The sequence below is a fragment of the Pseudomonas sp. R1-7 genome (genome assembly GCF_051132105.1).
Taxonomy (GTDB): Bacteria; Pseudomonadota; Gammaproteobacteria; order Pseudomonadales; family Pseudomonadaceae; genus Aquipseudomonas.
The window spans coordinates 1,327,069-1,384,739 of record NZ_CP071661.1; the positions used below are offsets into that span (position 1 = coordinate 1,327,069).

General features: G+C 60.6%; 36 protein-coding genes and 1 pseudogene (2 of these 37 only partly in view). 17 read left to right on the top strand and 20 right to left on the bottom strand.

The window, feature by feature from the left end; all coding sequences use genetic code 11:
- The 6 genes and pseudogenes from J3P79_RS05840 to J3P79_RS05865 all read right to left on the bottom strand — a co-directional run.
- Nucleotides 1-258 carry the start of an ATP-binding protein gene (locus tag J3P79_RS05840; protein ID WP_434611372.1) on the bottom strand. The gene continues 411 nt to the left of window position 1, outside the view, so 258 of the gene's 669 nt are visible here — the first part of the coding sequence; the start codon lies at nt 256-258; its stop codon lies off the left edge, out of view.
- 57 nt (nt 259-315) lie between these two features.
- Nucleotides 316-402, bottom strand: a pseudogene (locus tag J3P79_RS05845) (hypothetical protein); the annotation flags it as partial.
- Nucleotides 403-992: 590 nt separating this feature from the next.
- Nucleotides 993-2,792, bottom strand: a complete 1,800-nt coding sequence (locus tag J3P79_RS05850; RefSeq protein ID WP_434608904.1) for a DAHL domain-containing protein — start codon at nt 2,790-2,792, stop codon at nt 993-995.
- Entirely contained in the window at nt 2,789-3,748 is a 960-nt protein-coding gene (locus J3P79_RS05855) for a cytochrome-c peroxidase (RefSeq protein ID WP_434608906.1), read from the bottom strand. The genes J3P79_RS05850 and J3P79_RS05855 overlap by 4 nt, the downstream gene beginning before the upstream one ends.
- Before the next feature lie 57 nt (nt 3,749-3,805).
- Entirely contained in the window at nt 3,806-5,680 is a 1,875-nt protein-coding gene (locus J3P79_RS05860; RefSeq protein WP_434608909.1) for an EAL domain-containing response regulator, read from the bottom strand.
- Nucleotides 5,677-7,968 carry an EAL domain-containing protein gene (locus tag J3P79_RS05865; RefSeq protein WP_434608911.1) on the bottom strand — a complete coding sequence of 764 codons (2,292 nt, stop codon included), beginning with the start codon at nt 7,966-7,968 and terminating at the stop codon, nt 5,677-5,679. The genes J3P79_RS05860 and J3P79_RS05865 overlap by 4 nt, the downstream gene beginning before the upstream one ends.
- A gap of 227 nt (nt 7,969-8,195) precedes the next feature.
- Between J3P79_RS05865 and J3P79_RS05870 the strand changes: the two genes are divergently transcribed.
- The 4 genes from J3P79_RS05870 to J3P79_RS05885 all read left to right on the top strand — a co-directional run bounded on the left by J3P79_RS05870 (nt 8,196) and on the right by J3P79_RS05885 (nt 11,389).
- On the top strand, nt 8,196-9,563 hold the full coding sequence (locus J3P79_RS05870; RefSeq protein WP_434608912.1) for an HD domain-containing phosphohydrolase: 1,368 nt from the start codon (nt 8,196-8,198) through the stop codon (nt 9,561-9,563).
- A gap of 214 nt (nt 9,564-9,777) precedes the next feature.
- A complete protein-coding gene (locus tag J3P79_RS05875; protein ID WP_434608915.1) occupies nt 9,778-10,194 on the top strand; it encodes an NUDIX hydrolase in 417 nt (138 codons plus the stop codon).
- Between the two features lie 26 nt (nt 10,195-10,220).
- A complete protein-coding gene (locus J3P79_RS05880) occupies nt 10,221-10,859 on the top strand; it encodes a LysE family translocator (protein ID WP_434608917.1) in 639 nt (212 codons plus the stop codon).
- Nucleotides 10,860-10,861: 2 nt separating this feature from the next.
- A complete protein-coding gene (locus J3P79_RS05885) occupies nt 10,862-11,389 on the top strand; it encodes a GNAT family N-acetyltransferase (RefSeq protein ID WP_434608918.1) in 528 nt (175 codons plus the stop codon).
- A 668-nt stretch (nt 11,390-12,057) separates the two neighbouring features.
- Here J3P79_RS05885 and metR read toward each other — a convergent pair.
- Complete coding sequence (gene metR, locus J3P79_RS05890) at nt 12,058-12,975, bottom strand: transcriptional regulator MetR (protein WP_030138430.1); 918 nt, start codon at nt 12,973-12,975, stop codon at nt 12,058-12,060.
- A gap of 109 nt (nt 12,976-13,084) precedes the next feature.
- Here metR and metE point away from each other — a divergent pair, with 109 nt between their 5' ends.
- Together metE and J3P79_RS05900 are read left to right on the top strand one after the other, a co-directional pair.
- On the top strand, nt 13,085-15,397 hold the full coding sequence (metE, locus tag J3P79_RS05895) for a 5-methyltetrahydropteroyltriglutamate--homocysteine S-methyltransferase (protein WP_434608921.1): 2,313 nt from the start codon (nt 13,085-13,087) through the stop codon (nt 15,395-15,397).
- Nucleotides 15,398-15,557: 160 nt separating this feature from the next.
- Nucleotides 15,558-16,577 (top strand): alpha/beta fold hydrolase, encoded by a 1,020-nt coding sequence (locus J3P79_RS05900; RefSeq protein WP_434608924.1) that lies wholly within the window; start codon nt 15,558-15,560, stop codon nt 16,575-16,577.
- Between the two features lie 33 nt (nt 16,578-16,610).
- Here J3P79_RS05900 and J3P79_RS05905 read toward each other — a convergent pair whose 3' ends face one another.
- On the bottom strand, nt 16,611-17,492 hold the full coding sequence (locus J3P79_RS05905) for a LysR substrate-binding domain-containing protein (RefSeq protein ID WP_434608926.1): 882 nt from the start codon (nt 17,490-17,492) through the stop codon (nt 16,611-16,613).
- Nucleotides 17,493-17,649: 157 nt separating this feature from the next.
- Here J3P79_RS05905 and J3P79_RS05910 point away from each other — a divergent pair, with 157 nt between their 5' ends.
- Both J3P79_RS05910 and J3P79_RS05915 read left to right on the top strand, forming a co-directional pair.
- Nucleotides 17,650-19,287 (top strand): 5-guanidino-2-oxopentanoate decarboxylase, encoded by a 1,638-nt coding sequence (locus J3P79_RS05910; RefSeq protein WP_434611374.1) that lies wholly within the window; start codon nt 17,650-17,652, stop codon nt 19,285-19,287.
- Nucleotides 19,284-20,732: an aldehyde dehydrogenase family protein gene (locus tag J3P79_RS05915; RefSeq protein ID WP_434608929.1), complete on the top strand. Its 1,449-nt coding sequence runs from the start codon at nt 19,284-19,286 to the stop codon at nt 20,730-20,732. The genes J3P79_RS05910 and J3P79_RS05915 overlap by 4 nt, the downstream gene beginning before the upstream one ends.
- Before the next feature lie 91 nt (nt 20,733-20,823).
- Here the strand turns inward: J3P79_RS05915 and J3P79_RS05920 are convergent, their stop codons facing one another.
- Complete coding sequence (locus tag J3P79_RS05920) at nt 20,824-21,753, bottom strand: AraC family transcriptional regulator (RefSeq protein ID WP_434608930.1); 930 nt, start codon at nt 21,751-21,753, stop codon at nt 20,824-20,826.
- A gap of 326 nt (nt 21,754-22,079) precedes the next feature.
- Between J3P79_RS05920 and J3P79_RS05925 the strand changes: the two genes are divergently transcribed.
- Both J3P79_RS05925 and J3P79_RS05930 read left to right on the top strand, forming a co-directional pair.
- The gene (locus J3P79_RS05925; RefSeq protein ID WP_434608933.1) at nt 22,080-22,433 is read left to right on the top strand and encodes a putative quinol monooxygenase; all 354 of its coding nucleotides are present in this window, start codon (nt 22,080-22,082) and stop codon (nt 22,431-22,433) included.
- A gap of 40 nt (nt 22,434-22,473) precedes the next feature.
- A complete protein-coding gene (locus J3P79_RS05930) occupies nt 22,474-22,707 on the top strand; it encodes a hypothetical protein (protein WP_434608935.1) in 234 nt (77 codons plus the stop codon).
- A 67-nt stretch (nt 22,708-22,774) separates the two neighbouring features.
- Here J3P79_RS05930 and J3P79_RS05935 read toward each other — a convergent pair whose 3' ends face one another.
- From J3P79_RS05935 to J3P79_RS05975, 9 genes are all read right to left on the bottom strand, one after another.
- Nucleotides 22,775-23,395, bottom strand: a complete 621-nt coding sequence (locus J3P79_RS05935; protein WP_434608938.1) for a flavin reductase family protein — start codon at nt 23,393-23,395, stop codon at nt 22,775-22,777.
- A gap of 201 nt (nt 23,396-23,596) precedes the next feature.
- Entirely contained in the window at nt 23,597-24,046 is a 450-nt protein-coding gene (locus tag J3P79_RS05940; protein ID WP_434608939.1) for a heme utilization protein, read from the bottom strand.
- A gap of 303 nt (nt 24,047-24,349) precedes the next feature.
- The gene (locus tag J3P79_RS05945; RefSeq protein ID WP_434608940.1) at nt 24,350-25,669 is read right to left on the bottom strand and encodes an MFS transporter; all 1,320 of its coding nucleotides are present in this window, start codon (nt 25,667-25,669) and stop codon (nt 24,350-24,352) included.
- 309 nt (nt 25,670-25,978) lie between these two features.
- On the bottom strand, nt 25,979-27,304 hold the full coding sequence (locus tag J3P79_RS05950; RefSeq protein ID WP_434608941.1) for a sigma-54-dependent transcriptional regulator: 1,326 nt from the start codon (nt 27,302-27,304) through the stop codon (nt 25,979-25,981).
- Complete coding sequence (locus J3P79_RS05955; protein WP_434608944.1) at nt 27,297-29,063, bottom strand: sensor histidine kinase; 1,767 nt, start codon at nt 29,061-29,063, stop codon at nt 27,297-27,299. The genes J3P79_RS05950 and J3P79_RS05955 overlap by 8 nt, the downstream gene beginning before the upstream one ends.
- 84 nt (nt 29,064-29,147) lie before the next feature.
- Nucleotides 29,148-31,874 carry an RHS repeat-associated core domain-containing protein gene (locus J3P79_RS05960; RefSeq protein ID WP_434608945.1) on the bottom strand — a complete coding sequence of 909 codons (2,727 nt, stop codon included), beginning with the start codon at nt 31,872-31,874 and terminating at the stop codon, nt 29,148-29,150.
- Between the two features lie 107 nt (nt 31,875-31,981).
- Entirely contained in the window at nt 31,982-34,795 is a 2,814-nt protein-coding gene (locus J3P79_RS05965; protein ID WP_434608947.1) for an RHS repeat-associated core domain-containing protein, read from the bottom strand.
- Nucleotide 34,796: 1 nt separating this feature from the next.
- On the bottom strand, nt 34,797-39,248 hold the full coding sequence (locus J3P79_RS05970) for a SpvB/TcaC N-terminal domain-containing protein (RefSeq protein ID WP_434608949.1): 4,452 nt from the start codon (nt 39,246-39,248) through the stop codon (nt 34,797-34,799).
- A gap of 216 nt (nt 39,249-39,464) precedes the next feature.
- Nucleotides 39,465-40,988: a fumarate hydratase gene (locus J3P79_RS05975; protein WP_039591419.1), complete on the bottom strand. Its 1,524-nt coding sequence runs from the start codon at nt 40,986-40,988 to the stop codon at nt 39,465-39,467.
- Between the two features lie 380 nt (nt 40,989-41,368).
- Here J3P79_RS05975 and J3P79_RS05980 point away from each other — a divergent pair, with 380 nt between their 5' ends.
- Nucleotides 41,369-42,475 (top strand): diguanylate cyclase domain-containing protein, encoded by a 1,107-nt coding sequence (locus J3P79_RS05980; RefSeq protein ID WP_434608951.1) that lies wholly within the window; start codon nt 41,369-41,371, stop codon nt 42,473-42,475.
- Entirely contained in the window at nt 42,468-43,415 is a 948-nt protein-coding gene (locus J3P79_RS05985) for an iron-sulfur-binding ferredoxin reductase (protein WP_434608953.1), read from the top strand. The genes J3P79_RS05980 and J3P79_RS05985 overlap by 8 nt, the downstream gene beginning before the upstream one ends.
- 176 nt (nt 43,416-43,591) lie before the next feature.
- On the opposite strand, the gene pyk is transcribed toward J3P79_RS05985, so the two are convergent.
- Nucleotides 43,592-45,043, bottom strand: coding sequence for a pyruvate kinase (gene pyk / locus J3P79_RS05990; protein ID WP_434608954.1), 1,452 nt, complete (start codon nt 45,041-45,043; stop codon nt 43,592-43,594).
- A gap of 329 nt (nt 45,044-45,372) precedes the next feature.
- On the opposite strand from pyk, the gene J3P79_RS05995 reads away from it, so the two are divergent.
- Nucleotides 45,373-45,747 carry a tetratricopeptide repeat protein gene (locus J3P79_RS05995; RefSeq protein WP_434608957.1) on the top strand — a complete coding sequence of 125 codons (375 nt, stop codon included), beginning with the start codon at nt 45,373-45,375 and terminating at the stop codon, nt 45,745-45,747.
- 274 nt (nt 45,748-46,021) lie between these two features.
- Nucleotides 46,022-46,381 (top strand): PilZ domain-containing protein, encoded by a 360-nt coding sequence (locus J3P79_RS06000; RefSeq protein WP_434608960.1) that lies wholly within the window; start codon nt 46,022-46,024, stop codon nt 46,379-46,381.
- A gap of 155 nt (nt 46,382-46,536) precedes the next feature.
- Here the strand turns inward: J3P79_RS06000 and J3P79_RS06005 are convergent, their stop codons facing one another.
- Complete coding sequence (locus J3P79_RS06005) at nt 46,537-46,902, bottom strand: DUF6124 family protein (RefSeq protein WP_434608962.1); 366 nt, start codon at nt 46,900-46,902, stop codon at nt 46,537-46,539.
- Nucleotides 46,903-47,420: 518 nt separating this feature from the next.
- On the opposite strand from J3P79_RS06005, the gene J3P79_RS06010 reads away from it, so the two are divergent.
- The 3 genes from J3P79_RS06010 to J3P79_RS06020 form a co-directional block, all read left to right on the top strand.
- The gene (locus tag J3P79_RS06010; protein WP_434608964.1) at nt 47,421-50,675 is read left to right on the top strand and encodes a hypothetical protein; all 3,255 of its coding nucleotides are present in this window, start codon (nt 47,421-47,423) and stop codon (nt 50,673-50,675) included.
- A 117-nt stretch (nt 50,676-50,792) separates the two neighbouring features.
- A complete protein-coding gene (locus J3P79_RS06015; RefSeq protein ID WP_434608966.1) occupies nt 50,793-54,392 on the top strand; it encodes a Tc toxin subunit A in 3,600 nt (1,199 codons plus the stop codon).
- Between the two features lie 39 nt (nt 54,393-54,431).
- A protein-coding gene (locus J3P79_RS06020) for a neuraminidase-like domain-containing protein (protein ID WP_434608968.1) crosses the window boundary here: on the top strand, nt 54,432-57,671 show its 5' portion. The gene runs 858 nt beyond the window's last position; the window shows 3,240 of its 4,098 coding nt (coding positions 1-3,240); its start codon is at nt 54,432-54,434; its stop codon lies off the right edge, out of view.

Genomic DNA, 57,671 nt, shown 5'->3' on the forward strand with positions numbered 1-57,671 from the left:
AACGATGTTCAGGGTCGAATCCATGCCCTGTTGCAAATTGGCCATCTGCCATTCCTGGCTGGAGTCGACACGGGAGAAGTCCTTGAGGTCCTTGACGATCTGGCCGACGCGGGCGATGCCGTCCTTGGATTCCTTGATCAGGATGGGAATGTCCTCCACCAGGAAATCCAGTTCCACCTCCTGGCGCAGGCTCTTCAAGTTCATCACCAGCTCCGGCGAGGCAATGGCCTGCTCGGCGCTGCCATAGGCCTGGAGCATTTCCTCCAGCTTGCTGAAATAACCACCCAAGGCGCCGAGGTTGGAGGAAATGAAGCCGATCGGGTTGTTGATTTCATGGGCGACGCCGGCTGCCAATTGCCCCAGCGAGGCGAGTTTTTCCGACTGCACCAGTTGGGTCTCGAGCATCTTGCGTTCGTCGATTTCCATCTGCAGCAGCTCGCTGGCCTGTTTGAATGCCAGGGTGCGCTGTTCCACCAGGTCTTCGAGCTTGTTCATTTTCAAGCGCGCACGGGAGGTCATTTCCCATTTGGTGGTCAGGGTATTGGCCATCTGCTGGACTTCGATGTTGTCGAATGGCTTTTTCAGGATCAACAGGCGGTCGTGGCCGTTGAGGCGGTCGAGCAGCTCGTCCCAGGAATAGTCCGAATAGGCGGTGCAGACCACCACTTGCAGTTGCGCGTCGACTTTCCACAACTCTTCGATGGTCTTGGCACCGTCCCAGCCTTCGGGCATGCGCATGTCGACGAACGCCAGGGCATAGGGGAGGTCCTTGGCCAATGCCTGCTGCAATTTGGCCAGGCCTTCCTGGCCACCGTAGGCCGAGTCGAGTTCAAACACGGTGGCTGCGGTTTTCGGGGCCTCGCCGAACAGTGCGCTTTCCATATCCTGCAAGTCGCTGTCGCTCTCATCCTCCGGTGTCAGGATCTTGCGGAAGTCTTCATGGATGGCGGGCGTATCGTCGATCAAGAGGATGCGCCGGTTGCTCATGTTGTTCATTGCTCACCTTCTGCGAGTTTCAAGGGCAGTTGCAATACAAACGTCGCCCCGGTCCCAGGCCCCTCGCTGTGTGCGGTGAGGTGACCGTTCATTTCAATCGCTGCCAGTGCGCAACTGTGCAGGCCGAACCCGTGGCCGTCCTTACGGGTGGTGAAACCATGGGCGAAAATGCGCGTCATGTTTTCCTCTGGAATGCCTTCGCCTTCGTCCTTCACGCTGATTTGCAGCGCCTCGCCCACGACCATGGCCTTGAGCGTCATGTTCCGCGCATGGTTGGAAACCCCGGCCATGGCGTATTTGGCGTTGCTGATCAGGTTGATGAGGATCAGCAACAAGCGATGCTTGTCGCCCATGATCCGCGGCACCTCGCCGTATTCCTTGATCACCGTCACATGGTGGCGGGTCAGGGCGCCGGAGTTCATGCGCAGGGCGTCCTCGAGCAGTTCGCTGACCACCAGCGGCTCCATCAGGCTATTGGCGCCGGCATACGATTGCTGCGTGGAAACGATGTCCTTGATGTGGTCGACGCTCTTGCTCAATTGCGCCAGTTCGTCCGTCAGGCCTTGTTGCTCCGTCGCGATGGCTTCGACCAATTGGTTGAGGTAACCGGGCAGCAGCTTGCCTTTTTCGTCCTCGGTGAGGAAGTGCCCCAGGTCGTGGCTGTGTTCGTTGATCAGGTTCATTGCCTTGCCCAGCCCCAGGGCCTTGCTGCTGCGCAATTTGCGGCTGACCAGGTCGGCAGAGATATTCACGCTGTTGAGCACGTTGCCGACGTTGTGCAGCACGTTGGTGGCGATTTCCGCCATGCCGGCCTGGCGGGCGGTGTCCATCAGTTCGCTCTGGGTGTCCTTGAGCTGGCGGGTGCGTTCCTCGACCCGTTGTTCGAGCTCATCGTTGGCCGTTTGCAGGGCGCTGTTGACCCGCTTGATCTCGCCGAAACTGCGTACCAGGCGAACCGCCAACCAGATCAATATCAGCACCAGGAAGGTGGCGAATACCAGCAGCAGGATGTGGTTGCGCTGGTGCTTGGCGGCGGCTTTTTCCTGGTCCTTCTCCAAGAGGCCGGTGATGGTGTCCAGTCGGTCAGCCAGGGGGACCGCTTCGAAGTCACGCAGCAACTGGTTGACCAAGGGCTGCTCACGCAGGATCAGCGCGATGTGCCTGCGCAAGATATCGACGGAGCCGACGAGGCCCGTCGGCAGGCGATCCTTGTTGGCGTCCAGTTGGTTAAGGCCGAGCAAGACTTCGGCGGCCTGCTCGCGGGTGGTGATCTGGGCAAATTCCAGCGTGGCGAGCAGCAGGTCGTACGTGTCGATGGCGACGTTGTGCAGCTCCAGCTTCTCGATGTCGGACAGTTGGGCGAACTGGCGCTGGATGTCGTCTTCGGCAGTGGGCAGGAATGCCAGGGAGTTGCGCAGCACCGCGTTGTGAGACTTGAACTGCTCCACCAGGCGGGTCTTTTCCTTGATCGCCTTGAGGTATTCGTCACGCTGGGTCGCCCAGAGCGTAGGCGCATGGCGGCCGGGCTCCGACTCGATGGCGTCGAGGCGCTGCCACAGGCGCGCCATTTCGTACAACGGCGAGACCAAAGGATCGTAGTTGTGGCTCAGGGCGATCCTGGACTTGAGCACTTCGTTGTCCCAGATGCCGTCCTGCTGCTTGAGCAGGCGGATCAGGTCGCGGGATTCGATATGCGAGGCGGCTTGCTGGGCACCCGACTGGATGTACATGAACAACAGGATCGAGGCGAGCAATACGCCGATGAATGCCAGGCCGAGGCGACGGGAAAGAGTCATAGCGGCTTGCCCTCCCATTCACCGGTGAGCGTCCTGAGAAATTCGACGATCAGTTCGGTGTCGTTCTTCATGGGCTCGCGGCCCAACTGATACTTGAACATCACCTCCACAGCCTTCTCCAGCGTCGGCGCGGAACCGTCGTGGAAATACGGCGACGTGACGGCCACGTTGCGCAGACTCGGCACCTTGAACACCTGGCGGTCGGCTTCGTCGCCGGTGATGTTGAAGCGTCCTTCGTCGGCCCGAGTGGCATTGCCCCGGTCCTGGATATAGTCGCCCATGACGCCGAATTTCTGGAACATGTTGCCGCCGATGTTCACGCCTTGGTGACAGGCGATGCAGCCGTATTCCTTGAAGCGCTGGTAGCCGAACTTTTCCCGGGGCGTGAGGATGTCGGTATCGCCCGACAGGTATTGATCGAAGCGCGAGTTGGGGGTCAGCAGCGTGCGTTCGTAATTGGCAAGCGCCCCCTGGATGTTGGGTTGGGTCACGCCGTCCGGATAGGCGGCGGAAAAGTCCTTGGCATAACCCGGATCGTCGGCGATGCGCTTGACCACCGTTTCCCAGGTGTTGCCCATTTCTCCCGGACTGGTGACCACGATGTGCACCTGTTCTTCGAGGGTGTCGACACGGCCGTCCCAGAACTGATGAAAGTTGAGGCTGGCGTTGAACACCGTGGGCGTGTTGACGTCCACCGGCTTGCCGTCGAAACCCAGGGAGAACGGCTTGTCGTCGGCGCCGCCCTTGTCCAGGCGATGGCAACTGGCGCAGGACAGTGTGTTATTGACCGAGAGTCGTGGGTCGTTGAACAACCGCTGGCCCAACTGGACCCGCTTGGGATCCAGGGCTGGAAGGGGAGGCAGCGGCTTGAGCGGTTCGTCCAATGGCTCGGCGTGAGCGGTCACGCTCAGTCCCACCAGCAGGCCGAGAGCCAGAATCAGTCCGTGTGACGCCATGGAGTGCTTTCCTTTGAAATGCTTTCCCTTGAAACAGGGGGGTTATAACGCTGGCGCTCACGAAAACGGGTTCGGGCGTTGTTCCCATTCAGCCATCCATTGGCTGAAGGCTTGCGGTTCCACAGCCTTGCTGAAGTAATAGCCCTGGGCTTCCTCGCAGTGGTGGATCTTGAGGAATTCCAGCTGCTCCCGGGTTTCCACGCCTTCGGCAATGATGTGCAGGTTCAAGCTCTTGCCCAGGCTGATGATGGTGCTCACCAGTTTCGCGTCGTTGCTGTCGATGCTCAGGTCGCCGACGAACGACTGGTCGATCTTCAACACATCCACCGGAAATTTCTGCAGGTAGCTCAGGCTCGAATAGCCGGTGCCGAAGTCATCGATGGCCAGCCGTATGCCCAGGTGCTTGATGGCATTGAGCGTGGCGACGGTGGTGTCGATGTTCTGCATGAGCACGCTTTCAGTGATCTCCAGTTCTAACTGTGTCGGATCCAGGCCGGTTTCCTTGAGGGTGCGCGCGATGCCATCGACGAAACCGCGCTGGCGAAAATCGATCGCCGAGACGTTGACCGACAGGTACAGCGGCCGCATGCCCTCGGCTTGCCAGCGACGTGCCTGCTGGCAGGCTTCCTGGAGCACCCATTGGCTCAGCGGCACGATCAGCCCGCTGTCCTCGGCCACGGGGATGAAATCCGACGGGTAGACGAGCCCATGGTCTGGGCGGTTCCAGCGCACCAGTGCCTCTACACCGACCACTTCGCCGCTCGTCAGGTCGAGCTTGGGCTGGTAGTGCAGCACGAACTCCTTGCGTTGCAGGGCCAGCCGCAGGCCGGATTCGATAGTCTGCTGCTGGCGGGCCCGGCGGTTCATGTCCTCGGTGAAAAAGCGGTAGTCGTTGGGGCCGTGTTCCTTGACGTTGCGCATCGCCGTCTCGGCTTTCTTGATCAGCGCCACGGCGTCGAAGCCGTCGGCCGGGTACACGCTGACGCCCAGGCTCGCCGTGACGGTCAGGTCATGACCGTCGATGGGGTGAGGGGTGCTGATGGTGGCCAACAGTTTTTCCGCCACGCCCTTGATCAGTTGCGAGTCGGTGATGTCGCCTAGGATGACCACGAATTCATCGGAACCATAACGAAACACCGAGTCGGATTCGCGCACCACGGCAGCCAGCGCGCGCGCCACACGCTTGAGCATTTCGTCGCCCACCGGATGGCCCAGGGCGTTATTGATACGCTTGAAGCGGTCCAGGCCGATGAACATCACCGCCAACTGTCGGTCATGGCGGCGGCATTGGGCCACGGCCTGGGTCAGGCGATCACCGAGCAGCATGCTGTTGGGCAGTTCGGTGAGCACGTCGTATTGCAGCAGGTGGGAGACCTTGAGCAGTTCCTGGACCCGCTCTTCGATGGTGCGTTCCAGGCTGCGCATTTTCCGCGCAGCGTCCTGGGCCAGTTGCCATTTCCAGGTCATGGCGCTGGCCATCTGGCGGATTTCCAGGGTGTCGAACGGCTTCTTGAGGATCAGCAACTGGTCGTCGAATTCGATGCGTTCGGACATGGTCTCCCACGAGTAATCGGAAAACGCCGTGCACAGCGCGATCTGCAAACGCGGGTCGGCTTTCCACAGCTGCTCGATGGTTTGCAGTCCGTCCCAACCCGGCGGCATGCGCATGTCGGCGAAGACCAGCGCATATGGCTGGCCTTCGGCCTGGGCGCGCCTGACCAGTTCCAATGCCTCTTCACCCTGGTAGGCCGAATCGATCTGAAACTGCAGCCGGTTGACCTGGGGCGTGCCGAACAACAGGCTCTCGGTGTCGTCGAGCGAGTCGTCATTGCCGGCGCTGGGGCTGAGGATCTTGCGAAAGTCCTGGTGGATGGCGGGCGTGTCGTCCACCACGAGGATTCGCCTGTTCGCCGGTACGGACATGGGGTTCATGGGTTGCTCTCCGATAGCTGGCTGGCCGGCCGGGTCCAGTGATCGGCCACCGGGACGATGGTGCCGGCCTTGAGCAGGGCGGCAGCCTGGTCGCTGTCCACCACGGTGCTGAAATAATGCCCTTGGGCCTGCATCGTCCCGCCGCTGGACATCAGCGTCGTGCGTTGCTCCTGGGTTTCGACGCCTTCGGCGATGATGCCGATGCCCACGTCCCGGGCGAAGTTGATGATTGCCCGCAGGGTCGTTGCGTTCTCCGGATCGTCATTGGCGCTGTCGAGGAATCGTTGGGCGAGCTTGAGGTGGTTGACCCGGTAGGTCTTGAGATAATCGAAGGATGAATATTCGGTGCCGAAATCATCGATGGCGACCTGCACGCCCAGCTCGCACAGGCGCGGCAGCACGTCGTTGTGGGTCCATTTGGTCTGGGCCAGGGTCGCTTCGGTGACATCGAAACGCAGGTCCCAGGGCGCCAGCTCCCAGCGGGCGGTGGTGCGCAACACGTCGTAGATCAGTTCCGGTCCGGTCTTGAGTTGGGTCAGGGACAGGTCGATGGCGATGACGGGGGGCGCCATGCCTTGGTCACGCCATTGGCGCATCTGCTGGCAGGCCTGGTCCAGCACCCAATGACCGAGCCCGATGATGATCCCGGTTTTCTCGGCGGCCGGCATGAACGCCGCCGGTTCCAGCCAGCCGCGCTGAGGATGGTTCCAGCGCACCTGCACGCCCATGCCAAGGATCCGGCCGGTGCCGAGGTCGACTTCGGGCAGGTAGTGCAATCGCAATTCATCATTCTCGATGGCGTTGCGCAGATCGTTGGCCAGGGCGACACGGTCCGTCACCTCCTGGTTTATTTCCTCGTTATGGAAGTGATACTGGTTGCGGCCCTTTTCCTTGGAACGGTACAGGGCCATGTCGGATTGGGCCATCAGGCTGTCGGCACTTGGGCTCTGCGGGGTGTACAGGCTGATGCCGATGCTCACGGAAATGCGTACGTCGTTGCCGTCCAGGGAGTAGGGCGCCACCAGGGTGTCGCGGATCTTCGTCGCCAGCGCTGCACAGTGGGTCGCCTCATGGACGTCCAGTTGCAGGATGGCGAATTCGTCGCCGCCCAGGCGCGCGACCACGTCGTTCTCCCGGGTACAGGCCTTGAGCCGCGCCGCGACCTCCTGCAACAGCAGATCGCCGATGGGGTGGCCGAGGGTGTCGTTGATCCGTTTGAAATGGTCCAGGTCCAGGTAGAACATCGCAAACGGCGCCGCGCCCCGGCGTGCGGCAGCGAAGGCCTGGTGCAGGCGTTCGATCATGGTGGCGCGGTTGGCGAGCCCGGTCAGCCCGTCGGTGCGGGCCAGCAGGGCGATTTTATCTTCGGCCAGCTTGCGCTCGGTGATGTCGAGGATGATGCCTTCGACTTCCAGCAGCAGGCCTTGTTCGTTGCGCACCGGGATGTAGCGGTTCTCCACCCAGCGGAACGCGCCGTCGCCGGTGCGCATGCGAAATTCAATGGAGGCGCCCGCCGTGTCACGGTCCAGCACGCGGACCATGGCTTGATGAACCTTGTCCTGGTCGTCGGAATGGATCAGCGTTTGCGCCCAATCCGGCGAGTCGATCAGTTGCGCCGCGACATGGCCGAACTTGGTGATGTTGTGGGAGATGTACATCAACGGGAACGGCGGCTCGCCGCGCAGGCGATAGAGGATGGTCGGGCTGTTCTGCACGATGATGTTGGCGTCGGCCAACTCCCGGGTGCGTTCCTCGACCGCCCGTTCGAGCATGTCCATTTTCAACGCCGCGTCTTCGGTCATCTGCCATTTGACGGTCAGGGTGCTGGCCATTTGGCGGATTTCGATGGCATCGAAGGGTTTCTTCAGGATCAGCAGCCTGTCGCCCAATTCGAGGCGATCAGCGATGTCTTCCCAGGAATAGTCCGAATAGGCGGTGCACAGGGCCACTTGCAACTTGGGGTCCACGCGCCACAGCCGCTCGATGGTTTCAAGGCCGTCCCAGCCCGGCGGCATGCGCATGTCGATGAAGGCCATGGCAAAGGGCTTGCCTTGGGCAAGGGCGGTTTCGACCTTGTTCAAGGCTTCCATGCCCTGGAACGCCGATTCGAGCTCGAAGCTCTGGACGGAAACCGCCACCGGCGCGCCGAACAAGGCTTCCTCGGCGCTGCTGAGGCTGTCTTCCGGAACCGCGTGAGGGCTGAGGATCTTTCGAAAATCCTCATGGATCGTTGGCGTATCGTCCACGATCAGTATCCGCCGATTGGATCTTTCCATCGGCAGGCTCATGGCCGTGCACCGTCGAGATGCTGACTACGGAACCGTGGGAACATCGGATATCCCTTTCGCTAGCATGAGTATTCGGCCTGTACTTGGCCCTTCATGGGGTACAGCATAGTCGGCTCATCGGAGGCGCGCGGTGAGTGATGGCGAATCGTGTCTAAATTTTCGCAATCTACTAGTCTGTCATTCGGGGCTAGGGTAGAACGGTTGTCGATGACAGGAGGGGGTTCCAAATGGAAGATCAATCGCCGGACGTTCCGGTAACAAAGCCGACGGTGTTGCTGGTCGATGACGAAGAGTCGATTCTCAACAGCCTGCGTCGGTTGTTGCGTAGCCAGCCGTACGAAATCCTGCTGGCCGACAGTGGCGCCAAGGCCCTGGAAATCCTCAAGGAGCGGCCGGTCGACCTGGTGATGACCGATGCGCGCATGCCCAACATGGACGGTGCCACGCTGCTGGCGCAAATCCGCAAGCTGTATCCCTCGACGTTGCGCATCCTGCTCACCGGTTATGCCGACGTGGACATGATGACCAAGGCCATCAACGAGGGGCAGCTCTATCGCTACCTCAGCAAGCCCTGGAATGACGAGGAACTGGTGCAGGCCCTGCGCCAGGCCCTGGCCCACCAGCATTCGGAAAGCGAGCGCCAGCGCCTCGAAGCGCTGAATCGCGAGCAGAACCAGCAACTCAAGACCCTCAACGCCACGCTGGAAAAACGTGTGGCGTCGCGCACCGCCGAGCTGCAGCAGACCGCTGACATGCTCGACCTGGCCTATGAAGAGCTCAAGCGCAGTTATGTGACCGGCACCGAAGTATTCTCACTGATCGCCAACCTGCGCCTGCCCAAGGCCAAGCAGACCAACCGGCAAATCATCGAGCTGATCCGGGTCTACAGCCGCCTCAACTTCCTCGACGAATCCACCGACCGCGACCTGACCATGGCTGCGGCGCTCTACAACATCGGCAAGCTGAGCTGGACCGACAACATGATGGTTACGCCGGCGGACATGTTGCACCACAGCGAGCTGGAGCTGTACCGCGCCTATCCGAAGCAGAGCGAATCGCTGTTGATGACCCTGGACCCGATGAAGGACGCGGCGCGGATCATTCTGCATCACCAGGAGCGCTGGGACGGCAGCGGCTTCCCCGATCACCTGCGCGGCGAGGCCATTCCGTTCGGCTCGCGGCTGCTCAAGCTGGCGGTGGATTTCATCGAGCTGCAACGCGGGTTGATCCTGGAACGGCAGATGAACAGCGACGAAGCGCTGGTCTATATCCGCAAATACGCCGGCAAGCTGTACGACCCGGACATGGTCGAGGACTTCATCAAGGCCTGTGCCGAATACCTCGAAGACGTGACCTTGTCCGACCCGTCGGTAAAAGTCTTGACCACCCGCGAGCTGGCGGCCGGCATGCTCCTGGCCCGCAACCTCAACGCCGACAACGGCATGCTGTTGCTCAATGCCGGCAAGGTCATGAGTGGCCCGCTGATCGAAAAGCTGATCGCGTTTGAAGCGATGGAAGGCGCGCAGTACAGCGTATTCGTCAAGATCCCCGAGGAGGAGGCCGATCCGTCGGCGCCGAAGCCGATGTTGGGGTGAAGAAGGCCTGGCAGGCAATTGGGGGCCCCTGTAGGAGCGGGCTTGCTCGCGATAACGGATCATCAGTCAGATATTTTTCGACTGACACACCGCTATCGCGAGCAAGCTCGCTCCCACAAGGGGCACATGTTGTGTTGAGGTCCAGTCCAGGCTTTGCTCCCATCGCTACGATCTGTAATCTGCCCCGCATTTTCTACCGGAGTCCCTCGCAACCATGACCACCCCCCTGATCCGCATCGCCGCTGCCCTGCTCATCGGCCCGGACGGCCGGACCTTGCTGGTGCGCAAGCGCAACACCGAGGCCTTCATGCAGCCGGGCGGCAAGATCGAAGCCCATGAGCAACCGGTCCAGGCCCTGGCTCGGGAATTGGACGAAGAGCTGGGGCTCAAGATCAATCCTGCCCAGGCTCGCCATCTGGGGCAGTTCAGCGCGCCGGCCGCCCATGAGCCGGGGTTTACCGTGCAGGCTGAAGTATTTTTGCTCGAGATCGACGCAGCGGTTTCTCCCGCTGCCGAAATCGAAGAAATCTGTTGGGTCGACCCGGCCGCGGACAGTGATCGTGTCCTGGCGCCATTGACAGGCGAGGTGATCCTGCCGTTTTATCGGGCCACTTGCCTGGCGACCTGCTGACTCTCCCACTCCAAGGAATGACACCCATGATCCCATTGCCGGACCTGCTGATTTTCGCCGCCGCCGCATTGTTGATGGTGCTCACGCCCGGCCCGAACATGATCTACCTGATTTCCCGTTCGATCTGCCAGGGCCGCAAGGCCGGCGTCACTTCTTTGCTCGGGGTGGTCGCGGGCTTCTTCGTGCACATGTTCGCGGCGGCGGCGGGGCTGACGGCGGTATTCCTCGCGGTGCCCATGGCGTATGAAGTCCTCAAGTGGGCCGGTGCGTTGTACCTGTTGTGGCTGGCCTGGCAAGCGGTGAAACCCGGCGCGCGTTCGCCGTTCCAGGCCCAGCAGTTGCCGGCGGATTCGACCCGCAAGCTGATCACCATGGGCTTTCTCACCAGTGCCCTGAACCCGAAGATCGCAGTGTTCTACCTGTCTGTGTTCCCGCAATTCATCAGCCCGGAACATGGTTCGCTGTTCACCCAGAGTCTCATCCTCGGGCTGACGCAGATCAGCGTGAGTTTCAGTGTCAACCTGCTGATCGCGCTGTTCGCCGCCGGCATCGCCTCATGGTTTGTCCACAACCCGACCTGGCTGGCGGCGCAGCGCTATTTCATGGGCTTCGTACTCGGTGCACTGGCCCTGAGACTGATGCTTGAGCAACGCAGGGCAGCTTAGGCATGTGGATCGCACGGTTGGATGCCAGTCACGCCCTGGCCTACCGCGAGCTGATGCTTGAAGCCTACGACCGCCATCCGCAGGCGTTCACCTCCAGCGTGCGGGAGCGGGCGGCGATGCTGTTGAGTTGGTGGGAAGGCCGGTTGACCAGCAAGCTCGATGTGGTGCTGGGTGCGTTCGAAGCTGGAACCCTGGTGGGCATCGTGGGCCTTGCTTTCGAACCGCGAGAAAAGGCGCGCCACAAGGCAACGCTGTTTGGCATGTATGTGTCGGCCGTATTTCGCCGGCACGGTTTAGGTTATGAGCTGATGCAAGCTGCGCTGGCCGAAGCGCAAGGCCATTCGGCACTGAAACTCATCCAACTCACTGTCACCGCCGGCAACGACGCCGCATTCAAGCTGTACCAGCGGTGCGGTTTTGTCCAGTTCGGCCTTGAACCTCTGGCGGTGCGGGTGGGTGAGGATTACTTCGACAAAATTCACATGTGGCGCCGGATTCGTGATCCCGGGGAAAAGGCCGGAGCAGCTTGATCCGCCCTGTCCCGATACCCGGATCAAGGGTATTTGATCTCTGGTCGTGGACCGGTATAAACGGGCAGCTCGGATTCCTTGCCAGGTGCCAGCCGTTATAGGTATCCGCCAGTGACGTGTAGTGGTCCACCCATTCCGCCGGTGCCGTGCCGTGCCGATGACAATGGAGCTCGGAGGCGACGCACTGCTGTTGCCCAGCTGATCGACTGTCCGCGCGCTCACCGGATGGGGGCCGTCGCCGATCTGCTGCAGGTCGGCGGCCGTCAGGGTGTAAGTGATTGGATTGGCGGGTTGGACGTAGGGAATATTTTTGTTCCAGGTCCCCACGGTGAGTGTCACTTCGTCATGTGCGCGGGTAATTGCGTTAACGTAAACAGGCCTGTGCCTGGCTGCGCGGGATCAAAGCTGGGCGGATGGCTGACCGTGATCGTGGATGCCGGGTAATGGAACAGCAGGTTCAGCACTGGGACCGAGTCACCATAATTGTGGCTGCCGGATCGGGTCACTCGGTAAAACATTGTGTTGGCGCCGTCGTTGAGCCATCCCCACGGACAAGGGTCGATGTCATCAGAGCGCGAAAGGAAAAAAGCGTCACCTGTCAGACCTGACAGGTGAGCGGCATATCAAGACGAACGGTTTTTGGACGCCGAGTGTCAGTACGCTGTGCTTCAACGAACGGCGCTGACGCCGTCGAGTGTCGAGAACGATGTATCTTTCGCCGTCAGCAGAAAGTCGCGCATATACGGCGCATCGAGCATGTCGGTGCGCACCGCCGCGTACAGCGTGGCGAACAAGCCTTTCTCCCCCAGCCGCTTGGCCTTTACATAACCCCGTGAGCTGTATTCATGCAGCGCCCAGTGCGGCATGCCGCAGACGCCACGGCCGCTGGCAACCAGTTGCATCATCATCACCGTGAGTTCGGAGGTGCGGACCTGGGCCGGTTCGATGTCGGCCGGTTCCAGGAAGCGGGTGAAGATGTCCAGGCGATCGCGTTCCACCGGGTAGGTGATCAAGGTTTCGCTGATCAAGTCTTCGGGCACGATGTAGGGCTTGCCCGCCAGCCGATGCTGGTTGGCGACCGCGAGCATTGCTTCGTAGGTGAACAGCGGCACGTAGGTGATGCCGGCAAGTTCCAGCGGATCGGAAGTCACCACCAGGTCCAGGTCGCCACGGGCCAGGGCCGGTAGCGGGGCGAAGGCAAAGCCCGAGGCCAGGTCCAGTTCGACTTCCGGCCAGGCATCGCGGAACTGGTCGATGGTTGGCATCAGCCACTGGAAACAACTGTGGCACTCGATCGCCATGTGCAGGCGCCCGGCGGTACCGCCCGCCAGCCGCGCGATGTCCCGTTCGGCACTGCGCAGCAACGGCAGGGTGGCATCGGCCAGTTGCAGCAGGCGCAGGCCGGCGCTGGTGAAACGGACCGGTTTGGTCTTGCGCACGAACAACTGCATGCCCAGGCGCTCTTCCAATTCCTTGAACTGATGGGAGAGGGCGGACTGGGTCAGGTGCAGGCGTTCGGCGGCCTCTACCAAGCTGTCGGCTTCGCGCAGGGCATGCAGGGTCTTGAGGTGACGGAGTTCAAGCACCGGAATCGCTCCATGAGTAAAACTTGTGATCAACACGAAAAGGTTGAGTTTGTCTCATGTGGGGCTGGCTGTCGACAATGGCGCCATCTTTTACAGAAGGACATTCACCATGGCCTTGGCCCACACCCTCGGTTTTCCCCGTATCGGCGCCGACCGCGAATTGAAAAAAGCCCTCGAAGCCCATTGGAAGGGCGACCTGGCCCCGACGGCGCTGCAAGCCGTGGGCCGTGAACTGCGGGCCCGGCATTGGCAATTGCAGAAGGATGCCGGCATCGACCTGTTGCCGGTGGGCGATTTCGCCTGGTACGACCAGGTCCTCAGCCAGACCTTGACCTTCGGTGCCGTCCCGCCACGTTTCCACGACACCCTGAACGCCCAGGGCCGGCCCACCTTCGACACCCTGTTCGCCATGGCCCGCGGCGCCACGGCGAGTTGCTGCGGCGTCGACCACGGCCAGGCGCAATACGCCCAAGAGCTGACCAAGTGGTTCGACACCAACTACCACTACCTGGTCCCGGAGTTTTCTATTGACCAGACCTTTGCCCTGAGCTGGGAGCAGTTGTTCGACGAAGTGGACGAGGCCCATGCCTTGGGCCATCAGGTCAAACCGGTGATCATCGGCCCGTTGACCTATTTGTGGCTGGGCAAGGCCAAGGGTGGCGACTTCGACAAGCTTGACCTGCTGGAGCGCCTGCTGCCGGTGTACGGTGAAATTCTCAATCGCCTCAAGGTCCAAGGCGTGGAATGGGTGCAGATCGATGAGCCCATTCTTACCCTCGACTTGCCGTTGGCCTGGAAGAGCGCCTTCGAGCGCGCTTACCACATCCTCCAGTACTCGCCGCTGAAGAAACTGGTGGCGACCTACTTCAGTGGCTTGGAAGACAACCTCGGCCTGGCGGTGAGCCTGCCGGTGGATGGCCTGCATATCGACGCGGTGCGCGCGCCGGATCAACTGGGCCAGGTGCTGGATCGCCTGCCCACCTACAAGATCCTCTCGGTGGGCCTGGTCAACGGGCGTAATGTCTGGCGCTGCGAGCTGGAGCAGGCGCTGGCGCAGTTGCGCCCGGCCCAGGAGCGTTTCGGCGACAACCTCTGGATCAGCACTTCATGCTCGCTGTTGCACAGCCCGGTGGACCTGGAGCGCGAAGACAAGCTCGACCCCGAGATCAAGAGCTGGCTGGCGTTCGCCGTGCAGAAGTGCGGTGAAGTGGCGGTGTTGCGCGATGCACTTAACGATCCGCACGCGCCGGGCGTGCAGCAGGCCTTGGTCCACGACCGTGAAATACAGGCCAGTCGCGCACGTTCGCCGCGTACTCACAAACCCGATGTCCAGAAGCGTCTGGCGGCGATCGGGCCACAAGACAGCCAACGGCACTCATCGTTTGCCAAGCGCATCGAACGGCAACGCGCACGGCTGAAACTGCCTGCGTTTCCCACCACTTCGATTGGCTCTTTCCCACAGACACCGGCAATTCGCCTGGCACGCCAGGCCTACAAGCAAGGCAAGCTATCGGCCAACGATTATCAGGATGCCATGTACACCGAGATCCGCCATGCCGTGCAGATCCAGGAACGCCTGGGCCTCGATGTTCTGGTGCATGGCGAGGCCGAGCGCAACGACATGGTCGAATACTTCGCCGAGCAACTGGATGGCTACGCCTTCACCCGTTTCGGCTGGGTGCAGAGTTATGGCTCGCGGTGTGTGAAACCGGCAATCATCTACGGTGACATCAGCCGGCCCCAGGCGATGACGGTCGATTGGATTCGCTACGCCCAGAGCCTGACCGAAAAGCCCATGAAAGGCATGCTCACCGGCCCCGTGACGATGTTGATGTGGTCGTTCCCGCGCGAAGACGTGTCGCGCAAAGTCCAGGCCCAACAGTTGGCCCTGGCCTTGCGCGATGAAGTGCAGGACCTGGAACAAGCCGGGATCAGCATTGTGCAGATCGACGAGGCCGCATTCCGTGAAGGCTTGCCGTTGCGTCGCGGTCAATGGCAGCAATACCTCGACTGGGCGGTACAAGCGTTCCGCCTGAGCGCATCGGGAGTACGTGACGAAACCCAGATCCACACCCACATGTGCTACAGCGAATTCAACGACGTGATCAAGGCCATCGCTGACATGGACGCGGATGTCATTACCATCGAGACTTCGCGTTCGGACATGGAGTTGCTCGATGCATTCGAGGCGTTCGACTACCCCAACGACATCGGCCCGGGCGTCTACGACATCCACTCGCCACGGGTGCCGGACACGGCTGAAATGGTGTCGCTGATGCGCAAAGCCGTGCAGCGCATCCCCGCCGAGCGGCTGTGGATCAACCCCGATTGCGGTTTGAAGACACGGGCGTGGCCGGAGACGGAGGCGGCGCTGGTCAACATGGTTGCGGCGGCGCGGCAGTTGCGTGGTCAGTTTGCCTGAATGCCACTGGTCCCGTGGCGAGGAGACAAGCACCCTCGCCACGGGTTCTAAACAACCACTCGGCAATCTTCATCAAACTGTCACTAAACTGTGGCAGCGCGCTTGAACAAACTTCATCAGACTCGCGCTCTACTGGGGTTCTGCGTTTTGGTATTTGTTCATGCGTGTATTCATTTTCCTGGCCGCGTTGTTGTGCGGCTTGCCGTCGTTGGCGGCGTCTCGTTGTGATGTCAATGTCGCGACCCAACGGGTCGACCTGGACCAGGTAAGCCTGGCGTACCAGAGCATCGGGCGTGCGTCCGATCCGGCGTTGCTGCTGGTGATGGGCTTGGGCGGCCAGTTGATCCACTGGCCGGACGAAGTGGTGGTGGCGCTGTGTGAACAGGGTTTCCGGGTGATCCGCTACGACAACCGGGACGTGGGCCTGTCCACCTGGCGCCAGGCACCCGGCAGTGCCAACCTGGCATTCGAAGCCTTGCGCTACAAGCTCGGCCTGCCCGTGGCGGCGCCTTATTCGCTGACAGACATGGCCGCCGACGGCTTGGGCTTGATGGACGCTTTGCAGGTGCAGAGCTTCCATGTGTTGGGCGTCAGCATGGGCGGGATGATCGCCCAGCACATGGCCGCCATGGCGCCCCAGCGAGTCGAGAGCCTGACGTTGCTGATGACCAGTTCCGGCGCGCAAGGCTTGCCGGCGCCCAGTGAAACGCTGGTGCAGCTGTTGTCGCGGCGCAGTGCACCGAATCGAGAAGTGGCCCTTGAGCAACAAGCAGACCTGCTGGCCGCGCTGGGCAGCCCGATGGTGGTCGATGATCGACAGGCTTTGCTGCACCAGGCTGCGGTAGCCTACGACCGGGCCTTCAACCCCGAGGGCGTGAAGCGCCAGATCATGGCGATCATGGCCGAGCCCAGCCGGGTGGCGCTGCTCAATCAGTTGCAAGTGCCGACCCTGGTGGTCCATGGCACCGCCGATCCATTGTTGCCGGTGATGCATGGCGTGCATCTGGCGGCACATATTCGCGGCAGCCAGTTGAAGCTGATCCCGGGCCTGGCCCATCGCTTTCAAGAAGCTTTCAAGGAACCTTTGCTGGGGGCGGTGTTGCCGTATTTGCAGCAGCACCGCGAAGACACGTCGCACTGGGCGCAGGTTGAGCCGGCGCAGGCGCCGAATCTGCTTTGATTAACCGAGGCCTGCCTCGCCACAGAAGAACCCTCAGCGCGCCCGGGCCTGCTCCACCAACCACCCCATCAATTCCTGCAACTGCCTCGACACCTGCGGCCTGCGCGGGCACACAAGGTGATAACCCAACCCAGTCCTGACCTTCAATTCGAACGGCATCACCAGCCGGCCGGCGCTGAGGTCGTCGCCGATCAGCGACCAGTCGCCAATAGCCACGCCGGTGCCCTGGGAAGCCATGGACATCGCCAGGTCCAGGGTTTCGAAATGCTGCCCCTTGCTGACATTGCTCAAGTGCACGTCTGCCGCGGCCAGCCAAGCGCTCCAGTCGCGCTCGTCGGCGGTAGGGTGCAGGAGCAAGTGGTGTTGCAGGTCGGTGGGAGACTCCAGCGGGACCGGACCTTCCAGCAAGGGGTGCGAGCACACGGGAGTCAGCTGTTCGTCGAACAAGTGCAGGCAAGCCAACGACGCATCGGGCGGCGGGCCGTAGATCACCGCCGCGTCGAACGCCTCACGCTGGAAATCCACGCCGTGCCGGACCGTGGTGGTCAGTTCCACCGGTACGTCCGGGCGCTCCCTCTGCCATTGCAACAGGCGCGGCAGCAACCAGCGCATCACACAGGTCGGGGCCTTGAGTTTAAGTGCCTGGCGCTTCTCCCCGATCTGCTCGACCGCTTCGCCGATCAGGCTGAACACCTGCTGCACCCTCGGCAGCCACGCCTGGCCCTCGGCGGTCAGGCTCAAGCCGCGCGCCTGGCGCTGGAACAGCGCATAACCCAGATGATCTTCCAGTCCGGCGATCTGCCGGCTCACCGCGCCTTGAGTGATGTGCAGTTGCTCGGCGGCGCGGGTGAAGTTGCAGCATTGGGCCGTGATCAGAAACGTGTGCAGCGTTGGCAGCGGTGGGAGTCGTTTCATTTGGGATTCAGCCATGATGTGGGGACATGGCTAGTATGACTTTTTATCCATTGTTGCCGCTACGGCCTGACCGTTCCAATAACGCCATTCCCTCAGAGCAAAAGGGGCCCGCCAAGTGACGTGCGGGGCTCTTTCCAGACAAGAAAAGGCAATGGCAATGGCGACGTGCGGCGAAGTGTTGGTCAAGTTACTCGAAGACTATGGCGTGGAGCAGGTGTTCGGCATCCCCGGCGTGCACACCGTCGAGTTGTATCGCGGACTGGCCCGCTCCAGCATCCTCCATGTGACGCCGCGTCATGAGCAGGGCGCCGGGTTCATGGCCGACGGGTACGCCCGCGTCAGCGGCAAGCCGGGCGTTTGCTTCATCATTACCGGCCCGGGCATGACCAACATCACCACCGCCATGGGCCAGGCCTATGCCGATTCGATCCCGATGCTGGTGATTTCCAGCGTGCAGTCGCGCAGCCAGTTGGGCGGTGGGCGTGGCAAGCTCCATGAGCTGCCGAACCAGAGCGCGCTGGTGGGCGGCGTGGCGGCGTTTTCCCACACGCTGATGTCCGCTGCCGAATTGCCAGGCGTACTTGCACGGGCCTTTGCCTTGTTCCAGGCTGGGCGGCCACGGCCGGTACACATCGAGATTCCGTTGGACGTGCTTGTCGAGGAGGCCGATGACTTGCTTGCCAGCACGCCCGTGGACATCAATCGCGCCGGGGCCGCGCCCAATGCCGTGGAGCAAATGGCAGCCCTGCTGGCGACGACCCGTCGCCCGTTGATTCTTGTCGGAGGCGGGGCGCTGGACGCGGGGGCCGAATTGACCCAACTGGCCGAACGCCTCGACGCCCCCGTGGCGTTGACCATCAACGCCAAGGGCCTGCTGCCGTCGCGCCATCCGCTGTTGATCGGCTCTACCCAGAGCCTGGTCGCCACCCGCGCGCTGGTGGCCGAAGCCGACGTGGTGCTGGCGATCGGCACCGAGCTGGCCGAGACCGATTATGACGTCACCTTCGCCGGTGGTTTCGAGATTCCCGGCGCGTTGTTGCGCATCGACATCGACCCCGACCAGACGGTGCGCAACTACCCGCCAACACTGGCGTTGGTGGCCGACGCCCAAAGTGCCGCCCAGGCATTGCTCGATGCATTGAACCGTCGCGTGGCCGGCGCGCGCGACGACAATTGGGGAGCGGTTCGTGTCGAACGGCTGCGAGCTGAACTCGATCGGCAATGGGACGTCCCGACCCGCGCCCAGACCTTGTTTCTCGATACAGTGTTGCAGGCGCTGCCGGAGGCTGTGTTCGTCGGCGATTCCACACAGCCGGTGTACACCGGCAACCTGACTTTCAACCTGGAGCAGCCGCGCCGCTGGTTCAATTCATCCACCGGCTACGGCACCCTCGGCTATGCGCTGCCGGCGGCGATCGGTGCCTGGCTTGGCGGTACCGACAACGGTCTTGGCCGTCCGCCCGTGGTGTGCCTGATTGGCGACGGCGGCTTGCAGTTCACCCTGCCGGAACTGGCCAGCGCGGTGGAAGCGCGCACGCCGGTGATCGTGCTGCTGTGGAATAACCAGGGTTATGAAGAGATCAAGAAATACATGGTCAACCGCGCCATCGAGCCGGTGGGCGTGGACATCTACACGCCGGATTTCATCGGCGTCGCCAAGGCCTTGGGCTGCGCCGCCGAAGCCGTCGACGGCGTTGCGCAATTGCACGCCGCGTTACTTGCCGCTAGCGAGCGGCAGGGCCCGACGTTGATCGAAATCGACCAGGCGAACTGGATGGCGCAGGTGGCGAAATGAACTTCCCGACGACGCAAGACGGGCTGTACATCAACGGCGAATGGTTGGCGGGCGATCAGCCGCTGCGGGTGATCAACCCGGCGACCGAGGCGCTGCTCACCACTGTTTATGGCGGCGATGAACAGGCCGTCGATCAAGCCTTGGAGGTCGCTACCCGGGCGTTCGGCCCATGGTCAAACACCTCGGGTGCCGAGCGCGGCGCGTTGCTGCGCCGTATCGCTGCCTGCGTGCGAGAGGCTCGTGAACGGCTGATGCACCTGCAATCGAGCAACAATGGTAAACCGCTGTTCGAAGCGGCCATCGATGTCGATGATGTGGCCGCGACCTTCGAGTATTACGCCGAGTTGGCCGAAGGCCTGGACGCTCGGCAGGACAGTCCACTGGCGTTGCCCTGCGAAGATTTCAGCGCACGCATTCGCCGTGAGCCCTGCGGTGTGGTTGGCTTGATCGTGCCGTGGAATTTTCCGATGGTTACCACCGCCTGGAAAGTTGCCCCGGCGTTGGCGGCCGGCTGCTGCGTGGTGCTCAAACCCTCGGAAGTCACGCCGTTGCCGGAGTTGGAACTGGCCTCGATCATCGCCGGATGCGGCTTGCCTGACGGCGTGTTCAATCTGGTCTGCGGCACAGGCCTGGCGGTCGGCGCGCCGCTGGCGTCAGACCCGCGCGTGGCGAAGATTTCCTTCACCGGCAGCAACGCGGTCGGGGTGCAAGTGATGCAACGGGCGGCGGAAACGGTGAAGGGCGTGAGCCTGGAGCTGGGTGGAAAATCGTCCTTGCTGGTGCTGGCCGACGCCGACCTGGACCTGGCGGTGGAGCTGGCCTGCGGCGGCGGTTTCTTCAACGCCGGGCAGATGTGTTCGGCCACCAGCCGTGTGCTCGTCGCCGATGAGCTGGCCGATGCATTCCTGCAACGGCTCAAGGCGCGCGCCGAGTCGATCCGCGTGGCTGATCCGTTCGACCCGGACGTGGAGATGGGCGCGCTGGTCAACCAGGCGCAATACCAGCGGGTGCTGGGGCACATCGACCGCGGCTTGAGCGCCGGGGCGACGCTGGTGTGCGGGGGCCAGCGACCCGCGCACCTGGCTCGGGGCTTTTTTTTACAGCCGACGATCTTCACCAACGTGCCCCTGGACAGTGCGTTGTGGTGCGAAGAGATCTTCGGGCCGGTGCTGTGCGTACGCAGTTTCAGTTCCCAGGCGCAGGCGATTGCCTTGGCCAACGACAGCCGTTTCGGGTTGGTGTCCAGCGTGGTCGGCCGCGATGTCGAGGCGGCCGGAAAGGTCGCCGATGCCTTGCAGGCCGGGCTGGTGTGGATCAACGCACCGCAAGTGATTTTTCCCCAGGCCGCTTGGGGCGGCTACAAGCAGAGCAGCCTTGGCCGTGAATTAGGACCTTGGGGACTGGCGGCTTTCCAGGAAATCAAGCATGTAGTCCGGGCCGTCTGACGGCACGTTATCAGGTCGCGCATGCCTGGATAAAAGGCATGTGCCGCGGACTGCTCGCGATGAGGCAGGCCCAGCCAACACAACCCTCAGGTCAAACAGTCATCCGCAACCGCGCCAGATCCCGCAGCGGCGGAGCGCCAAACAGCCGGCTGTACTCACGACTGAACTGCGACGGGCTTTCATAACCCACCCGATAACCCGCCGCCGACGCTTCCAGCCCTTCGGCCAGCATCAGCCGGCGGGCTTCCTGCAGGCGCAGTTGCTTCTGGTATTGCAACGGGCTCATGGCGGTCATTGCCTTGAACCGATGGTGCAAGGTCGAGACGCTGAGGTTCACTTCCCGGGCCAGGTCATCGATGCGCAGCGGCTGTTCGAAATGGCCGTTGAGCCATTTGATCGCCTGGCTGATACGGTGACTCTGGCTGTTGGCAATGGCGATTTCATACAGCCGGTAGCCTTGCGGGCTGCGCAACAGGCGGTAAAGGATCTCCCGGCGTACCAGGGGCGCGAGCATGGCGATGTCTTTCGGCGCATCGAGCAGGCGCGTCAGGCGCAGCACGGCGTCGAGCATGGGGGTGTCCAGGCGTTCGACATACAGCCCGCGCCCAGCGGGGCGGGTCGGCACGCCCAAGGGACCGGCGTCGGCGATCAACGCAGTGATTTCCGCCGGGTCGATGTCCAGGCGCAGCGCCAGGATCGGCTGCTCGGGCGAAACGTCGGCGATGCAACCGCTCAACGGCATCGAGACCGAGACCACCAGGTAGTGCAGCGGGTCGTAGTTGAACAATTCGTCCGCGAGGCGCACCTGCTTGCTGCCCTGGGCCATGATGCACAGGGCGGGTTGCGCCAGCACTGGGGCGAATTTGTGGGGCTGGCCGTGGCGCGACAGGTGCAGCGAGCCGATGGCCGTGGCGTAGCTACCGTCCTCGCCGGTGTTGCGGTCGATGATCGACGCCAGTTCGGCGCGCTGTTGTTCCAGGTACGTGTCCAGCGGGACGTGGGCGTGATCGAGTGGCGACATGCCAGGGACCTCAGGGGGAAGGAAGCGATAGGACAAAGCTTATGTTTGTGCAAGGCATGGCGGTAGTCACATCCTGTTGAAAGCTTGCCTGATCCTGCACAACTGTCGGAGGACGGACTGGGCCGCCCTGGCGAAACTTGCTTGAAACCTTTTGTTTCAACTACCGGCGAATCCAATCACTCAAGGGGGGCGGAAAATGCCCAGGCGCAGAATTGTGCAATGAGTCGGCAGAAATCGACTAACGAAGCTGGCGTCGGGACGCTTAACCTTTGATCCTGTCGCAGCCTGTCCCCGGCTGCACAACGGATTACCTGGGAGGGTTGAACATGACTACACAGATCCCCGTCAGCCACATGGCTTTTGTCCGGGCCCGCGCCGGTTGTTCCAAGCCATTGGGGGCACGCCTCAGCACCCTGATCGTACCCTCGCGCCAGGCGCCCGGCTGCCTGCACTTTGCCTTGCAGCAATCGCAATGCGACGCCGATTTGTGGCTGGTGTCCGGGCTGTGGGCCAACCAGCAGGCGATGGACGCTTATTTCAATTCACCGGCCATGGCGATCTTCGCTGAATTGGTGCAGGAGCTTGTGGTAAGCAGCCTGGATTTCCACACCTTTCGCGAAGTGTCCGCCGCCCAGGCGACCGAAGGGTGCCTGGCAAAGGTACACAAACTGGCCGGTTGAAGGTTTAATGCCCATTATTCCCACCGCCAGGATGCGCAGTATGGCACGCAAAGCCTTTGAGACGTTTGAAGCTGTTTCCGCTGTTGTTCCCAAGGAAGGTGGCGGTTATTACGCCGCCATCGCCACCAAGGCCATCGGCAGTGCCGAGAAGCCGCGTTTCAATAAAGTGCTCCAAGAGCAGACATTCGAAACCGCGGCCAAGGCCGATGAAGCGGCTGCCGTTCGGTTGACTCACCTGCAGGGCGTCGACAAGGACGGCGGGTTGGTCTGGTAATCCGCATTTCGAGGATTGCTTTTGTGGCTAGGGAGCAAGCTCCCTCGCCACGGGTTCTGTGCAGGGCCTATCGCGGGCGATGCATCCTGAACAACGCTTCCGGCCCCAACTGGAAATAATCCGCCGGCCCGCCACCGCGCAAGATCGGTTCGGCGGCGGCGGTGTCGTACACCCCGTCTTTCAACAGCCACTTGGCGATATGCACGGCGACCACTTCGCCGAGGATCAGCCAGCTCGGCACCAGCCCCTTGTCCGCCCGCTGCAACTGAATGATCTGGGTGACCTTGCACTCGAAGGACACCGGGCTCTCGGCCACGCGTGGTACCTGGATCACTCGCGAAGGCGCGGTCGTCAGGCCCGCCAACTCGAATTCGTCCACCTCTGGCGCGACCATCGCGCAACTCTGGTTCATTTGCTCGGCCAAGGGGCGCGTGGCCAGGTTCCAGGCAAACTCGCCGGTCTGTTCGATATTGTTCAGGCTGTCCTTGCGCCCGACGCTGGAGAAACCAATGATCGGCGGAACGTAGTTGAAGGCGTTGAAGAAACTGTAGGGCGCCAGGTTCAGGCGGCCTTCGGCATCCTGGGACGAGATCCAGCCGATAGGCCGTGGGCCGACGATGGCGTTGAACGGGTCGTGGAGCAGGCCGTGGCCGTTGGCGGGTTCGTAGAAATGGATATCGTCGGGCATGGCTGGAGGAGATCCTGCGGTGGGGTTTCAAGGGAATCGAGGATAGTGCAGGGCCCCGCCGTTTTTGTCAGCACCTGGAACCCACATTGGATTTTGTATTCAGGCAAGTCGTGCTCCGCTGTTATCGCTGTGCTGGTTTCACATGCCCCATAAATAACTAAGCCCGGCCGAAGCCGGGCTGTGAGGGTGCCTTCGTGGTTATTAGCTGATGACGGCGCCGTTGGTGCGATCGAAGCCATCTTCAGCGACGGTGTTGCCGTTTGTGCGATCGAAGCCATCTTCAGCGACGGTGTTGCCGTTGGTGCGATCGAAGCCATCTTCAGCGACGGTGTTGCCGTTTGTGCGATCGAAGCCATCTTCAGCGACGGTGTTGCCGTTGGTGCGATCGAAGCCATCTTCAGCGACGGTGTTGCCGTTGGTGCGATCGAAGCCATCTTCAGCGACGGTGTTGCCGTTTGTGCGATCGAAGCCATCTTCAGCGACGGTAGCGCCGTTAGTGCGGTCGAAACCATCGGCAGCGAGGGTGGCAGCGCCGGTGCGCTCATAACCATCGGCGGCGATGGCCGAGCTGGTGCGGTCGAAACCGTCGGCGGCGAAGGTGTTGGCGGCCAGTACGGAAAGGGTCAGGGCGATGATCAGTTTGGTTTTCATGGTCGTGCTCCAGAGTGTTTGGCGTTAAGTGCCTTGGGTGTGGAATTCATATTACGCTCGTTAAATTGATTAAAAAGCGCAAAAAAACGCTCAAAACAATCGACAAAATAGATCTATTGGCAATTGCCACTGGACGGTCAATGAAGTCACTACCGGCGTATCGAATGTTCGTTTTGTTGAGGATGAGGATGGAGGCCAGGCATTAACCAGAGATTAATCTCGGATAAAATCCTTGGACATGCAGAACGAAAAAAGGGGCGAACCTGTCTGGTTCGCCCCTTTCTGTTTGTGCGACTGGGGAAATCAGTCGGTCACGATCCGCGAATGCTTGCGGGTGTCTTTCATGGTGATGTACACCAACAACGACACGGCGATACAGGCTGTCACGTACCAGTAATAGCCAGTTTCCATGCCGATGCTCTTGAACCACAGCGCGATGTATTCAGCGGTGCCGCCGAAGATCGACACCGTCAGTGCGTAAGGCAGGCCGACGCCCAGGGCGCGGATTTCGGTGGGGAACAACTCGGCTTTCACCACGGCGTTGATCGAGGTGTAGCCGCTGACGATGATCAGTGCCGCCATGATCAGGAAGAACGCACCCCACCAGGTCTCGATGGTGTGCAGCGTGGTGAGGATCGGCACGGTGAACAGCGTGCCCAGGATGCCGAAGGCAATCAGGATCGGCCGACGACCGATCTTGTCCGACAGCCCACCGATGACCGGTTGCAGGCACATGAACAGGAACAACGTGGCAGCGGAAATGGTGGTGGAGTCGGAGATGCTCATGCCGACTGTGTTCACCAGGTATTTCTGCATGTAGGTGGTGTAGGTGTAGAACGCCAGCGTGCCGCCCATGGTCAGGCCGACCACGGTCAACAATTCCTTGGGATGGCGCATCAAGGTGCGCATGGCGCTTTCCTTGGCTTTTTCCTTCTTGGTGAACGACTCGGTTTCTTCCATGCCTCGACGCAGGTACAGCGCCACGATCGCACACAGCGCGCCGATGGCAAACGGGATGCGCCAGCCCCAGGCGTACAGCTCTTCGGTGGTGAGGAACCGTTGCAGCACGATCAACACACCCAAGGCGATGAGTTGACCGGAGATCAGGGTCACGTATTGGAAGCTGGAGAAGAACCCGCGACGCTCCTTTGTCGCCATTTCGCTCAAGTAGGTTGCCGAGGTGCCGTATTCGCCGCCCACTGACAGCCCTTGGAGCAAACGGGCCACCACCAGCAGGATCGGCGCACCGACGCCAATGGTTTCGTAGCCGGGGCTCAGGGCGATGATCAGCGAGCCGAAGCACATCAGGTACACCGAGGCCATCAGTGCCGCCTTGCGGCCAGCGCGATCAGCGTACAGGCCCATCAGCCAGCCACCGATCGGGCGCATCAAAAAGCCTACCGCGAAGATCGCGGCGGTTTTCATCAATTGCGCCGTGGATGACCCAGCGGGGAAAAATACTTTGGCGAAGTACAACGAGAATGCGGCGTAGACGTACCAGTCGTACCACTCGACCATGTTGCCGACCGAGCCGCTGAAGATCGATTTGATCCGGCTGGCGGTGGTTCTTTCACGGGCGGGCACGGCAGCCGACCCAATGGGCAGGGCGTTGGAGTTGTCCATTGAAGGATCCTTCGTTTAATTGTTTTTGTGGAGCGCGTGTGGACGCAGCCTGCCAGGGCTATAGCAGGAGCTGTGCCAGGTGGCGGAGGGCCGGTCTAGAGGGGTTTATCGCGCGTGGTGAGCGGAAATCCGCTTATTTCGAGCGGCGGCGTGGGCGGGAATCCGCTTATGGCAGGAGAGGTTTGTCGTCTGAACCAACCTCATCGCGAGCAAGCTCGCTCCCACATTTCGTCCGGCGTACACAGGACCCTGTGGGAGCGAGCTTGCTCGCGATGAGGGCGGTACAGACACAGCAAATTCAGCGGGCCCTTACAAAAACATCTCCCGATTCAACCCATGCCGCTGCATCTTTTCATTGAAGGTGCGACGCGGCAGTTGCAGTTCTTCGAGCACGGCCTTCACGTCACCCTTGTGCCGGGTCAGGGCGGCGCGCAGGCATTGGGCTTCGAAGGCTTCCTGCTGGGCTGCGAGGGACTGGCCCGGCTCCGTCTCCAGGGCGGGCAGTTGATCGAGCCCTAACACTTGGCGCTCGGCGACGTTGGCCAGTTCACGCACGTTGCCCGGCCAGTCGTGGCTGAGCAGATGGCTCAGTTGCGGGCCGTTCAAGGGCGCGGCGGGGCGGCCCAGGCGTTCGGCGGCGCTATGGGTGAAGTGCTCGAACAGCAGCGGAATGTCCTCGCGGCGCTCGCGCAAGGGTGGCAGGCGCAGCTCGGCGATATTCAGGCGATAGGCCAGGTCTTCGCGAAAACGCCCGGCCCGGGCTTCGTCCAGCAAGTCGGGCTTGGTCGCGGCGATGATTCGCAGGTCCACGTTGATGCTCTGGTTGGAACCCAGGCGCTCGAGTTTCTTCTCCTGCAACACGCGCAGCAGTTTGGCCTGCTGGGCCAGCGGCATGCTTTCGATTTCATCAAGGAACAGCGTGCCGCCATCGGCGTACTCGAGTTTGCCGATGCGCTTGCCCTGGGCACCGGTGAAGGCGCCGCTTTCATGGCCGAACAGTTCGGCTTCGAACAGCGCTTCGGGGATGGCCGCGCAGTTCAGGGCCACGAAGGGTTTGCTCGTCCTCGGGCCGAAGTCGTGCAGGCAACGGGCAACCAGTTCCTTGCCGCTGCCGGTTTCGCCGCGGATCAACACGTTGACCGGCAAGGTCGCCAGGTCCAGCACCTGGCGCCGCAGGTTTTGCAATGCACGCGAGACACCAAGCAGGGTGGCGTCGAGCCTGGCGCGGGCATCGGCCTGTTCGTGCAGCCGGCGGTTTTCCAGGACCAGGAAACGCTTGTCCAGCGCCCGGCGCAAGCCGCCCAGCAACGCTTCAGGGCTGAACGGCTTTTCGAGGAAGTCATAGGCCCCGTCGCGCATGGCCTCCACGGCCATCGGCACGTCGCCGTGACCGGTCAGCAAAATCACCGGCAGGTCCGGGTCACGCCTTCGCACTTCGGCCAGCAACTCCAGGCCGCCCAGCCCAGGCATGCGCACGTCGCTGAGGATCACACCAGGGAAATTTTCCGGCAGCTTCGCCAGGCAATCCTCGGCGCGACTGAACAATTGCACCCGGAATCCGGACAGGCTCAGCCATTGCTCCACAGCCGTGCGGATGCTGTTTTCATCATCGACGACTATGACCGAATCAAGCATGCAGTTGCGCCTCCTGATCGATGGGCAAGGTCACGCAGAATACCGCACCGTTTTCATGGTTGTCCGCCGTCAGTCGTCCGCCGGATTCATGGATGATTGCAAAGGAAACCGCCAGCCCCAGGCCGAGGCCATCACCCACCGCCTTGGTGGTGAAGAAGGGGTCGAACACTTGCGCCAGATGTTCTTCGGCGATCCCCGTGCCGCTGTCGCTGACGGTCAGGCGCCACAGTTGTTCATCGGCGTGCAGGCGCACTTCAAGGCGCTTGAGCGGCTGCTCGAGCATGGCGTCGAGGGCGTTGCGCAGGAGGTTGATCAATACCTGTTCAAGGCGGATGGCGTCGCCGCGCACCCACGCCGGACGGGCCAGGTGCAACACGGTGCTGACGTTTTCGTCCCGCAGGCGCGTCTCCAGCAGTTGCAGCGCCTGGTCCACCACCGCCGCGAGGTCGAGGCGTTCGCGCAGACCGCTGGGGCTTTTACGGGCAAAGGTCTTCAGGTGGCCGGTGAGGGCGGCCATGCGGGTCAGCATGTCGTCCACTGGCTTGAGGGCTTTGTAGGCATCGTCGATCCGACCGTGGTCCAACAGCAGGCGCAGGGTTGCCAATTGCATGCGCTGGGCGGTCAAGGGCTGGTTGATCTCGTGGGCCAGCGCCGCCGACATCTGCCCCAGCGCCGCGAGCTTGGCCGACTGCACGAGGCCGTCCTGGGCGGTGCGCAATTCACGGGTGCGTTCGTCCACCAGGCGTTCGAGTTCCTGGCGGCTGCGCTGGCGCAGTTTCGCCAGGCGCCAGCGTTGGTTGAGAAACAGCAGCAGGAACACCAGCGCCAGCCACAACCCGGCGGCGGCGAGCCCGGCGTTGCGCAGGTCTTCGAAGGCGATCTGCGGGCGACGCAGCAGGTGCAGCGTCCAGCCTTCGCTCGTCAACGGCAGGGACTCCCAGAGGTATTCCTGCGGGCCATTGGGTGCCTCGACCCGGGTCAGATGACTGTTGTCGTCAAAGCGCTGCAGCGGATCGAAGGCCAAGGGTTGCAACGGTTGCTTGTCGTATTGGCGCGTGGCCTTGAGTTCGGCGCGATCGTTGTCGGTCAAGGGTTGTAGATGGCGATAGCGCCAGCCGGCCCGGTTGGCGATGAAAATGATCCCCCGCGCATCGCTGACCAACAGCGTGTCGCTGCCCTGGCGCCATTCGCGCTCAAGCTCGGGAAACTCCAATTTAACCACCATCGCGCCGAGGAATTCGCCGTTGTCACCGGTCACTGCGCTGGACAGGAAATAGCCAGGAATGCCACTGGTCACGCCCACCGCATAAAACCGTCCAGTGCCCTGGCTTCGGGTCTGGAGGAAATAGGGACGGAAACCATAGTTGTGCCCGACATAACTGCTGGGCAACTGCCAGTTGCTCGCGGCAACCGCCAGCCCGGTGTGGTCCAGCAACTCCAATGTCGAGGACTGCGCGGCGCCGTTGATTTTTTCCAGCTTGCGGTTCAAGGCATCCTGTTGCGCTGGGCTGACCGGCCCCTTGAGGGCATCACGCAACTGAGGGTCCAGCGCGAGCACGGCGGGCAAGGCACGGTAGCGTTCGATCAAGGTGTGCAAAGAGTTGGCGTACAGCGCCAGTTGCTGGCTCGCGCGGCTGGCGTCTTCTTCCAGGGCCTCGCGTTCGGCGTGGCGTACGGCGAGGGTGGCGGAAAAGATCGCGCCGGTCAGAATCAGCAGGATATATAACGACAGGCGCAAGGGACGGGGCATTGCGGGCATGAAGGTGTCACAAAGATGGACTGGGGCGGGCACGATAGCATGTCATCTCCAGCCGTGACCTCCACGATGCCGAGTCCCATCGAATCACCGTTTAGAAGCCTTGGCCTGCTTCAGCAAAAAAATGTTGTCGGTGGTGCGGTTCTTTTTATATTGAGCCATGCCCTTTTGCGCCTGGTCGATATAGTCCAGTATCACCCCGGTCTGTTGTTGCAAGGTTGAACGATGGATCGGCGCCAGGGTTTCTGGTGTCGTCAAGTTGTTGACGTTGGGTAGCACGTCGCCTGGGTGGATAGTGTTCTTCCTCAATGTATCAAAGGCGGCCTCGGTCGCGGCCCAGCGACTTTCCACAGCCGCTTTCCATTCGACGAGCATTGCGTCGATTTTCTGGATTTTCATGGGAGTCAGCCCCGTCTGGATGTCCTCGGCTTCTTGTGCACGGGAGCCTAGATTAAGGAAATTCGCAATGCCCGGGATAACTGAGCCAACGACTCGATTCATGAAAAAGCCCGCGGCATCAAGGGGGGAGAACGTAAGAGGGTCGTCGATAAGCCCAAGCCTACGGTCAATCGACTCGACCGACATCGCCGATGTCTGAGGTATCAGTGGGCGGATCCAGCGAGCAGTGGGCAGGATGGCATCGGCCGTCATACCGGCTGCGTCGCCGCCGATGTTCCCGCCAACGAGGCCTCCCACATAAGCGACATCGTTGAGGCGCGGAGCCACGCTGGCGAACGCTTCACCTCCGGCGTAGCCACCGGCAAAACCGATGGCGCCGCTGATGGCTTCACCTATCAGGTTCTTCAGCAGACCGGTCTTGATGCCTGTTTGGGTGAGGATGCTATCTATTTGCTTCAGGGCTGTGGCTGATTCGGTTCCCAGTTCTGAAATAAAATCCGAATAGTTCATGATCTGCCATTCGAGTTTGTTTGTTCCTCCGCCATCCAAGTAGCGCAACGGGCTATTCACCACGAAGGCATATAGATTCAGGCCGTCCACATCCCGTGCGGGATCGGCACTCAACCAACGCTGCAACCACGGCGCGTAGTAACGCGCACCGTAGTAATAAAGCCCGCTTGCATCCATTTCCTTGCCGGAGTAACGAACGGTCTTGTAGCTTGCCTCCAGGGCGGAGCGGCCCGCGTACCAGGCGGTTCCGCCGAAAGGATAATAATGCTCAAGGCTGATCAGGCCGCCGGCGCGGTCCAGCTCCAGTGTGCTGGAACCCAAGTGATCATCGAGGTTATAGCGCAACTGATCGGCTTCGATCCCTCCAGGTTGGCCGGCTTCCCAGTGCAGGCAGCGGACACTGCCGTGAGCCAGCCCGAGGGTGAGGACGTGGAGACGTTCGCCATCGCTGGAAGTGCGTATTTCAATGCCCGGCAAATAACGTGTCTGCCGGACTGTGCCTGCGGCTGTGTGGGTTTTGCCGACCCGCTCACCCTGGCTGTACAGATAGGTTTCTTTATCGTCGCTCAGATCATCTTCCCGCTTGATCACCGTGACAGTGCTGAGCTGGTCGCGAGAGTTCCAGGCCAGCGCCGGCGTACCGCTCTGCAGGAACAGCTGGTTACCATGGGTGTCGAACTGCGTGTCGAAATCCGGCTCGGGTTCGCCTTCTGTCCAGCGCACGCCGCGGTTGCTGTTGGGGTCGATGCGCGTGATGTGCGTGTGATTGTTGCCCTCGCGAATATGGCGCAGACGGATCAAGTTGTTGCCGCTGTCGTATTCGTATTGTTGGGCATAGTTGAAGCGGCGGTTCGGGTCTATGGGGATGATCGGTGCCGGCAAGCCGGGTTGCAGGTGCGGCGTGTCACCCTCGAAGCCGCTGGCGGCGATGAGCCGATAGAGCGAGTCGTAGGCGAACTCACGATGGCCGTCCACGCGTTGGTTGGCAAAATGGACGGTGGCGACTGTGCGGTCTTCGATGCTCGTTATGTTGCCTACACGATCGTAGAAGTAGGCCAGGTCCTGGCGCAGGTCCGCCCCGGGTTTTCCTGCCTGGAGTGTGTTCAGCCGGCCATCGGCCGGGTCATAGGTCCAGTGGCTGATGACATCGTTCGCCGCCTCCTGACGCTCGATCTGGCCGGCGGCGTTGTACTGGGCCGCCAGCATGATCGGTTGCGACGCGGTATCGAACTTGAGCTGCAAGTCGACTGCCTTGAGCTGCCCGGCGACGTCCAGGCGCAGGTGCTGGCGATGACCACCTGCATCGGTCTGGCCGATGAGCGCGCCGAGGGCATCGAAGGTTTGCTCGGTCGTATGAATGTCGGCATCGGCGAACATGCGGGCCTGACGCAGGGGCAAGCCGGACAGGCTATAGCTGTCGCAACGCAAAGTGCCGGACGGATCGACTTGTTCCAACAATTGCCCACGCAAGTTGCGACCGGCGTCTTGAGTGGCGTCGCCATAGGTGAAGGTATCGACATTGGCCACGCCGTTTTCCTCCAGGGCCACCGGGCGCAGTTGGTCGTCATACTGCGTGCGCCAATGACTGCCACGTGCATCCCACAGCTGCAAGGTTTTACCCGCCAGCCCCGGCAAGGCCAGGCGCCATCCGGCGTCGACGCTGTCGGTCTGCAGTGGCTCGCCGAGGAGGCTGTAGACGGTCGCCTGGTTGGGCTTGGGGGCGTGGCCGAACAGGCGAGGGTCCCATTGTTCGACGAGGTGGCCGGCGAGGTTGAAGCGTTGACGTGTTGTCAGTGCGATTGCGAGGTCCGAGTCCTGGCTTCGCAGATACGCGCCACGCCGCGCTGGCAGGCCACGACCGTCGAAGGCAATGATGTCTGGGGTACGGCAGTGGACAGCGCTCATCGGTCGATTGCCTCCGTGTGCCCAAGCTGAGCCGGATCTTCAGTTCGGCCCAGTATAAAGTTGACGCATCGAAACCCTGTGAGGTCTGACAGGGTTTCGATGCGAAGTTACCGGAGCATGCTTTTCGCCTGCTTCAATCGGCCAATGGTGGCGTCCATTTCTCTTCTCAGGCTTTGCGGTGTGTCGCCACTGGATTGTCCAAATATCTTGCTTAGCGGCCGGTAGGTGTTGGTCGCGCCAAGCTCCGCCTCGACAAACAGCGTATCGATGTAGTTCATCTGGCTATTCAACACTTCAATCATACCGTCGATGTGTTTTTCTGCCCGAGCGATTTTTTCTTCGGAAAGCTCATCGCTGGCGGCTCGGGTTTCGTGAAAGATTTCGAAGAACCCAAGCACCGTAGAGACGACGGCACCGATTTCGCTGGAGGCTATGTTTCCGCTTGCTTTCAGCGCTATCTTGGTGCCGGTGCTGGTCGCTTCCTTACCGGCTTTCAAGACGTTTCGAGTGGTGGGTGCGCTCACGGCCTGGAACAGATCCCGGCCTTTCGCCGCGACGTACGGGCCGAAATTGAGTTGTTTGTATTCGCCTCTCCTCACGATGCGTTCCGGGTCCAGTTTCCGGCTTTTGAAGTTCACCGATGCGCTCAGGCTCAACCTTTCCAGCGCATAGTCAAGGCCAATGCTCAGGGCTTTGGTGGTCACGAACCCCAGTGTGACGCCCATGACAACGCCTGGTGGGCCGGCGACGCTACCCAGCGCCGTCGCCCCGATGCCGACTGCGATGCCCGCGCCATAACTGATGACCTGGGCACCGACGTGAGCGCCGGCACGTACCGCGGTGGACTGGGCATGGGCCGATGCCGAGCGATGGCTCGCCAGTTGAGTCTGCGCTTCGCTGGCCCTGCGTGAAGTCAGCGCCATGATGTCTTTGAACTTTCGGACCTCTCGGTTCAGACGGTTGTGTTTTTTCCGCCGTTGGTGATCGGCAGCGGCCTGAGCTTTTCGCGCGTCTTTTTCTGCCGGTGTCTCGATTATCAGCCCTTGGTAATCGGTAAGCGTCATCGGGTTGTTGCCGACAAAACCATACAGGTTCAAGCCATCGACGTCCCCTGCCGGATCCGCGCTCAGCCAACGCAGCAACCACGGTGCGTAGTAACGCGCACCGTAGTAATACAATCCGCTGGTGTCCATTTCCATGCCCGAATAGCGCCGGGTCTTATGGTCGACTTCTATTGTTGAGCGGGCGGCTTGCCAGGCGCTGCCGCCAAAAGGGTAGTAGTACTCAAGGCTGATCAAGGCGCCGTGGCGGTCCAGTTCCAGGGTGCTGGAGCCAAGGTGATCATCGAGGCTGTAGCGCAATTGATCGGCCTCGATCCCCCCAGGTTGGCCGGCTTCCCAATGCAGACAGCGGACACTGCCGTGAGCCAACCCGAGGGTGAGGACGTGGAGAAGTTCGCCATCGTTGGAAGTGCGTATCTCAATACCTGGCAAATAACGTGTCTGCTGGACTTTGCCTGCGGCAGTGTGGGTTTTGCCGACCCGCTCACCCTGGCTGTATAGGTAGGTTTCGTCATCGTTGCGTAGATCGTTGTCGCGCTCGATCACCGTGACGCTGCTGAGCTGGTCGCGGGCGTCCCAAGCCAGCGCTGGCGTACCCCGCTGCAAGAATTGCTGGTTGCCGTGGGCATCGAACAGCATGTCGAAGTCCGGCTCGGGGTCGCCTTCTGTCCAGCGCACGCCTCGGTTGCTGTTGAGGTCGATGCGCATGTCCTGTGTGTAATTGTGGCCTTCGCGTATATGGCGCAGACGGGTCAGATTGTTGCCGTTGTCGTATTCATATTGTTGGGAATAATTGAAGCGGCGGTTCGGGTCGATGGGAATGATCGGCGTCGGCAAACCGGGTTGCAGGTGCGGCATGTCGCCCTCGAAGCCGCTGGCGCCTATCAGCCGATAGAGCGAGTCGTAGCTGAAATCGCGATGACCGTCCACGCGCTGGTTGGCGAAATGGACGGTGGCAACGGCGCCGTCATCAATGCGCACGACATTGCCGACCGGGTCGTAGTGGTAGGTCAGATCCTGGCGCAAATCTGCACCGGGTTCTCCCGCCTGGAGGGTGCTCAGCCGCCCATCGACCAAGCCATAGGTCAAGCGGCTGATGACTCCGTTGGCCGCGTCCTGACGCTCGATCTGGCCGGCAGCGTTGTACTGGGCCGCGAGCATGATCGGTTGCGGCGCAGTATCGAGCTTGAGTTGCAAATCGACTGCCTTGAGCTGCCCGGCGACGTCCAGGCGTAGGTGCTGGCGATGACCACCGGCGTCGGTCTGGCTGATCGGCGCGCCGAGGGCATCGAAGGTTTGCTCGGTTGCATGAACACTGGAATCGTCAAACACGCGTGCCTGACGCAAGGGCAAGCCTGACAGGCCGTAACTGTCGAAATGCAACGTGCCGGATGGATCGATTTGCTCCAGCAGTTGCCCGCGCAAGTTATGGCCGGCATCTTCAGTGGCGCCGCCATAAACGAAAGTGTCGACATTGACGTGGCTGTTTTCATCAAGGGCCACCGGGCGCAAACGGTTATCGTAATGCGAGTGCCACCGATTGCCGCGTGCGTCCCAGTGCAGCAGGGGCTCGCGGGCCAGCCCTGGCAATATCAAGCGCCAGCCGGCATCGACGCTGTCAATATGCAGCGGCTCGCCCATGAGGTCGTAGATCATGGACTGGTTGGGTCTTGGGGCATGCCCGAACAGCCGTGCATCCCATTGTTCGGCGAGTCGCCCGGCCCCATCGAACTGTCGACGGGTGATGAGGGCGACAGCAGGCGCCGAAGCCTGGCTACGCAGATAGCCGATTTGCCGCACGGGCAGGCCTCGTCCATCGACTGCGACAATGTCCGGCGTACGAGCGTGTACATCGGTCATTTCAATCCTCCGGCAGTGAGCCCGTCGGTGGCGAGGCGGTATCGTTGTAATCATGATCACACTGGTACCACGGATGGTAGACCTGCCACGCTTCATCGCCCCTGGCATTGATGATCTTGACCAGGCGCCCCGGCGGGTCGTAGAACTGCTGGTCGTGATAACCATGCTCGCGCAGTGACGCGTCGTTGATGTAGCGCCAGGCATCGGCGAAGTAGGGGCGATAGACCCGGGTGACCAAGCCCTTGTTGTTGTACTCGACCCGTTCGCTGACGCGCCAGCGCGGGTCGGCTTCATGCTCCAGCGGCTTGTCATCCTCGCCAAGCTGCAATGAGCCATCCTCCGCCACGGCATAGGCTTTTCCGGGTTCGACCAACTGCTTGCTTTGCAGGGGGCGACCAAAGCCATCGATTGCGCTCACGGCGATGCGGATCTGCTGCAAGGGATCGTCCGGGTAACGATCGGCGCTCAGCACGACACTGTGAGCCGGTTCCCGGGCCGTTGCCTGGATCAGCGCCCAGAGCTGTTCCTCATCGGCGGTCCGGGCTTTGTTTTGGGCCAGGCGAACCCGAGCCGATGCCCGGATGTGACCGCTGGGCAGCAGGTATCGGGCAGCGACCCACGCGTCACGTTGCGTCGATGACACTTGAGCCGGGGCAAGCGAGCCCATCCAGCTCAGCTCCTCGACGCGCACGGCGCTGGCGATCTTGTCCAGGGTTACCTTGGGGTTCGCTATGGCGTAGGCCGGTGACAGATCTTCAGGGGGCAGATGATCCTCGATGGTACCGAAGCCCACCGGAACACCGTTTTCGGTGCCGTGGAACGTCACGCCCAACGGTACCCCCGCCGGTCCGTACAGGGCTTGCTGGATGTTCTCGTTGGCATCGATGATTTTGCGCGGCAACAGCGAGTGATAGTCGTATTCGACGTGGGTGGTGCAACCGTCCGGAAGCTGCACGGTGGTGGCCATCAAATGAAACTCGTCGTAACTGACCGAGGTGACGCCGTGGCTCTGGGTCTCCTGTAATTGGCTGATGTGGAAGAAGCCGTCCAGCGACAGGTATTGGGGAAAACCGATTTTCTTGGACCAGAGATTTCGGGCCTCGTCCTTTTTCTCATCTTCAAGCAGGAACAGCGCCATGGGCTCGAAGCCGATCGTTTCCAGTTGCTCGCGAATGTCGAACGGTTCAGGCACAGCGTCGTAGGCGCTCAACGCCTGCTCGTCGAATTCGGCGATTTCCAACGGGCCGCGCAAGGCCTGGAACAGGATCTCGTCCGATGCGTCACGCACGTAGGTCTGTTCTTCAAGGGCGATCAATACCCGGGCGGTTGTCCATGACGCCGAGTTCTGGTGCTCGACGAAATGTTCGTAGCTGACCTGTTCCGGGCGCAGTCCGTCCGGGAGTGTGCCTTTGGCGCGTTGCAGTCCGTTGGTCCGGGCGCGCCAGGGCAGGCCCAGTCGTTGGCGTTGTCCCTCTTCATCGATAAGGTGTCTGTATTCGGCACGGCTTTCAGTCAGGTGATACACCTGCTGCTGTTCGTCGTGGGCATCGCCCCACCAAGTATTCTCGTATTCATCATCGAAGGGCGGTGCATCGTCCGCAGTGAGGCGGCGGGCGTAATGGACGATGAAACTGTGAGTGAGTTGACCGTAGCTGTTCCAGCCCAGGTTGATAGTGTGTTGGACTTGCGGGTCGTTGATGAAGCCATCGTACTGGTAGCTGACCGTTTCCAGCGCCAACACCAACAGGCTCTTCTGCTCATTATGTGGTTGACGCAACATGTAGCGTTGTTGCGTCACGGTGTACGGTTCGAGCATGGCGGTTGATTCGGCGTGATGGGTCTCGCTGCGCAGTACGTGGCCGGCCAGAGCGTAGGCCATTTCCCGATCGGTCTCCGGGTCGGAACCGAGGATTTCGTCAGCTCTATCCAGATCATGGAACCGGGTCAGCAGCGTGGAGCCCAACGGTGGGGCGTCGGGGTCGACTTCGAAGCAGTCTTTAAGGGGCGGGTCGATATTCCGTCCGGTGTGAAACCACGTCTTGACCAGCACCGGAGCGGTAAAATTCTCGTCTGTTTCGCCGGCTGGCATTTCGCTGTCGAGCTGATACAACCGGCCAAAGCCCCGGAATTCACGGTAATAGCTGTCGTAATCGCCTTCGAAATAGCTGAAGTGCTGGGTCAGGTTGTTACCGGTGATCTCATCGAGCAGTTGCTGGCGCGCCACCAGTGGCAAGGCCATGGGCAGGTAGCAGACCGGCGGCTGGAATAGTTTGACCCGTTGTCGTTTTTCATCCAGCCAGAACTGTGCACTACTGCGGTACGCCAGGGAGCTGCTGCAGCCCATGTTGTTGTTCGTTGCGCTGAGCAGGTAAGGCCGCGCCGTGACGAAATCGTAGCGCCAGTGCCTGGGTTTCATATCCGGCGTGGCATGGGGCACGCTCAGGATCAGGCTCGCACAGCCCAAGCCTTGCAGGTCGGCCAGGGTGACCTGGCAGAGGTTGTCATAGCGCAGGCCGTCGGGCCAGGGCACCTGCAACGCCTCTTGATCCATGCCGTTGCCGCCTCGGTTGAAGTAGATTTCGAAACAATCGCTTCGCAGGTAGATCAGCGCCGGCGCCCCGGAGCCATCCAGATCGGCGATTCGCACCTGCTCGGCATTGAACTCGTCATAGGTGAAGGGCAGGTCACTCATGACAAAACCTTCGCCGAAACGCCCATGACCGAGGTTGGGCCAACACTTGATTTCGTTGAAGCGAATACGGCATAGCTCAGTGCTGTCGCTTCCCAGCATATTGCCGAACATCACCAGCTCACTGCGCACATCGCTGAACAATGGCAGGGTGCTGTCCGGCTCATGGGGAACTTCCACGCCCGCGGCGAACCCCTCTTCGCGCAGGTTGGCATAGAGCCGCACGCTTTTGGGCCCGATCATGGCCAGCGAGCGCAATCCGTCGCCGATCAGGTCGCCCAGCTGTGCGGCAGGGTGCAGGAACTCCGTGGGGAAGCGCTTGAATTCGGTGAACGTAGACCAACTGCGGTCCGGATTCAGTGTGTAAAAACCGCACATTCCGGGCTGGGCGATGACCCAATTGAGCCGGCCGCTGCCGGTCAGGTCGGTAAGCAACTGCATGGCCACCGAGTCTTGGGCGGCGACAGGAATGCTCGGCAGCAGTGACCAAGGACCGTAGCCGATGGCGTCACTGCCACCTTCCGTGGCGCGTTCAGGCTCGCGGTAATACCAGCCATCGCTGTGACGACACAAGAAGCCGGGAACCCCTTCGCCATAAAGGTCGACGCACTGGTAACGCAGGCCGTCTTCCAGTGCGGGCATCGTCTCCAGGGCAAAAAATGCAGCGGGTTCGAGATCGGGTTCGAAGTCGGGGTAGTGGAGTTCTATCGGTGCGTAGTACTCGAACCGATCCTCGGCATCCCAATCTTGATAGTGGGCAGCGGTCAACAGGCTATAGCCCAACTTCGTCGGGGTGTATTCCAACAAAAGGCGCCGCACCAGTGCAGGTTCGGCGTCGGCAGGGAAACGGTGGAACATCAGTATCTGGTGACACAGGCGCCGTGTGCCTGTTTCAAAACCGTATCGGTAGGCGTGGAACGGGTCGGTGCGCAGCAGCCAGGCATCTTCGTCGACGGCTAGCCATCCGGGTTTTCCATCGAGCTGGAGGGTGCGCTGGCCGTAGTCGAATAAAAGATGGAAGTGCCAGTCCCGCTCGGCCGGGTCCACTTCTTCGAAGCAATAAAAGGTTTCGCTGGCCGTGGCGTTGCCGTAGCAGACCCGGCGCAGGTAACGCTGGGCCCGGTAGTCATGGGGGCCGTCGGACTCAGCCGGGTCTGCCGCATATTCGTAGTAGATATGCTCGCCCAACGGGCTGACTTCCTCCAACAGCAGCCATTCGGCGATGCGTAGGGCGTTATTGGGGTCAGCGATGCGCGATTTGTCGTCGTGCCCATAGCAATACAAGCTCCCGTTACTGCCTTGTACTCGCCAGAACCAAGGCTGGCCGCCGTCGGGCATCCACAGCTCATAGATGTCGAATGTACTTTCCAGCCTGGGGTAATAGCGCACCACCGTGTAGGTCATATTGCTTCGCCCCGGGAGCATGCGTGTTACATGCGCCCCGTGGTCGGGCCAACGATCCACTCCATCGGGGCCCACCATGACATCGTCTTCCTGGTAATGCGGCACGCCTTTACTGGTTTTACGGGTGATGCTGGGGATCGGCAACTGCATGCCAATGCCGAACGTGCCGTTGCCGCTCTGGCTGTTGTACTGCAGGGCCAGGGCCGGCGTCAGGTGACGGGCGCTCGACACAGGCAGCGGCAACTCAAACGAGGCAGCGCCTCGGGTACCCACCGGGCCGAGGCTGTTGCCGAACGTTGCGATTGACGCGCTGCCGGCGATAGTGGGCGTGACGATCTGGAGGGGGGCTTGCTCTGCCATGCTGTTTATCCCTTGACCCGCGCCAGGCCTGATTCCTGGCCACGATGAGGATGCCAAGGGCGAGCAGGGATGTAACCTGTCAGATCTGACAGGTCGATGGGTACATCCGATAAACGGTTTTTCTCAGCCAGGTCAAAAGGGACACCGGGCACATGTTCAAAAAAAGGCCGGTGAGCTTGTCGCCCACCGGCCCTCTTGACAGCGATTGAGTGCCAGTTACTGCACTTCCACCGCCAGGCTTTCGCTGATCTTCTGCTGCCAGATCGCCGGGCCGGTAATGTGTACCGACTCGCCCTTGCTGTCGACCGCAACGGTTACCGGCATGTCCTTGACCTCGAACTCGTAGATCGCTTCCATCCCCAGTTCGGCGAACGCCAGCACCTTGGACTTCTTGATCGCCTGGGCCACCAGGTAAGCGGCGCCGCCAACGGCCATCAGGTACACGGCTTTGTTGTCCTTGATCGCTTCGATGGCGGTCGGGCCGCGCTCGGATTTGCCGATCATGCCCAGCAGGCCGGTTTGCTCGAGGATCTGGCGGGTGAACTTGTCCATCCGCGTGGCAGTGGTCGGGCCGGCTGGGCCAACCACTTCGTCACCCACCGGATCGACCGGGCCGACGTAGTAGATGAAGCGACCCTTGAGGTCCACCGGCAGTGTTTCGCCCTTGTTCAGCATTTCGACCATGCGCTTGTGCGCCGCGTCGCGACCGGTGAGCATCTTGCCGTTGAGCAGCACGGTTTCGCCCGGTTTCCAGCTCTGCACGTCTTCCGGGGTGAGGGTGTCGAGGTTCACGCGACGGGCCGACGGGCCGGCTTCCCAGACGATTTCCGGGTAGGCGTCCAGCGGTGGCGCTTCCAGCGACGCCGGGCCTGTGCCGTCGAGCACGAAGTGGGCGTGACGGGTGGCGGCGCAGTTGGGGATCATGCACACCGGCAGGGAGGCGGCGTGGGTTGGGTAGTCCATGATCTTCACGTCGAGCACGGTGGTCAGGCCACCGAGGCCCTGGGCGCCGATGCCCAGTTGGTTGACCTTCTCGAACAGCTCCAGGCGCATCTCTTCGATACGGTTCTGCGGGCCGCGTGCTTTCAGCTCATGGATGTCGATGGATTCCATCAACACTTCCTTGGCCATGACCGCGGCTTTCTCGGCGGTGCCGCCGATGCCGATGCCGAGCATGCCCGGTGGGCACCAGCCGGCGCCCATGGTCGGAACGGTCTTCAGGACCCAGTCGACGATGGAGTCGGACGGGTTGAGCATGGCCATCTTCGATTTGTTCTCGGAGCCGCCGCCCTTGGCCGCCACGTCCACTTCCACGGTGTTGCCCGGGACGATGGAATAGTGGATGACTGCCGGAGTATTGTCCTTGGTGTTCTTGCGAGCGCCTGCCGGGTCGGCGAGGATCGATGCGCGCAGGACGTTTTCCGGCAGGTTGTAGGCGCGACGCACGCCCTCGTTGATCATGTCGTCCAGGCTCATGGTGGCGCCATCCCAACGCACGTCCATGCCCACGCGCACGAACACCGTCACGATGCCGGTGTCCTGGCAGATCGGCCGATGGCCGGTGGCGCACATGCGCGAATTGATCAGGATCTGCGCCATGGAGTCGCGGGCCGCCGGCGATTCTTCGCGCAGGTAGGCTTCGTGCATCGCCTGGATGAAATCCACGGGGTGGTAATAGGAAATGAACTGCAAGGCGTCGGCGACGCTCTGTATCAGGTCATCTTGCTTGATCACGGTCATGAGTCGCGCTCCTCTCAAAGACGGGAACATTCAATGAGGTGCTGTCCGCTTGGGTGCATCGGTCGACGGACGGCACCTCTCAAGGCACGCCGGGCATGCTGGCGCGACGCTAAAAAGGCGCGGCAGTATATCGCAGGCTGGGGCCCTGTGGGAGCTATGGGCTGAAGGTATGAAACGCACGAACCCGTGGCGAGGGAGCAAGCTCCCCGCCACGGGGGTGTGGTTGGCAGCAAAAACTGCGTCATTCTGGGCCATTGCTTTGACGCCATTTTTCTGATCCAGAATTGAATGGTCACTTGCCGAACACGCCACTAAAGTGGCGTCTGGCCTGTAGCGTAGGACCGTTCCATCAGTTCCCCTTTCCCATGGTGAGTCACCGATTGACCCATAACGCCATTCAACGTCTTTTGCTTAAACGTTTCGCCCTCGCAGCCACGACTTATGCGCTGGCGCTGGTGTTGCTGTGGCTGGCGTTCTTCAGCGGCCATTACCTCGACTCGTTGCGTGGCGTCGTCATCGGCACGCTGTTGGTGATTTTGTGCCAGGCCGGCCTGTTCGCGCTGTTCATCACCGATCGCAACTTGCGCTTCGCAGACCCCAGTCTTACGGAAATACAAGTCTGGATCGGCCTGGGCTGGCAGACCTGGATGATGGCGCATCTGGATCAGGCCCGCGGCGTGTTCCTGGTGTTCTATGTGCTGATCCTGCTGTTCGGGCTGTTCCACTTGACGCGGCGGGCCTTCGTGCGCTGTGCGACGCTGGTGTTTATCAGCTTTACCGGCATCACGCTGTGGGACGGCTACTTCTTCCGGCTTCCCGACCCGACGTTGGCCGGCTTGCAAGTGTGCGTGCTGTTTATCGTGCTGGTGTGGCTGGTGCTGTATGCCCGCTACGTCCAGACCTCGCGCCAACGCATGCGCCAGCGTCGATTTGCCTTGCAGGCGCACCAGGACACGTTGCGCGGCATGATGCGCCAGCTTGAAGACCTGGTCGCCACCGACGAACTCACCGGGCTGTTCAATCGCCGCCATTTCCTGCGCCTGGCGAGCCGCGAACTCAATACGCTCAGGCCCGGCATCGCCCATGGACTGGCTCTGATCGACCTGGACCATTTCAAGCGCATCAACGATTTGCACGGCCATGCCGCGGGCGACCAGGTGCTACAGGCGTTTGCCGGTGTTGCCACGGCCTGCCTGCGCGAAGGCGACGTTCTTGCCCGGTACGGGGGCGAAGAATTCGTCATGTTGCTGCCTGCCTGCGACCCTGCGCGGCTGACGGCCTGTTGCGAGCGCTTGCGGCTGGCGTTCACCGAAGTTGAGCTGATCGACCTGCCGGTCGGTAACCTCAGCCTGTCGGTGGGCATGACGATGCTGGAAATGGGCGATGACCTGGACAGCGCGTTGCAGCGCGCCGACCAAGCCTTGTACCGTGCCAAGCGAGACGGCCGCAATCGGTGTGCCGCCGCCTGGGAGAATGTCGATGCCTGAGTTGAAAGTCGCAGGCCAGCAATGGTCGGTGGCGGTGGGCAGCAACCTGCTGGATGCGTTGAACCAGGCCGGTGTGCCGGTGCCTTACAGTTGCCGTGCCGGCAGTTGCCACGCTTGCCTGGTGCAATGCCTGAGCGGCGACGTGCGTGACAGCCGTCCCGACGCCCTGGCGCCGGCGCAGCGCGATCAAGGCTGGCGCCTGGCGTGCCAGTGTCAGGTGGTCGAGGACGTACACATCCATGCCTTCGACCCGCAACGCGATGGCCAGCCCGCCGAGGTGGTGGCAGCGGATTGGCTGGGGCCCGACGTATTGCGCCTGCGCATCACGCCGCAGCGCTCGTTGCGCTATCGAGCCGGACAACATGTGGTGTTGTGGGCCGGTGACGTCGCCCGCCCCTATTCTCTGGCGAGCCTGCCCGAGGAAGACCGCTTCCTGGAGTTTCACCTGGATTGTCGCGCCCCCGGACAATTCATCGATGCGGCGCGACAACTGAAGGCCGGCGACCCGATCCGTCTCGGTGAACTGCGCGGCGGCGCGCTGCATTACGATTCCGATTGGCATGAGAAACCGCTATGGCTGCTGGCGTCCGGCACGGGCCTGGGGCCGCTGTTTGGCATCTTGCGCGAAGCGTTGCGCCAGCAGCATCGGGGCGCGATTCGGCTGATTCATGTGGCCCGTGATGCCGCTGGACACTATCTGGAAAAACCCCTGGCAGCATTGGCGGCCAAGCATCCAAACCTCAGCGTCGAGCTGCTGACCGCAGCCGAGGTCCCCGACGCACTGGCACAGATGCGCCTGGCTTCGCGCCAGACCCAGGCGTTGGTGTGCGGCCATCCGGATTGGGTCGAGACGTTTGCGAAACGCTTGTACCTGGCGGGGTTGCCGCGTAATCAGTTGTTGGCGGATGTGTTTCTTACCCGTGGGAATGGCGGCGTCTGACCGATCGCCATCGCGAGCAAGCTCGCTCCCACACCGGATTTGCGGCATACACAGAACCCCTGTGGGAGCGAGCTTGCTCGCGATGGCGATCGGTCCAAACACACCATCTTCCAAAAGCAGAAACCAAAAAGCCCCGCCATTCACATGGCGGGGCTTTTGTTTTCAGCAGCCGATCATCAAACCATCGGGTCGCCAACGTGCAGGATCTTCATCCCGTTGGTGCCACCGGTGGTGTGGTAGCTGTCACCCTTGGTCAGGATGACCCAGTCGCCTTTCTCCACAACGCCGCGCTTGGTCAGTTCGTCGATGGCTTTCTGGCTGACTTCGTGCGGCTCCAGCGAAGCCGGGTCGAACGGAATGGTATACACGCCACGGAACATCGCTGCGCGTGCCTGGGCTTCGCGGTGCGGGGTGAACGCGTAGATCGGCACCGAGGAGCGGATACGCGACATGATCAGCGGGGTGTAGCCACTTTCGGTCAGGGCGATGATCGCCTTCACGCCCGGGAAGTGGTTGGCGGTGTACATGGTCGCCAGGGCGATGCTTTCGTCGCAGCGGCTGAATTCCTTGCCGATGCGGTGGCTGGAGGTCTTGCCGGTCGGGTGCTTCTCGGCACCGATGCAAATGCGCGCCATGGCCTGCACCGCTTCGAGCGGGTAGAGGCCGGCGGCGCTTTCGGCCGACAGCATCACGGCGTCGGTGTAGTCGAGCACGGCGTTGGCTACGTCGGACACTTCGGCGCGGGTCGGCATCGGGTTCTGGATCATCGACTCCATCATCTGGGTCGCGACGATCACCGCTTTGTTGTGCCGACGTGCGTGCAGGATGATCTTCTTCTGGATGCCCACGAGCTCGGCGTCGCCGATTTCCACGCCCAGGTCGCCACGGGCCACCATGACGGCGTCGGAAGCCTTGATCAGGCCGTCGAGGGTGTCATCGTCGGCCACGGCTTCGGCGCGTTCGATCTTGGCCACCAGCCAGGCGGTGCCGCCGGCTTCGTCGCGCAATTGACGGGCGTATTCCATGTCCGCTGCATCACGGGGGAAGGACACGGCCAGGTAATCGACTTCCATTTCCGCGGCCAGCTTGATGTCGGCCTTGTCCTTGTCGGTCAGGGCCGGTGCAGTCAGGCCGCCGCCGCGACGGTTGATGCCTTTGTGGTCCGACAGCGGGCCGCCGATGGTCACGACGCAGTTCAGTTCAGTGGCGGTAGCGGTCTCGACGCGCATCACCACGCGACCGTCGTCGAGCAGCAGCTCGTCGCCCACGCCACAGTCCTTGACCAGGTCCGGGTAGTCGATGCCGACCACTTGCTGGTTGCCTTCGGTCAGCGGGTGGCTGGTGGAGAAGGTGAATTTGTCACCGATCTTCAATTCGATGCGCTTGTTGGCGAATTTGGCGATGCGGATCTTCGGACCTTGCAGGTCACCCAGCAGGGCGACGAAGCGGCCGTGCTTGGCGGCCAGGTCGCGCACCAGCTTGGCACGAGCCTTGTGCTCGTCGGGGGTGCCGTGGGAGAAGTTCAGGCGGGCAACGTCCAGGCCAGCCAGAATCAGCTGTTCGAGAACTTCCGGCGAGTTACTGGCCGGGCCAAGGGTAGCGACGATTTTGGTGCGACGGACGGACATGCAGGACTCCTCAAGTTCAAGCGCCAGCGAAGGCTACTATGGTCTTTGGGTGTAGTCATTGTTCATGTGCACTACTTATTCGTTTCTTTTTCGAAATGAACATTCCTGAAAATTTTTGCGCCTTTTAACTACTAAAGCCGAACATTGCTCTTGTGGCGAGGGAGCTTGCTCCCGCTGGGCTGCGCAGCAGCCCCAAAAAAACAGGGCCGCTGCGCGCCCCAGCGGGAGCAAGCTCCCTCGCCACACAGGTGTTCACCATGGCGAGTACTTTCGGGCTGAAGATTTTCTGGCCCAGGTCGATAAAGAGCTCAAGACAGGAGAACCTCCCCATGCGATTCGTGCTTTTTATTGCCCTGGCCCTGAGCATCACGGGCTGCACCCGTTGGTCGATGAACCACCACATGAACCTGGCCTACAAGGCTTACGAGCGCGGCAACTGCGAGCAGGTCATGCTCGAGTTGTCCAAGGTCGACCGGGCCAGCCGTGCCCGTCGCTATATGCAGCCGGAAGTCTCGATGATGCGCGGCCAGTGCCTGGAGCGCCAGAAGCTCTACGTCGATGCGGCGCAAACCTACCAGTTCATCCTCACCCAGTACCCCAACAGTGAGTACGCCTACCGCGCCCGTGCCCGGCTCGAAACCCTGCAGAGCCTGGGCCACTATCCGACCCGCAGCGCCTCGGCGATTCGCCCCACGGCGTTCTGACCCGCATTGGATTGAAACCATTGGCGCGAGGTGGCTGTCGGACCGATGACCGGCAGCTTTTTTCGACTGGCCCCCGCCTGCGCATGGGCTATATTTGTACAAGTCGTGACTAGAGCCGGCGCTCTGATTTCGAAGCGTCACCTGTGACCGGTAGCATTAAGCCAGCCTCGTTGCGAGCGTCTGGCACCGGGATCGGGGAGAGCGGGCTGGCCTGGGCTCGTTCCGAAATACTCGATTGGCCGCGTAATCGGTCATCAAAAAAGCGATACAAGACATGTACAAAGAACGTCGAATTGCACGACATCAGTTGTCGCATTGCCTTGAGGTCTTCAATGGTGTCAACGGCAAACCCATCGGGTTCTTGGGCAATGTTTCAGACGATGGCCTGATGCTGATCAGCCATTTGCCGCTGATGGTCGGCGCAGAGTTTGATCTGCGCCTGAAGTTGCCCGCCGATGACGGGCCCCAGCAACACATCAAGTTGAAAGCCACCTGTCTGTGGTGCACGGAAGACGTGACACCCCAGCATTTCGACGCCGGTTTCAGCCTGCAATGGGCGCCACCGGAATACGGCCAACTGGTGAGTGCGCTGCGCCAGTATTTCAGTTTCTACCCGATGTCGGCCTCGGCTTGAGCCAGCGGCTCTGGGGCTAGACTCATTACCCTGTGGGAGCGAGCTTGCTCGCGAAGGCGGTAGCACATTCAACAACGATGCAAGCTGATCCGCCGCCATCGCGAGCGAGCTCGCTCCCACATATCTTCTACAGCTTCAAGAAAGTGACGCAGCCCTCAACGCTGCACCCTCGCCTCGCCATCCAGCAACTTCTCCAGCAACAACACCCCCATCTCGCCCATCTGGTGAATCGCCAGGGCCAAATTGCGCGGGGCGCCTTCCAAGTCGTCCGATAGATCCAGGATGAGCGTGCTTACCGAGCAGAAGGTTTCGTAAGTGTGCGCCAGCACGCCTTCGGGGTCGGCATCGGGCGCGACGATGAAGTAATCCAGCTGTCGTTGTGTTTTGTCCGGCTTGCCGACGTTGGGCTTGAGGTAATGGTCCAGGGCTTTTTGCGCGGCTTTGTCGAGCTTCCGGGCTTCGGCTGTCTTGGGGGTAGGGCGTGGAGCCGTTTTGGGGGGATTGGGTGTTGGTTTGATCATGATCGGTCTCCGTTAATGGTGCTGCCACCCGGTTCGCGACTAAACGAATGTGGGTGGCGGCTGGACGCAGGTTAGTCGACCGGCGGAGACACGAAATCCGGCGCGCCCGAGGGCGCCCTGCGAACAGCCACCATCAAGTGCGGGGAAGGGAGCCCGACTGGATGACGCTTGTGCACATCGTATCTACCGTCGGGCGACTAAACCCGATCGCTGAGGTGTCAGCGACGCGAATCACGTTACGGGGCAAGGCCAAGGCGCACAAGCCGGCGGATTCTGGCGGATCTGTAGTCCGTTGCGCAAGAAGGTGTAGTCAGTTGGGAATTGCTGGGTGTTGCCGCTGGTCGGGACTGTCAATGTTGACAGGTGTCTGATCGCGGAGCTTGGCATTCACTGTTCAACGAAAGCCGTGCCAATGTCAGCTGGGCTGACATGCGACTCCGCGATTCCAACACGCTAAGTGGCTTCAAGAACCCCCAGCAAGACTTTCAATTTTCAAACCTTTTTTGAAGGGGATGATCATGGGTACGGATGACGATACCGGAAAGACTGAAGCAGACGCCTCTAGCGACGGTGTTGATGAAAATCAGCTAAATCAGTTTTCAATGGATACACCCAGTGGTTTTTCGAAACAGACCGAGCAGCCCGATAATGTCATTGAAACGAGTATGGATGAGAAAGAAAATAGTATTTTTCAAGAAACTGTTCTGGATGCTAAGAGCCCTAATGGAAATCAACTGGCGAGGCTCAGGGTTGTATATAGCTGGAATGGCCCGGGTACGAAATTTACTTGTAATGCAGTCGAGTATTGGGTTACGGCTTTCGACGGTGATAATGGAAATATTTTGCTGGCGTTTAAAACCGATCGCGCTCAGTGGGGGCTTTCTGAACTAACCGCCAGGGCTCAACAAGTTGGACGTTGGGTGCCTATTTCTGGAGGCGGAACTATAGATGGTAATCCTACAAGTGCAAATATTCATTTTAGGTATATTTTTGATTATTCGGGAGGGAATGATCCTACTGGAAATGCCGATGAGGATGTGGTTTTTTATCCTCGGATGCCTGTTGTTAATCCTGTGCAGAATGTTACGAATAGAACATTTTCCGTCTCCGGGGTTGAGGGTATTTATAATGCAGGGAAAGTTCAGCTTCTTCGGCGCGAAAATGATGAGGAAATAGGTCAGCCTGCGATCCCTAGCTCGAATGGCGCTTGGTCGACGGAAGTCAGCTTGGCGCAAAGTGCTATGAGCATTAATCTTGCTGCTGTGCAAATTGTGAACGGGAGACGGTCCCAAAAGACTGATACTCCCGGCGTGGTATATGTCGCCGAGGTTACAGCTCCGTCTCCCGGCTCGGTGATTGCAACGGATGCCGAGTTCTCTGGGACGGCTGCCCCAGGAACCAGGGTCAAAATCGTAAAAAGCAATAGCGATAATGACGCGGTGACTGACTATTATGACGTGAAGGCTGATGGCCGGTGGACGTTAAAACTCGATCCGCCACTGTCCAGTGGTAAGTATTCGTTAACGGTTTTCTTACGGTTGCCGTGGAATGATCCCATCGGTGGTTATACTCCGGATGTTGAATACGCTGTGCTGGGCATGTTGAAGATCACCCCTCCTAACCCTGATGAACATAAGGAAATGAACTTCACAGTCACCGGAACAAACGGAACACCGGACGCCACAGTCAACATCAGAAAAGACCTCGGCGACGTAGCGTTAGGCTCCGGCACTGTTGGCACAGGAGGAAACTGGAGCGCTGATGTACAGTTGACCGAGGCAGGGCTTATCAGGCTCGTAGCTGAGCAGACCTATAAAGGCGTCCCATCGCCACCCAGCAATTATGAAACGTTCAAAATCAAACCGCCGAAGCTGGTCAATATCCAGGTGGCTTACTCCGAATCCGGTACCGTAACGTTCTCGGGAAGTGGTTACAACACGGCCACCGTGGATGTTCATATCAAGGGCAACGTTACTCCGGTGGGCAGTGGCAACGTAAGAAATGGCACATGGTCGGTCGATTGGAGCGAGCAACCGCCGGCAAGCCATATCATCGAGATCCGGCAAAAATTATCCGACGGACAAGGCGGTTGGATTTATTCCGTTTGGGCTGATTCGCTAGTTGTCGTAATACGGGTTCCGCAGCCAACGCTGTCGGCTCGAGTCGAGGCCGACCGCAAGCCGGTGCTTTCCGGTACCGGTCACAGTTGGCCGGGGAAACCGAACACTAATATCCAAGTGAATGTCAGTGGCCCGCCGATACCTTATTTTCCACTCATTCCAGTCACCAATGACAGCTGGAGGTATACAGCCGACACCGCGTGGGCACCTGGAAGGTATCAACTTAAAGCCCGGCAATTGCTCGGTGTTCTGGCGTCCGGATGGACTTCTGAAGTTTCATTGATCGTCCCTGCGCCACCGCCTACGGTGACCGTCCTCGACAATGGCCTGACGCCGAGCTTCTCGGGTGACTGTCTGGGCGGTGCAACGGTGAAGGTGTGGTTCGGCGAAGACGAGGGTTCGGCCGAAGGGGCGCAGGTGAGTGACACCACCTGGACCTATAGTCGGTCCGCGTCTTTCCTGCCGGGTACCTATACCGTCAACGTGAAGCAGACCGTGAATGAGGTGATCTCTGCCGCAGCCTCTGCAGTATTCACCGTGGTTGTCACGAAGCCGGTCATCACGGCTCCCGCCGAGGCGCAAGAGGTGGACCACAACCCCATCATCGAAGGCACCGGTGGCATACCGGGTGCGACGATGACGGTGTTTGAATTTGTGGCGGAGCAGCACATCGACAACAATGAGGTGACGGCCGACGCATGGTCGGTGCCCATTTCGCCAGACCTCCCGTTCGGCAACCATAAGATCTACGCCGTCCAGCAATACGAAGGGTCCGATTCCGAGAAAAGCGAGCCGGTCTCTTTCACGGTCATCCTGTTTCCCCCCACCATTGAACATCCGCAGCCAGGCGAGAGCGTGCCCCGAAAGTTTGTCATCGATGGTTATGCCCGCAAGGTATCGGGGTTGGATACGGCGCAGGTAGAGCTATGGCTGGAGGGTGAAGACGAACCCCGGAAGGCAAAGGCGAGGGGCCATGACGGCTACTGGTTCTACGAAGCTGATTTGCCAGTGGGCCGTCATGTCTTGCGGGCCAAGCAGATTTTCGCCGGGGAAGACTCCGAGTTGGGCACTGCCCATGATTTCACCGTCGTCCCGGCTAAACCGGTCATCGAATCACCTGCGGCCTTGCAGCACCTTGGCACCACGGCCACGCTTTCCGGGTTCGGGTACGCGGGCGATTGGGTTGAAGTGGCCTGGAGCGATGCGCCGGAAACCCTCCTGGGCCGAACCCAGGTGCAGGCGAACCGGACCTGGTCCCTTGCGCTGACCTTCGACAAACCGACCGGCGAGCACAGTTGGATCATGCAACAGGTCAACGGTGATTACAGCTCCGGCTGGAGCGACGCGCATCCGGTGATGGTGCTTTCGCCGGCTCCAGCGTTTACCTCGCCCGAGCCTGGGCAATGGTTCGCCGGCCTGCCGGTTTTCCACGGCACCGGCGAGACGGGTAAGGCGATCGAGTTGTCCCACTGGTTCGATACCCGGCAGCGCATTTCTCAAGGTGACTCGGTGGAAGACGGCACTTGGTCTGCCTCGCCCGATACCCCGCTGCCGCCGGCTTCGCATTGGGTCAAGGCCCGGCAAGGCGATTCGGCTTGGGGGGAGAGTGCGCGTTTTGAAGTGGACCCGTTCGGGCACACGTCTGAAGGGTAAAAACCTGCGTCTACTGTCAGATCTGACAGTAGACGCAGCCTCGATCTCACTCTCAAATAACGTCAAGCAGGCCGGTTATGCGGCGTCCCCTAGACGTATCCCCAGCGGAGCACGACGATGAAGCTTTCTGCGTCGAAAATTGCCAGTCAGTTGTGTTCACAATTAGTGAGCAGGCCGCAATCGGATGAATTCCCTGACCTAGCGAAGTATTTCGAAGAGGGTGGCTCGGTGTGTGCGCTAGCGCGCAGAGGCGTGGCCGGGTTGGTGAGCGAGTATGGCCTGGAGGTCGGCGAGGCCCAGGCGCTCGCCTTGCGCCTCAACGGATTGGCGACCTGGCTGCTGCGCGATTTCATCGAAAAGCAACTGACCTGTACGCAGTCGACGCCCGAGCACTTGCGCCATGGATTACTGGCACTGGTCGATGGGCCGAATTATCGCGATCTTTTCAGCCCCAATTTTGCCGGTATGTGCCCGGCCGATGCGATCGAGGCCATTCATTCGCCAGTGGCCTATGCGGTGTGGCTCAAGCGCTGGTCGGAACAGCGGCTCCTGCCTGCCGGCACGGCTTATCCGCTGAAAACCCGGCGGGTGGATCTGGACAAACTGAAGATCGATCCGGCAGCGGTGTATGGCGTTGTTTCCTCGGTTGAGGTGGTCAGCAGCGTGTTGGAGGTGTCGATCAACGCTTCCCTCCAGAACATCCAGGATCTGGATTTTGAGCTGAGCAAGCGGCGTTATCCCAACGGCCTGCCTTATCACCATCCCTGGACCTCCTTGGACGAGTTCACTCGAGACCTGGGGATGTCCGTAGGCGGCGTGGTGAGGTTGTGTGATCCCCGTTTTCCTTATTTCCTGAGGCCGTTGGAGTGGGGGGAGACGTCCAGGCATGGGCTCACTCAGTCCGCCAGGCTAAGCCCCGGCGTGCGGAAGATAATGACGGAGCAAGCGCATTTTCCTACACAAGAACAACAGAATGAGGCGTATTTTCGAGATAACTTCGGCTTGCACGGTCTGGAGCCGCTGAATCTTGATCAAGCTTATTTTTTCAACCAGCATACCAAGCTGACCCAAGCCGGCCTGGAGGCTTTGCTTTCGGTCGAATTGTACGCCCCGACTCCATCGCCGCATGCCCTTGACGTGATCGTAAAGCCTGGAATAGCAGGCTCAGTATTCATCAACAACGGGGCTACAGAAAATTCGATGAAGATCGATTACAAGGCTCATGTAAAGACAAATAGGATCACAGAGATCTCGAGCGCCGGCGATAGCCCGCGCTTCGACAAGATTGACCGCCTCAACCGCAAGATCCGACTGGACAACGCGTTGCAGTTGCCCAGCCATGAAACCGATGCGCTGTTGAGTGCGATCATCCGGGCTGAATCAACAGAGAAGGAGCCCAGCAATTACTGGATAACCGAGGCTACGCTTCGGGCGTTGGGCCTGTTCCAGATGCTCAGGGAGAACTATCAATGCACGGCTGAAGAGTTTGCGGTTTTCATGGACGGCATTTCCATCTACGGTCGCGGCACCGAGCTTTCCCAGTTTGACCGGGTGTTCAACAAGGACACACTGTCGGCCCCGCCCTTGGTGCTGGATGGCACTTCGTTCGCGCTGGTGCCGGTCGATGAAAAGGACGCGCTCACGGTCCTGCACATTTGCAGTGGCTTGAATATCGACTTGGCAACCTATTTCATCCTGGCGCCATTGATTGCCGAGGCTCAGACACCTTCAGGACTCAAGCGCAGTCGCGAGGTGTTGTCCAGTTTCCATCGCATGGCCAGGTTGCCGCAGATATTGGGCATTGCACCGGGTCTGGCGGTAGAAATGTTCAGTCTTTTAAACGAGGGCGCGGGGTTGTCTGCGCTGGTCGGTCAGCCCTACATCAATGCGGACGCTTCTTTGAAACCGGAGCCCGATGCCGACATCCTGACGCAGATCCAACGCCTGGAGGGCTGGGTTCGCTGGTGCGCGGACAGTGACCTGGACGTGGCTTGGGCCGTCGAGCGCGTCAAGCCCAGGCCCGATCCGGCCGAGGCGAGCGAGGCGCAGACCTCGCTCTTCGAGCAGATCCGCACCCAGTTGGCGCCGTCCTTGTTTACCGAGTCGGCGCTGCAAATGGCGGGTGTCGTGCAATTGTCCAACGGACGGCAATGGACGAACCAGCTACTTGAACTGGCCGACCAGGACGGGCTGGTGATCCACCGGGCCGAGTCCACCGAACGCCCGTATGAGATGTTTGCCCGCGAGGTGACCAAGCGTGTTGTGAACAATATGATCGGCCAGGACGATCCTCAGACTGTCGAACAAATTCTCAGTGTGTTGCTGAGCTGTCGTGCGGGCCAGCAGGGCGTGGTGCAGGAGAGCCTGGCAGCCCATGGTCAACTGGCGCCGCCGCTGGCGCTGCCGGTACTGAGTTGGTCGGGTGCAACGGTGTACGAGGTCCTGACCTACGTGTTGCGTCGGACATCAACCGCCAGTCCTTCCAGCCGCCCACGGATAGAGGAGCCAGGCGTTCCTTTCCTAGGCGTGCTCAACGAGTTTATCCATCGCAGTGAAGTCGCCAGGACGCTCAAGTTAAGCCCTGAATTCCTGACGCTCTACCTGACCATTGGCGATGGCATCGGCAATGCTCCCGGAACCGAACCGCTGACGCCGCGTGCCTTGTATTACCTGACGGTCTACAACCGGGCCGTCGCGCTCAGTCAGAAAAACGAGGCTCAGTTGCTCGGCTACTTGCAGATGGCCAATGGACTTCCAGGGATGTCCGGCGACGGCCTCCGGTTGGCGCAGGACCATTGCGCCGAATTGCTTGCCGGGATTTTTGATTGGAGTGCCGAAGAGGTGCGGGCCTGTGCGCGTCGGTTCTCAGTCTCGCCGGGCTACATTCGCAGCCTGGAGCATGTTGATCTGCTTACACGTCTGCGTGCGTTCGCGCTTGAAAGCAAGCTGGATGCCTTGACCACGCTGAAGATCGGCCAGTTAGAACCCGATGCCTTGTTCTCTGCCTACGGGGAGGTAGCCGATCAGGTCGCTGCTGTCCTGGCCGACCCAAACCGGACATCGCCGCTAATGGGCCTCAATGCCGTGGATGATCAGGTCGAGGTTATCTGTTCGATCGGGTCGACTGAACTGTTCGCCAACAGTGAAGAAAAGAGCCAACTAACCGTTACCGTCAAGCGGGGGGGGACGGAGCAGAAAAGTACCAACGTCTACTTCACTTCCACACTTTGCCCCATCGTCCCATCGAGCGCCACGACCGATGAAAATGGCACCGTAACGGTCATCGTGCACGCCGGTACGACCATGGGGCGTGACGTGATCAGTTACCGGCTGGATGCTCGCGAGGAACAGCCTGCGGTGACTATCACGTTGAGGAATGACCCCGATAGCTTCAGCTTCTACAAGCTTGAAAACGAAATTTACGTCACAGAAGAAAAGGTCGGCAACGACGTCACCTTGCGAGTGGAGTTGCTCGATGATTATGAAAACCCAGCTTCTTACGAGAGTGTGACATGGGCACTTGAGCCGCTGTTTTCGCAGCTTGTGTATACCCAGACCAATGCCGACGGCGTGGCGGAGGTGACATTCACCAGCCTGACCCCCACCGAAATCATAAATCCGACCGCCCGGTACGAGAAGGGCGACGCGGGGGGACCCAATCTGACGCTGAGCTCCATCGAATTTACCGACGACTCAGAGGCCGGAGCGACACGCTGATTATCCGAATGACACCGAACCCAGCAGCAGGAGACGGTCATGGCTACACAAAACATCACCCGCGCCACAGCCCTGCGTCGCGACGCACTGATCGAATGCGCCCTGAGTATCAAGGCCATTGAGGACAAGGAAGAGAACAAAGAAGGACCGGTGATCAAAACAGCCGATGACCTGTTGGAATGGCTGCGAACTGACCTGCTGGACAATCATCAGGTCAAGACCTCCTGGGTCGCCGAGGCGGTCAGTTGCTTTCAGCAATATATACATGCGGTGTATCAAAAACTTGAACCGGGCTACAACGGCCAGGAGTTCGACAGCAAGGACCTGAAAGACTGGGACATCGCCAGCCAATACCCGTTATGGGCGGCCAGCCAGTTGCTCAAATGCATGCCGGAGGACTACATCACCCCGTATGCGCGTATCCGCAAGACCAGCCTGTTCAAGGCGCTGGAAAACAACCTCAACCAGACCCGGCTCACCCCCGATTCGGTGCAACAGGGCGTTCAGCAGTACCTGCGCGCTTTTGAAGAAGTCTGCAACCTGGAAGTGCTCAACGGCTACGTCGACGGCCACGATGCCCTTAGCGCCGACTATTACCTGGTCGGCAGGGAACGGATCGCGCCCTATCGCTATTTCTGGCGCAAGGCGGATGTCCAGTTGAGCGAGGACAGCGAGGCTATCAATCCGGCGGCCTGGAGCGAGTGGACGCCTGTCGATATACCGTCGGATGTGCGGGTGCTCGATATCCGTCCGGTGTTTTGGGGAGGGCGCTTGTGCCTGGTCTGGGCCGAGTGGCGCGAGGCCCTGTTTGACGGTGAGGGTGGGCTGCGGCAGCCCTACGAACTTGAGCTGAAGGTTGCCTTCATCGCGTTGAGTGGGCAGTGGTCGCCGCCGGTACGGCTGAACCTGTCAGTGTTTCATGAAGATGTCAGTCCGGATTTGCGGCTGGTGGCGGTGATGCTGCGCGATGACGTGGATACGCTCTATCCCAAGGGGCGGCTGGCAGTGCATTTGACCAGTGCGACAGGCTTGCTGTTTGAGAGCCGAGAAAATCCGGTGGAAATCTACGAAACGCGTGACGCGCTGTTTCGCAAGGTGGCCGATGAAAAACCTATCATGGACCACCTGGCGATGGTTCGCTACATCAGTCCCCTGACCCTGCAGCAGCGGGTTGCGCCCGCGGAATTTTCCCGGATGACCGAAACGGTTTCCGAGGGCGCGAAGCCCCTGGTGGAAAATTTTTCGCTCAAGGCAGTGATAACGCGTTCCGGCGCTAATCAGGTTCTGAATCTACAAGCGCATTGCACCCAATTGGTACCTGGACAGATTGGTCAGGACGTCCCCTTCACTTTAGCCTTGGAAGACGCTTCAGAGGGTGATCCGGAGCCCAAAAGGGAGCAGAAGTCCAATAACGGTGGTTGGTCATTCGAGTTTCCCGGAGTCATACGTCCCAGCTTTGACGGTACTGAAGTGACCGTCACCTTGAGCAATCCGGATCTAGGCACCAAGACTTTTACCCTGAACCTCAAAAACCCTCCTGTCGAAAGCAGCTTCCCATCGGTACACAAAACCAATTCACGTGGCTCACAGTTCCTGAGCCTGAAAGGCTTGGCGACAAAACTCAAATACGTTCGCCTCAATACCCTGATTGGTGCGGAACTGGTCACCCGCTCCAACGTCTCGATCGATGCCGTGCTCGATTGGGATACCCAGTTTCCCGATGAGCCCGAACTGCCCGAAAACGCAGAGGAACCAAACGGCCCCTTCGATGGTGCCAACGGGCTGTTTTTCTGGGAGCTGTTTTTTCATCTTCCGCACTTGGTGGCAACGCGACTCAAGGACGAAGACCGTTTCGTCGAAGCCCAACAATGGTTGCATTTCATCTTCGACCCCCAGGCCGTTGCAGACTCCGCGGGCCGACTGGAGCAACAGAAGCCTTTCTACTGGCGCTGCCGACCCTTGAATGTCCCCGTTGGTGGGGGGGACGTGGGTTGTGAAGCGGACAGTCCGACCGATCCGGATGCGATTGCCTACTCGACGCCACGACACTACCAGATGCTGATTTTTCTCGACTATGTCGCCAACCTCATTGCGTGGGGCGACTGGCTGTATCGGCAGTTGACTCGCGATAGCCTGGCGGCCGCCAAGCTGCAATATCTGCGTGCCAAGCAGTTGATGGGCGCGGCCCCGGACGATCAGATCGTCAGTCAGTGGACGCCCACCGAGTTGAAGGATCTGGTCGACGAACTGGAGGAGGCGACCGCCCTCAAGGCATTCGAACGCGAGGCGGAGCTGGACCTTGGGAGGCTACCGGTCAAGACCCGGTTCTTTGAGGATCCCGGTGTCATTGGCACGGAGCAGTTCAGGTTGCCGGTCAGCCAGCGAGTCCTGCACTTATATGAGTTGCCGGGCCAACGCATGTACAACTTGCGCAACAACTTGACGATCGATGGCAAGCCGTTGTCCATCGAGTTGTTCAGCACGATCGACCCTGCCGAACTGCTCAAGAGCCTAGCCGCGGGGGGCGGGGGCCCTGTGCGGCCGATAGGCGGGCCTTTGCGGGTGGCGGCGTTCCGTTGGCGGGTGCTTTTCGATGCGGCCCTGCGGGCCACGCAATATTTGCAAGAATGCGGCAACCAGGTGATACGGTTGCTGGAACAGCAGGACCGTGGCGAGCAGGAACTGATGCAACAGCGTCACCTGACCGAGTTGAGTGCCTTCGCCAAAGCCATGCAGGAGGAAAACCTCGAGCAGTTGAACGCGAACTTGGCGGCATTGCGCAGCAGTCGCGAGATGATCGAACAGCGTCGCTCTCACTACGGGAAGCTGCATTCAGAGAACATTTCCAGTGCCGAATACAAGGTCATGGCACAGCTCGATACCGCGAAAATACTCGCGGCGACCAGCACCGCGTTCCAGGCAGCCGGCGGTTACATCGATGCGATCCCCAACATATATGGGACATCTACCGGCGGCGCTCAGGCGGGCGGTATTCCAAGAGCCGTCAGCTATGGGCTTCAGGTCGACGCCGACGTCATGCGCAGCAATGCCGAGAAAGACGCCACCTCCGAAAGCTATCGGCGGCGGCGCGAGGACTGGGGCCTGGCGCGGGATCAAGCCAGTGCGGAACTGGCGGTGGTCGATGAGAACATCGCTGCCCAGGAACATGCGATGGCGGCAGCCGAGACCAGCCTGGCACAGACCCTGAAAATGAACGCCCAGACCCAGGCACTCTACGATTTCCTGCTCACCCGTGCGACACGCGTGGAGTTGTACCGT

What these genes read in the sequence shown, in the direction of transcription:
- J3P79_RS05865 (WP_434608911.1), bottom strand. Translation starts at nt 7,968, where the DNA reads ATGAGCCTGCCGATGGAAAGATCCAATCGGCGGATACTGATCGTGGAC.
- J3P79_RS05935 (WP_434608938.1), bottom strand. Translation starts at nt 23,395, where the DNA reads ATGCCCGACGATATCCATTTCTACGAACCCGCCAACGGCCACGGCCTG.
- J3P79_RS05940 (WP_434608939.1), bottom strand. Translation starts at nt 24,046, where the DNA reads ATGAAAACCAAACTGATCATCGCCCTGACCCTTTCCGTACTGGCCGCC.
- J3P79_RS05875 (WP_434608915.1), top strand. Translation starts at nt 9,778, where the DNA reads ATGACCACCCCCCTGATCCGCATCGCCGCTGCCCTGCTCATCGGCCCG.
- J3P79_RS05995 (WP_434608957.1), top strand. Translation starts at nt 45,373, where the DNA reads ATGCGATTCGTGCTTTTTATTGCCCTGGCCCTGAGCATCACGGGCTGC.
- J3P79_RS05910 (WP_434611374.1), top strand. Translation starts at nt 17,650, where the DNA reads ATGGCGACGTGCGGCGAAGTGTTGGTCAAGTTACTCGAAGACTATGGC.
- J3P79_RS05930 (WP_434608935.1), top strand. Translation starts at nt 22,474, where the DNA reads ATGGCACGCAAAGCCTTTGAGACGTTTGAAGCTGTTTCCGCTGTTGTT.
- J3P79_RS05885 (WP_434608918.1), top strand. Translation starts at nt 10,862, where the DNA reads ATGTGGATCGCACGGTTGGATGCCAGTCACGCCCTGGCCTACCGCGAG.
- J3P79_RS05905 (WP_434608926.1), bottom strand. Translation starts at nt 17,492, where the DNA reads ATGAAACGACTCCCACCGCTGCCAACGCTGCACACGTTTCTGATCACG.
- metE (WP_434608921.1), top strand. Translation starts at nt 13,085, where the DNA reads ATGGCCTTGGCCCACACCCTCGGTTTTCCCCGTATCGGCGCCGACCGC.
- J3P79_RS05920 (WP_434608930.1), bottom strand. Translation starts at nt 21,753, where the DNA reads ATGTCGCCACTCGATCACGCCCACGTCCCGCTGGACACGTACCTGGAA.
- J3P79_RS05900 (WP_434608924.1), top strand. Translation starts at nt 15,558, where the DNA reads ATGCGTGTATTCATTTTCCTGGCCGCGTTGTTGTGCGGCTTGCCGTCG.
- J3P79_RS06015 (WP_434608966.1), top strand. Translation starts at nt 50,793, where the DNA reads ATGAAGCTTTCTGCGTCGAAAATTGCCAGTCAGTTGTGTTCACAATTA.
- J3P79_RS06005 (WP_434608962.1), bottom strand. Translation starts at nt 46,902, where the DNA reads ATGATCAAACCAACACCCAATCCCCCCAAAACGGCTCCACGCCCTACC.
- J3P79_RS05955 (WP_434608944.1), bottom strand. Translation starts at nt 29,063, where the DNA reads ATGCCCGCAATGCCCCGTCCCTTGCGCCTGTCGTTATATATCCTGCTG.
- J3P79_RS05950 (WP_434608941.1), bottom strand. Translation starts at nt 27,304, where the DNA reads ATGCTTGATTCGGTCATAGTCGTCGATGATGAAAACAGCATCCGCACG.
- J3P79_RS06000 (WP_434608960.1), top strand. Translation starts at nt 46,022, where the DNA reads ATGTACAAAGAACGTCGAATTGCACGACATCAGTTGTCGCATTGCCTT.
- J3P79_RS06010 (WP_434608964.1), top strand. Translation starts at nt 47,421, where the DNA reads ATGGGTACGGATGACGATACCGGAAAGACTGAAGCAGACGCCTCTAGC.
- J3P79_RS05965 (WP_434608947.1), bottom strand. Translation starts at nt 34,795, where the DNA reads ATGACCGATGTACACGCTCGTACGCCGGACATTGTCGCAGTCGATGGA.
- J3P79_RS05985 (WP_434608953.1), top strand. Translation starts at nt 42,468, where the DNA reads ATGCCTGAGTTGAAAGTCGCAGGCCAGCAATGGTCGGTGGCGGTGGGC.
- J3P79_RS05860 (WP_434608909.1), bottom strand. Translation starts at nt 5,680, where the DNA reads ATGAACCCCATGTCCGTACCGGCGAACAGGCGAATCCTCGTGGTGGAC.
- J3P79_RS05925 (WP_434608933.1), top strand. Translation starts at nt 22,080, where the DNA reads ATGACTACACAGATCCCCGTCAGCCACATGGCTTTTGTCCGGGCCCGC.
- J3P79_RS05945 (WP_434608940.1), bottom strand. Translation starts at nt 25,669, where the DNA reads ATGGACAACTCCAACGCCCTGCCCATTGGGTCGGCTGCCGTGCCCGCC.
- J3P79_RS05915 (WP_434608929.1), top strand. Translation starts at nt 19,284, where the DNA reads ATGAACTTCCCGACGACGCAAGACGGGCTGTACATCAACGGCGAATGG.
- J3P79_RS05855 (WP_434608906.1), bottom strand. Translation starts at nt 3,748, where the DNA reads ATGGCGTCACACGGACTGATTCTGGCTCTCGGCCTGCTGGTGGGACTG.
- J3P79_RS05960 (WP_434608945.1), bottom strand. Translation starts at nt 31,874, where the DNA reads ATGAGCGCTGTCCACTGCCGTACCCCAGACATCATTGCCTTCGACGGT.
- pyk (WP_434608954.1), bottom strand. Translation starts at nt 45,043, where the DNA reads ATGTCCGTCCGTCGCACCAAAATCGTCGCTACCCTTGGCCCGGCCAGT.
- J3P79_RS05970 (WP_434608949.1), bottom strand. Translation starts at nt 39,248, where the DNA reads ATGGCAGAGCAAGCCCCCCTCCAGATCGTCACGCCCACTATCGCCGGC.
- J3P79_RS05870 (WP_434608912.1), top strand. Translation starts at nt 8,196, where the DNA reads ATGGAAGATCAATCGCCGGACGTTCCGGTAACAAAGCCGACGGTGTTG.
- J3P79_RS05850 (WP_434608904.1), bottom strand. Translation starts at nt 2,792, where the DNA reads ATGACTCTTTCCCGTCGCCTCGGCCTGGCATTCATCGGCGTATTGCTC.
- J3P79_RS05975 (WP_039591419.1), bottom strand. Translation starts at nt 40,988, where the DNA reads ATGACCGTGATCAAGCAAGATGACCTGATACAGAGCGTCGCCGACGCC.
- J3P79_RS05880 (WP_434608917.1), top strand. Translation starts at nt 10,221, where the DNA reads ATGATCCCATTGCCGGACCTGCTGATTTTCGCCGCCGCCGCATTGTTG.